General features: G+C 42.1%; 34 protein-coding genes, 1 pseudogene and 1 riboswitch. Of the genes and pseudogenes, 17 read left to right on the top strand and 18 right to left on the bottom strand.

What is annotated here, in order from left to right; genetic code table 11:
* The 3 genes from tilS to mscL form a co-directional block, all read left to right on the top strand.
* Positions 1-1,413 (top strand): tRNA lysidine(34) synthetase TilS (tilS, locus tag Q4A14_RS04310; protein WP_303170185.1); only part of this gene is annotated, 1,413 nt, incomplete at its 5' end.
* Between the two features lie 113 nt (positions 1,414-1,526).
* Entirely contained in the window at positions 1,527-2,765 is a 1,239-nt protein-coding gene (locus tag Q4A14_RS04305) for a Cof-type HAD-IIB family hydrolase (protein ID WP_303170184.1), read from the top strand.
* Positions 2,766-2,885: 120 nt separating this feature from the next.
* Complete coding sequence (gene mscL / locus Q4A14_RS04300) at positions 2,886-3,308, top strand: large-conductance mechanosensitive channel protein MscL (protein WP_303170189.1); 423 nt, start codon at positions 2,886-2,888, stop codon at positions 3,306-3,308.
* Between the two features lie 62 nt (positions 3,309-3,370).
* Here the strand turns inward: mscL and Q4A14_RS04295 are convergent, their stop codons facing one another.
* Both Q4A14_RS04295 and Q4A14_RS04290 read right to left on the bottom strand, forming a co-directional pair.
* The gene (locus tag Q4A14_RS04295; protein WP_303170182.1) at positions 3,371-3,673 is read right to left on the bottom strand and encodes a hypothetical protein; all 303 of its coding nucleotides are present in this window, start codon (positions 3,671-3,673) and stop codon (positions 3,371-3,373) included.
* A complete protein-coding gene (locus Q4A14_RS04290; protein WP_303170181.1) occupies positions 3,670-4,791 on the bottom strand; it encodes a DNA replication/repair protein RecF in 1,122 nt (373 codons plus the stop codon). Before Q4A14_RS04290 ends, Q4A14_RS04295 begins: the two co-directional genes overlap by 4 nt.
* 363 nt (positions 4,792-5,154) lie before the next feature.
* Positions 5,155-5,272, top strand: a riboswitch (TPP riboswitch).
* Positions 5,273-5,379: 107 nt separating this feature from the next.
* On the opposite strand from Q4A14_RS04290, the gene thiS reads away from it, so the two are divergent.
* From thiS to Q4A14_RS04260, 6 genes are all read left to right on the top strand, one after another.
* Entirely contained in the window at positions 5,380-5,580 is a 201-nt protein-coding gene (thiS, locus tag Q4A14_RS04285; protein WP_303170180.1) for a sulfur carrier protein ThiS, read from the top strand.
* Between the two features lie 57 nt (positions 5,581-5,637).
* The gene (gene thiC, locus Q4A14_RS04280; protein ID WP_303170179.1) at positions 5,638-7,416 is read left to right on the top strand and encodes a phosphomethylpyrimidine synthase ThiC; all 1,779 of its coding nucleotides are present in this window, start codon (positions 5,638-5,640) and stop codon (positions 7,414-7,416) included.
* Positions 7,417-7,418: 2 nt separating this feature from the next.
* A complete protein-coding gene (gene thiE, locus Q4A14_RS04275) occupies positions 7,419-9,389 on the top strand; it encodes a thiamine phosphate synthase (RefSeq protein WP_303170178.1) in 1,971 nt (656 codons plus the stop codon).
* A gap of 66 nt (positions 9,390-9,455) precedes the next feature.
* Positions 9,456-10,226 carry a thiazole synthase gene (locus Q4A14_RS04270; RefSeq protein ID WP_303170177.1) on the top strand — a complete coding sequence of 257 codons (771 nt, stop codon included), beginning with the start codon at positions 9,456-9,458 and terminating at the stop codon, positions 10,224-10,226.
* Positions 10,227-10,249: 23 nt separating this feature from the next.
* Positions 10,250-11,356, top strand: coding sequence for a 2-iminoacetate synthase ThiH (gene thiH / locus Q4A14_RS04265; protein ID WP_303170176.1), 1,107 nt, complete (start codon positions 10,250-10,252; stop codon positions 11,354-11,356).
* Positions 11,347-12,036 carry a HesA/MoeB/ThiF family protein gene (locus Q4A14_RS04260; protein WP_303170175.1) on the top strand — a complete coding sequence of 230 codons (690 nt, stop codon included), beginning with the start codon at positions 11,347-11,349 and terminating at the stop codon, positions 12,034-12,036. The genes thiH and Q4A14_RS04260 overlap by 10 nt, the downstream gene beginning before the upstream one ends.
* Positions 12,037-12,111: 75 nt before the next feature.
* Here Q4A14_RS04260 and asnS read toward each other — a convergent pair whose 3' ends face one another.
* A complete protein-coding gene (gene asnS / locus Q4A14_RS04255) occupies positions 12,112-13,521 on the bottom strand; it encodes an asparagine--tRNA ligase (RefSeq protein WP_303170188.1) in 1,410 nt (469 codons plus the stop codon).
* A 39-nt stretch (positions 13,522-13,560) separates the two neighbouring features.
* On the bottom strand, positions 13,561-14,823 hold the full coding sequence (locus Q4A14_RS04250) for a pseudouridine synthase (RefSeq protein WP_303170186.1): 1,263 nt from the start codon (positions 14,821-14,823) through the stop codon (positions 13,561-13,563).
* Between the two features lie 1,034 nt (positions 14,824-15,857).
* On the opposite strand from Q4A14_RS04250, the gene htpG reads away from it, so the two are divergent.
* The 3 genes from htpG to Q4A14_RS04235 all read left to right on the top strand — a co-directional run bounded on the left by htpG (position 15,858) and on the right by Q4A14_RS04235 (position 19,626).
* Entirely contained in the window at positions 15,858-17,936 is a 2,079-nt protein-coding gene (htpG, locus tag Q4A14_RS04245) for a molecular chaperone HtpG (RefSeq protein ID WP_303170174.1), read from the top strand.
* A 136-nt stretch (positions 17,937-18,072) separates the two neighbouring features.
* Complete coding sequence (gene cmk, locus Q4A14_RS04240) at positions 18,073-18,759, top strand: (d)CMP kinase (RefSeq protein ID WP_303170173.1); 687 nt, start codon at positions 18,073-18,075, stop codon at positions 18,757-18,759.
* On the top strand, positions 18,760-19,626 hold the full coding sequence (locus Q4A14_RS04235; protein ID WP_303170172.1) for a 4-hydroxy-3-methylbut-2-enyl diphosphate reductase: 867 nt from the start codon (positions 18,760-18,762) through the stop codon (positions 19,624-19,626).
* A gap of 39 nt (positions 19,627-19,665) precedes the next feature.
* Here the strand turns inward: Q4A14_RS04235 and rodA are convergent, their stop codons facing one another.
* The 8 genes from rodA to Q4A14_RS04195 form a co-directional block, all read right to left on the bottom strand.
* Positions 19,666-21,117, bottom strand: coding sequence for a rod shape-determining protein RodA (gene rodA, locus Q4A14_RS04230; protein ID WP_303170171.1), 1,452 nt, complete (start codon positions 21,115-21,117; stop codon positions 19,666-19,668).
* 9 nt (positions 21,118-21,126) lie between these two features.
* The gene (locus Q4A14_RS04225) at positions 21,127-22,965 is read right to left on the bottom strand and encodes a penicillin-binding protein 2 (protein WP_303170169.1); all 1,839 of its coding nucleotides are present in this window, start codon (positions 22,963-22,965) and stop codon (positions 21,127-21,129) included.
* A gap of 5 nt (positions 22,966-22,970) precedes the next feature.
* The gene (locus Q4A14_RS04220) at positions 22,971-23,489 is read right to left on the bottom strand and encodes a rod shape-determining protein MreD (protein WP_303170168.1); all 519 of its coding nucleotides are present in this window, start codon (positions 23,487-23,489) and stop codon (positions 22,971-22,973) included.
* Between the two features lie 5 nt (positions 23,490-23,494).
* Positions 23,495-24,355: a rod shape-determining protein MreC gene (gene mreC, locus Q4A14_RS04215; RefSeq protein ID WP_303170167.1), complete on the bottom strand. Its 861-nt coding sequence runs from the start codon at positions 24,353-24,355 to the stop codon at positions 23,495-23,497.
* Between the two features lie 131 nt (positions 24,356-24,486).
* Positions 24,487-25,506 (bottom strand): rod shape-determining protein, encoded by a 1,020-nt coding sequence (locus tag Q4A14_RS04210; RefSeq protein ID WP_303170166.1) that lies wholly within the window; start codon positions 25,504-25,506, stop codon positions 24,487-24,489.
* Between the two features lie 62 nt (positions 25,507-25,568).
* A complete protein-coding gene (purH, locus tag Q4A14_RS04205) occupies positions 25,569-27,104 on the bottom strand; it encodes a bifunctional phosphoribosylaminoimidazolecarboxamide formyltransferase/IMP cyclohydrolase (RefSeq protein ID WP_303170165.1) in 1,536 nt (511 codons plus the stop codon).
* Between the two features lie 432 nt (positions 27,105-27,536).
* Entirely contained in the window at positions 27,537-28,166 is a 630-nt protein-coding gene (locus Q4A14_RS04200) for a hypothetical protein (protein ID WP_303170164.1), read from the bottom strand.
* 6 nt (positions 28,167-28,172) lie between these two features.
* Positions 28,173-29,159, bottom strand: coding sequence for an aminodeoxychorismate synthase component I (locus Q4A14_RS04195; protein ID WP_303170162.1), 987 nt, complete (start codon positions 29,157-29,159; stop codon positions 28,173-28,175).
* 152 nt (positions 29,160-29,311) lie between these two features.
* Here Q4A14_RS04195 and Q4A14_RS04190 point away from each other — a divergent pair, with 152 nt between their 5' ends.
* Complete coding sequence (locus Q4A14_RS04190; RefSeq protein ID WP_303170161.1) at positions 29,312-29,890, top strand: aminodeoxychorismate/anthranilate synthase component II; 579 nt, start codon at positions 29,312-29,314, stop codon at positions 29,888-29,890.
* Positions 29,891-29,949: 59 nt separating this feature from the next.
* Here the strand turns inward: Q4A14_RS04190 and Q4A14_RS04185 are convergent, their stop codons facing one another.
* From Q4A14_RS04185 to Q4A14_RS04170, 4 genes are all read right to left on the bottom strand, one after another.
* Positions 29,950-30,897 (bottom strand): nitronate monooxygenase family protein, encoded by a 948-nt coding sequence (locus Q4A14_RS04185; protein WP_303170160.1) that lies wholly within the window; start codon positions 30,895-30,897, stop codon positions 29,950-29,952.
* Positions 30,898-31,370: 473 nt separating this feature from the next.
* Positions 31,371-33,218 (bottom strand): U32 family peptidase, encoded by a 1,848-nt coding sequence (locus Q4A14_RS04180; RefSeq protein ID WP_303170159.1) that lies wholly within the window; start codon positions 33,216-33,218, stop codon positions 31,371-31,373.
* A 13-nt stretch (positions 33,219-33,231) separates the two neighbouring features.
* On the bottom strand, positions 33,232-33,885 hold the full coding sequence (gene upp / locus Q4A14_RS04175) for a uracil phosphoribosyltransferase (protein ID WP_303170157.1): 654 nt from the start codon (positions 33,883-33,885) through the stop codon (positions 33,232-33,234).
* Positions 33,886-33,915: 30 nt separating this feature from the next.
* Positions 33,916-35,301, bottom strand: a complete 1,386-nt coding sequence (locus tag Q4A14_RS04170) for a transglycosylase SLT domain-containing protein (RefSeq protein WP_303170156.1) — start codon at positions 35,299-35,301, stop codon at positions 33,916-33,918.
* Positions 35,302-35,908: 607 nt separating this feature from the next.
* Here Q4A14_RS04170 and Q4A14_RS04165 point away from each other — a divergent pair.
* The 3 genes from Q4A14_RS04165 (at position 35,909) to mnmE (ending at position 38,895) form a co-directional block, all read left to right on the top strand.
* Positions 35,909-36,364: a helix-turn-helix domain-containing protein gene (locus tag Q4A14_RS04165; protein ID WP_303170155.1), complete on the top strand. Its 456-nt coding sequence runs from the start codon at positions 35,909-35,911 to the stop codon at positions 36,362-36,364.
* 721 nt (positions 36,365-37,085) lie between these two features.
* Positions 37,086-37,340 (top strand): type B 50S ribosomal protein L31, encoded by a 255-nt coding sequence (locus Q4A14_RS04160; RefSeq protein ID WP_303170154.1) that lies wholly within the window; start codon positions 37,086-37,088, stop codon positions 37,338-37,340.
* A gap of 148 nt (positions 37,341-37,488) precedes the next feature.
* The gene (gene mnmE / locus Q4A14_RS04155; protein WP_303170153.1) at positions 37,489-38,895 is read left to right on the top strand and encodes a tRNA uridine-5-carboxymethylaminomethyl(34) synthesis GTPase MnmE; all 1,407 of its coding nucleotides are present in this window, start codon (positions 37,489-37,491) and stop codon (positions 38,893-38,895) included.
* Positions 38,896-39,532: 637 nt separating this feature from the next.
* Here the strand turns inward: mnmE and Q4A14_RS04150 are convergent.
* Positions 39,533-40,951 (bottom strand): hypothetical protein, encoded by a 1,419-nt coding sequence (locus tag Q4A14_RS04150; protein ID WP_303170152.1) that lies wholly within the window; start codon positions 40,949-40,951, stop codon positions 39,533-39,535.
* On the bottom strand, positions 40,899-41,969 hold the full coding sequence (locus Q4A14_RS04145; RefSeq protein WP_303170150.1) for a hypothetical protein: 1,071 nt from the start codon (positions 41,967-41,969) through the stop codon (positions 40,899-40,901). Before Q4A14_RS04145 ends, Q4A14_RS04150 begins: the two co-directional genes overlap by 53 nt.
* 178 nt (positions 41,970-42,147) lie before the next feature.
* On the opposite strand from Q4A14_RS04145, the pseudogene Q4A14_RS04140 reads away from it, so the two are divergent.
* Positions 42,148-42,496, top strand: a pseudogene (locus tag Q4A14_RS04140) (hypothetical protein); the annotation flags it as partial.

Raw genomic sequence — 42,496 nt, 5'->3', positions numbered from 1 at the left:
CCCCAGGGGAAAAAGGGAGAACTAACCTTACACACTTTTTCGGACACTACCTCAATATATAATATTATGTTTGAAGCTATTATACGCAATATAAAAGAAGTTCTATCTGAAAGTCATACAGTTATTGTAGGATTGAGTGGGGGGGCAGATTCTGTTGCTATGATGGAGTTGCTTTCTAGAGTCGGTCAGTTGAGGATAATAGCAGCGCATTGTAACTTTCATCTAAGAGGTGAGGAGTCTGATAGAGACCAGATTTTTGTTGAGACAATGATGGATACAAGGTGGAATACACATAGGCTTGAAGTAAAACACTTTGATACTTTGTCATATTCAAAAGAGCACAAAATTTCAATTGAAATGGCTGCAAGGGAGCTCAGATACTCCTGGTTTGAGGAATTGCGTCAAGGTTACAATGCCTCTCATATCATTGTGGGACATCATCTTAATGATCAAGTCGAGACTGTGTTGCTTAACCTAATAAGAGGTACAGGAGGAGTAGGGTTACTTGGCATGCAAAAGATAAATGGGTATATATATCGTCCATTATTGGAGACTAGTAAGGATGAGATTCTTCTTTTTTTGAGAGAAAGAAGACTTAGTTACATATCAGACTCAAGTAACGAGGATGATATGTTCCGACGAAATTATTTAAGAATCAATGTGCTGCCGATGCTTTGTAAGCTCAATCCGAATTTTTATGAGAATATGAAGCAATCTCTTTCTCATTTTAGTGAGGAACAGGCACTCATAGATGATCAGCTTAAGAGCTTTACGCAAACTTTTTTTTCTCCTCAGGAGCAGTCTTTTGATCTTGAAGGGGCAAGAAAAATCCCTCATTATCGATTATTGATGTTCAGGGCACTTCAAAAAATAGGATTTAGCCCCCAAATCATTGGCGATATCTTGTCAGACAAAGAGCGTGCAAGGGCGGTCTTTTATTCAAGGAACAAAGAGATTGTAGCAGAGTTATTTAGAGGACGATTATATTTTGCTTATCAAAACGATGGGATTTCCGATTTGCTACCCCAAACAATAACCTTAGATGTCCCTTGTGCCACATCGATAGGTACATTTTTATGGACATCAGAATCTCGTAAAGACCTCCATTCTTTGGCATTTTCACTTGCTCATCATGAAGACAGTCTCATCCTTAGGTATGCATCTGCAGAAGACTATTTTCGTCCGTTTGGCATGCAGTCAGGCAAGAAGAAGGTTTTTACATACTTAAGAGAAAAAGGTGTTCCACAGATACATAGGTCAAGAGTCCCGATACTTCTTAGCGGCGAAGAGGTAGTCGCGGTTGTTCCTTTCCAGATTGATGACAGATTTGCCATTCGAGAGGATGATACGAAGTCCTATACTTTGGTTTTCACTCCAAATCCTCCATCCATTTTTGATATTGAAAGCTGCTAAATCAATAATATTCTATAAGGGTGTTTTTAAGGGAGGCATGTAAGGAAGTTGTAAGTAGTCTTTATGTGCCTCTTTTTTTGTACCTTTCCACCAAATATATAGACTGAAACACTATGAATAACAAATACAAAATTATAGCACTTGATCTGGACGGAACTCTTCTCGGAGAGGATAAAAAGATCTCCCCTATAACTCTCAATGCTCTACTGAATATTCAACAAGCCGGGGTAAAGGTTGTGCTCGCATCAGGGCGTCCGACGTATGGTCTGGAAACTTATGCCAAGGAGTTGCAGATGGCAAATTATGATGGTTATCTTGTCTCATATAACGGAGGCAAGATCACTTCGTGCCTTGATGGGACCATCCTCGTACGTAATACAATAAAGCTTGATTTGATACCTCGTATCTATGATATAGTCAAATCTTTCGGATTACCACTGCTATCATATAAGCGAAACTCGATCATAACTGAAGACGATACTGATGAGACGGTACTCCAAGAAAGTATATTCAACAATGGTATGAAAATAGAGGCGGTACGAGATTTTGTTGCGGCAGTGGATCGCCCTCCTTTCAAGTGTGTTGTCATGGGGGATCCTATAGAGATTGCCAAGGTCAGGCACGCATTAGAATGTGAGTTCCCGGGTCAATTAAGTTTTCATCATCCTGTGCCATTTATATTGGACATTGTTCCTTTTAATGTGGACAAGGCTAATGCTTTGGATTTCCTCCTCAAAGATTTAGGTATGGATCGCTCAGAGCTCATAGCTGTTGGCGATAGCTATAATGATGTCGGGATGATACAGATGGCCGGCCTGGGTGTCGCTATGGCAAATGCTACCGAAGCAGTCAAACAATGTGCCGCTTATGTGACCAAATCGAATAGTGAAGATGGAATAGTCCACCTCATAAATAAGCACATACTCGAGGCGGAAGTGGCTCCTCATTTTACTGCAGAGGCACTGAATGCCCTAAGCCACAATACGCTCATGCACTCCCTCGGTATTAGTTGCACCCTATTGGAGAGAGGGCATGTTGAAGCTACAATGCCTGTAGATATACGTACTCGTCAACCTATGGGGATATTGCATGGCGGAGCATCTTTGGCTCTTGCAGAAACCGTTGCCGGCATAGGATCGATACTTCTTTTGGATGAAAATGAGATACAAGTAGGTATGCAGGTAAGCGGTAACCATATATCTTCGGCTCATGAAGGGGAGGTTGTGAAAGCTGTAGCTACAATCGTTCATCAGGGAAGGAGTTCGCATGTGTGGAACGTAGATGTTGTCACCCAAAGCAATAAGATTATTTCAACAGTTAGAGTTGTTAACAGCATCTTGCGCAAACGTTGAAGAAACCTATTAAATAGTATAAAAAAGTTATTGGAGGGTTCTCTTTTATAAGAAAAGTGCTATCTTTACCGAAAACATACTGATTTTATAGTATAATTCGCAAACTTACAACTCAAGATTATTATGGGATTATTGAAAGAATTCAAAGAATTTGCTGTTAAGGGCAATGTTGTCGATATGGCAGTTGGTATCATCATAGGTGGAGCCTTTGGTAAGATCGTTTCATCGTTGGTTAATGATGTGATCATGCCTCCTATAGGAAAGCTTATCGGTGGGGTCAACTTTACAGACTTGAAGGTTGTCCTATCCAACGCTGTTGTTGCTGATGGAGGAGAGGTCGTAAAGCCAGAAGTTGCTATACTTTATGGTAGCTTCATTCAGACTGTTATTGACTTTTTGATCATTGCATTTGTTATCTTCATGGCAATCAAGGCTATCAACAAGATGAAGCGTGAAAAACCGGCTGAGCCAGAAAAGCCGGCTGCTCCTCCTGCAGATGTGCAGCTCTTGACAGAGATTCGTGACCTCCTAAAGAAACAGTAATTTTAGAGGACATAAAAAGAGAAAGGGCGACTATATGTATAGTCGCCCTTTCTCTTTTTGTTTCATGCCAGTATTATGTGAATGTGCGAGATTTCCCATTCCTCCATAAAATTTGCCAGGCGTTCTTCTATGAGAGGTCTTTGGCGTTTGACATAGTCGAGAGAGACCGTTGATGGACATAATAATCTCAAAACACCTTCACTGTCTATAGACGCCTTGATGTCGAGTCTTTTTAGGGTAGTATCTGAAATTTTTTTCCACTCCTCTTCGAGTTTTTTTTGTCTCTTTATAGCCTTAAGGACCGGAAGCTCCTCGTCCATCTTATTCAGCAGAGAATCTACTTTTTCAGAGGTATATCGTTTCATGACTTCAACTCATTGAATATCCCATTTTGGGCTGTAAATATCGAATAGGTGTTCTCCGGCAAACGAGATAAGATCTGATCAAGATACTTACGGTTGGTGTCAGACATAAAAATCTGTCCGAACTCCTCTCCGGATACAAGTTTCACTATGCGATCTACACGGTGAGCATCAAGTTTGTCAAAGACGTCATCAAGCAATAAGAGAGGCATATTATTGGGTCGCAGTATACGCAGAAGCCTGAATTGTGCAAATTTCAGAGCTACCATAAACGTCTTGTTTTGCCCCTGGGATCCGATTTTACGTATCAATATACCATTAAGTAGCATATCCAAATCATCTCGGTGAGGTCCGATTGATGTGTGCCCGAGGATCAAATCTTTATCTCTTGATGCTTTCCATGTTTCTATGAAATTGCTTGATGTCGGACAAACATTCCCCTCCAAGGATGAATGATAAACCAGACTGACATCATCACTATTATCGGATATATAACCATAATACTCCAAAAATATAGGGCGGATGCGCTCCAACCATTGGTTCCTGTATGACATTATGGTTTCGGAATGAGAGGCCATTTGCTCCTCTATAATATCCATCAGCTCTGCTGTAAAAACTCTTTTCTTCAGCATACTGTTGCGTTGTTCCAAGAGCTTTCTATATGATATCAGTGCAAGGAGGTAGGTAGATGACTCTTGGGATATGATCATATCCATAAATTTTCGCCGCTCTTCACTTCCACCTCTGATGAGATCAAAATCAGCCGGAGAAATCATAACAAGAGGAAATGCTCCGATATGATCAGAGATTTTGGTGTATTCTTTTTTATTTCGTCTGAAAACCTTTGCCTTTCCTATCCTTATCCCACAATATAGGTGTTCATCCTTATCTCCGACTTTGTATTTCCCATCAAGTATCGCCATGTCAGAGCCATTGCGGATGACCATATGATCAGGCAGATATACACATGTCCGGGCAAAAGACAGGTAGTATATACTGTCAAGGAGATTTGTTTTGCCCATACCATTAGAGCCGATGATACAGTTAAGTTTGTCGGAAAAGCTAAGGGCTGTAGCCTCTATATTTTTATAGTTGGTCAGGGATAGCTGTTTGAGTATCATATCTTTTGTGAGGCAAATGTATAAAACACCACCGTATCCGCAAAGTTACGGATTTCTAAGCGAATGCTGATGTATCCTCAAAGGTATAGAACCTTCAAAATCGATGTGTCTAACTTGATAAATTAATCAGTCTAACTTGATGCTTCAAGTTAGACAACGTTTTCACCCATATCAAGGCCGGGGTGTTAGATGGCCTAATGATAGAGGTGTTCCGTGAGGTAAAAGGGCTTGAGTTGCATGTTTAGGAAATATGAATATGTCCTGACAAGACAGAGAGAGAAATGGCCGACTGAAGGCGTATGAAAATTACAATAAATTAGCGTATCTATTTGGATATTTCAAAAGAGATGCGTTTCTTTGTGTTCGGAATCTTAGGGGTGCTGCATGCGTCTGTAGTGATTTACACGAGCAATGTGGCTGAGATTAGACCCTTTAACCTGATCCGGGTAATACCGGCGGAGGTAAAGACCAATTGTCTATATGCTATTTTGTGTACTATGCCACTGTCTTGTGCGCATTTCTCAGTACTGACCGTCACCCTTTTAGATTTCATAGGTAAATAAACGTGATGGATAATAGTAATCAACAATGCTAATTTTATTGAACAAACAATCTGTGGAGATTCCCCCCGGGACGTCTTTGCAGTCTCTTGCCGTCTCTCAAGGTATAGAGTCGCAACGTGTGGCTATTGCCGTGAATATGCAAGTCATACGACGAGACTTTTGGGCAGAGACAATCCTTAGTGAAGGTGACAGTGTGACAATTATAGGTATTTCCAAAGGAGGATGATATCCCTTTGAATTAATTGCTTTTATCCTGATAAAGACTATAAAATTTAATATTCCGATGAAACAAAAAGATCAAACAAAAGACCTTGTGATTACTTCCGGACCTCTTCCCGGCTCTGTCAAGATTTATGTAGAAGGGAGTAGGACAGATATTAAAGTCCCTATGAGACGTATTGATCTCTCTCCAACGATTGACGAAGATGGAAATGCTATTCAGAACGAATCTGTTGTTGTCTATGATACATCAGGCCCATACACTGATCCGGACTATGTTGTAGATGTACAGAAAGGGTTGCCTCGATTTAGAGAAAGATGGATCACTGAGCGTGAGGATGTGGTGCGTCTGGAGGAGCAAAGTTCCGAGTATGGACGGATGAGACGCAACGACAAATCATTGGATCATCTCCGTTTTGCTCACCTGAACGAGCAACCATTGGTGGCCAAAGAGGGGCATCGAGTCACACAGTTGCATTATGCTCGTAAGGGTATCATCACTCCGGAAATGGAATATGTGGCAATCCGTGAAAATCAGCTTTGTGATCAGATAAAAGAAAAATATAAGAGAGAAAAAGGCGAATCTTTCGGAGCTAATTTGCCGGAATACATCACTCCTGAGTTTGTCAGACAAGAGATTGCTGCAGGACGTGCGATCATCCCTGCAAATATCAACCACCCGGAGAGCGAACCGATGATTATCGGGCGTAACTTCCTCGTAAAAGTAAATGCCAATATAGGGAACTCTGCTATCACGTCATCAATCCAAGAGGAAGTCGAAAAGGCTGTATGGGCTATGCGTTGGGGTGCAGATACCATAATGGACTTGTCTACCGGTCGAAATATACACGAAACTCGTGAGTGGATCATCCGTAACTCTTCTGTCCCCATAGGTACTGTGCCGCTCTACCAAGCACTCGAAAAGGTAAAAGGTAAAGTGGCTGATCTTACATGGGAAATATATAGGGATACTCTTATCGAACAAGCAGAGCAGGGTGTCGACTACTTTACTATCCACGCGGGGCTTCGTTGGCACTTTATTCCCTTGACCAAGGATCGTGTTACAGGCATCGTCTCTCGTGGTGGCGCTATCATGGCAAGCTGGTGTACGACTCATAAGCGTGAGAGCTTCTTGTATGAGCATTTTGAAGAGATCTGTCAGATATTGGCTAAATATGATGTGGCTATCTCTATCGGGGACGGTTTACGTCCCGGTTGTATCGCGGACTCAAACGACGAAGCTCAGTTTGCAGAGCTCAGAACTCTCGGAGAGTTGGCTAAAATTGCGGATAAATATGATGTCCAAGTTATCATCGAAGGCCCCGGCCATATCCCAATGCAAAAGATCAAAGAAAATATGGAGCTTGAACTTGAGTACTGTAATGAGGCTCCATTTTACACTCTTGGACCTTTGGTAACGGATATAGCTCCGGGGTATGACCACATAACATCTGCTATCGGAGCAACCATGATAGGGTGGTATGGCACATCAATGCTATGTTATGTAACTCGAAAAGAGCACCTCGGTCTACCAAACAGGGACGATGTCAAGGAAGGTGTTGTGACATACAAGCTTGCGGCTCATGCAGCCGATCTCGCGAAGGGGCATCCTGCTGCCTATTTCCGTGATTACGCGATGAGTAAGGCTCGATATGAGTTCAGATGGAAGGATCAATTCCACTTGGCTTTAGATAGCGAAACGGCTCTGAAATTTCATGATGAAACCTTGCCCTCTGAGGGGCACAAGACTGCTCACTTCTGTTCTATGTGTGGAGAGCACTTCTGCTCTATGCGTGCAAGCAGACGTCTACGGAAACAGATTGATAACGAAGGAGGAAACTAACAATGTTGGTCGTCATAACACCCCCTAAGGCCTCGATATACGAAGCTAAAGTAGCCAATGCCCTATTTGACTACGGACTACAGAGACTACACTTGCGTTTGCCTGATGGTAAGAGAGAAGAGTACATTCGGTTTTTGGAGTCAGTACACCCACCGTATCACCATAGGATTGTTATTTGCGACCATTATGATCTCCTTGATCAGTTCAATCTGGCAGGTATCTACATACCGGCATCTAAGAAAACATACAGGATACCTGAAGGCCTATTGTCTCCTCTGCATATTGTTTCAACAGGGATTCATTCTTTGGAGGACTTGAAAACTTTATCTTTCACTCCGGACTATGTCCTGTTGAGCCCTGTGTTTGACAGTATTTCAAAGGCTGGATATCAAAGCAACCCAAAGTTATCAGAGTTGCGTGAAGAGATAAAAAGGGTGCCTTTTCCTATCCTGGCTCTTGGAGGGATAAGCTCTGAGAATGCTTTCGAATGCTATAGACGAGGCTTTGATGGAGTAGCAATATTGGGAAACATATGGGATAAAAGAGGTCTCGAACTTCAAAAGTTTAGACTTTTTTCTGATCCCATTATGTTTTCCGTAGCCGGACATGATCCGAGCGGAGGTGCCGGAATTGTTGCTGATACAAGAGTCGCGGAAGCCTGTGGAGTCAGGTGTGTGAGCATACCTTCCACTCTTACAGTGCAAAATGTCTCTGAGTTTCACAGCTACGAAGAGGTCCAATTGGAACTTATTTTAGAAAACATGAGACTCAGTGCTAAGGGTAATAATATCAGGGCTGCAAAGATAGGCATGATGTCATCCCTTGGTCTCGTAAAGACTGTGATAGATGAGATGCTCCGTCTGGGTATCAAACAGATAGTTTGGGATCCGATTAAATCAACAACAGCCGGAGATTGTGTAGTGCTTCAGACCGACGATAAATCACGGATATTGGATGTGATGAGGTCTTTATCTTTGATTACTCCAAATATTCCTGAGTGCGAAGCTTGGTTTGGCTCTTGTGATGAAGAAACCCTTCAGGCTATAGCTGATAAGACAGATTGTAGTATTTTGCTAAAGGGGGGACACTCTCAAGAAAGAGATATCTCCAAAGATATGCTTTTTCGCCCTCGTCTGCGTTTGCAGACATTTTCCGTTTCCAGATATGGTACAGCAAAGCATGGGACGGGCTGCATTTTCTCTTCAGCTGTTACTGCTTATTTAGCTCTTGGAGACAGTCTTCCTATTGCTTGTTGTAAGGCGCAGCGCATGGTGTCTAAGATGATGTGTTCGAAAACCGGACTACTGCCATCGTTGGATGCTTTTGAGGATAAGAAGTCCAAGAAACTACAACATTATAGATTTCAATACATCACCAATACCAGTGATCCTGAAGAACTTTACCACAGGTGTAAGGAGGCTTTGGTGGGAGGTTGCCGGTGGGTACAGTTGCGCTTAAAAGAATCTACTACAGACGAGCGGACAATCATAGGTAAAATGCTTCGTAAACTCTGTGATGAGTACACAGCAGTACTCATTATTGATGATGATGTGGAAGCAGCTCTTAGATGTGCCGCTGATGGAGTACATCTTGGACGTGACGATATGTCTCCGGTAAAGGCACGTCGTATCCTTGGTAGAGGTAGTATCATTGGCTCTACTTGCAACACTTCTGTCGACATACTAAAGGCTTATCATACCGGTAGTGACTATATCGGGGTTGGTCCTTATAGGACTACGAATACAAAAAAGAAGCTGTCGCCTGTACTTGGTGCCGAAGGGCTGTCGGACTTGGTGGCTTACAACCATACGCTCCCTCATCCGATGCTGATGGTAGCTATTGGAGGTCTAAGACTGAGTGATGTGCATGATTTGAAAGATATAGGCTTTTTGGGGATGGCAGTTTCCGGAGAAATAGACAGATCTCCGTCTATTCGTGATTTATGTCAGCAGTTTGTAGATGCCTTGGAGTGAGACTAAGGAGAATTTCCATGACTTGTGTAATTGTAATAATGATATTCAGTCTAATATAACGATACAATGAAAACGAAACTTATAATAGCGGATCAAGAGTTTGAATCTCGACTCTTCTTGGGAACCGGAAAGTTTGCCTCCAATAATGTTATGCATAGAGCAATAGTGGAGTCAGGAAGCGAACTTGTCACAGTGGCACTGAAGAGGGTTGATGCTCAAAATAGTGGGGAGGATGATTTGTTAACTTCCATTTCAGCTCCTGGCGTCAATTTACTTCCAAATACCTCAGGAGTTCATACAGCAGAAGAGGCTGTATTCGCTGCGAGATTGGCGAGAGAGGCTCTCGGTACAAATTGGTTGAAGTTGGAAATTCATCCGGACCCCAGATATTTGATGCCTGATCCTTTTGAAACCCTGAAGGCAACAGAAATCCTTGCAAAAGAGGGATTCATTGTAATGCCTTATATACAAGCGGATCCTATATTGTGTAAGAAACTTGAGGACGCAGGTGCTGCCGTAGTAATGCCTTTGGGAGCCCCCATCGGAACTAATAAAGGACTCGTAACAAGAGAACTGCTAAAGATCATCATAGAGCAAAGTAACGTGCCTGTTGTTGTAGATGCGGGGATAGGTGCTCCCTCTCATGCTGCAGAAGCGATGGAGTTAGGGGCAGATGCTGTACTAGTCAATACAGCCATTGCATCTGCCAGCGATCCGGTAACTATGGCAAAAGCATTCAGACTTGCTGTAGAGTCCGGCAGGTTAGGATATGAAGCCGGGCTTGGATCTATTTCGGATTATGCGTCAGCTACTTCACCCCTTCAGGGATTTTTCTAAACCATAGTGAGAAGATTAGCTTTATGACTTTTTATGATGTTTTGAAAGAGTATAATTGGGACTCTGAAAAAGCCTCAATATTCACAAAATCGGAGTTTGATGTACGGAGAGCGTTAGTCTCTTCTTCTCTCAATATAGAAGATTTTAAGGCTCTTATATCTCCCGCCGCTGAACCATTTCTGGATGAAATGGCGATAAAAGCAGAGGCTCTTACCAAAAAGCGGTTTGGAAAGACCATCCAGCTCTATGTCCCTCTGTATCTGTCAAATTACTGCACTAACAGCTGTGTCTACTGCGGATTCAATCATGCTAATAAGATAGTCCGTAAAAAGTTGTCTTTGGAGGAGGTAAAGCTTGAAGCTGAAGCTATTTTAAAACTCGGGTTTAAGCATATCCTACTTGTTGCAGGTGAAGCACCCCAAGTGGCCGGTATAGAGTATTATTTAGAGGTTGTAAAGCTATTAAGACCTCTGTTTGCTCAGATCTCTATCGAGGTACAGCCTCTCAAAACAGAAGAATATCAACGGTTGGTGGAGGCCGGGGTCAGCTATGTTTGTGTTTATCAAGAGACCTATAATGAGGTCGCTTATCCGATCTATCATCCGAGGGGCGTGAAGTCAAACTTTCGGTTTCGTCTTGAAACACCCGATCGTGCAGCTCAAGGAGGCATCCGGAAGATTGGTATAGGAGCTCTGCTTGGATTAGAAGATTGGCGTACAGATGCTTTGTGCACAGCAATGCATCTGCGCTACTTGGAGAAGACTTACTGGCGTACAAAGTATTCTATTTCGTTGCCTCGTCTTAGACCTCATGTGGGTAGTTTTGCACCCAATGATCCGATTTCTGACAAGCAATTGGTTCAGCTGATATGTGCATATCGCCTCTTTGATCATCAGGTTGATATATCGCTATCTACGCGTGAATCGGCAAAGTTCAGGGATATGGCAATGCATATCGGAGCAACAACTATGAGTGCAGGAAGTAGTACTCAACCGGGAGGTTATGTTGATCATAATAAGGAGCTTGAACAGTTTTCTATCAATGACGATAGATCTCCGTCAGAAATGCAGGCAGCCGTCAGGGCGCAGGGTTATGAACCTGTATGGAAAGATTGGGACGAATGGATGTAAAATATACACGTCAGATTGCCCTGCCTGAAATAGGGGAGGCAGGACAGGAAAAACTTGCAAATGCTTCTGTTTTAGTCGTGGGAGCCGGAGGACTGGGTTCTCCGACACTTCTCTACCTAACAGCTATGGGTATTGGTCATATAGGTTTTATTGACAATGATAGAGTAGGGCTATCTAATCTTCAACGACAGATAATGTACTCTGCAGAAGATGTGGGAGAATTAAAAGTAGAAAAGACTTATACACGGTTGCGTGCACTTAATCCGGATGTCAAACTGGAGTCGATATCTGACAGGCTCACATCTGCTAATGGCGAAGAAATCATAAAAAAGTATGATGTGGTCGTGGATGCTTGCGACAATTTTGTGACCCGTTTTTTGGTTGATGAGATCTCATCGAAGTATGGTATTCCCTATGTCTATGCGAGTGTAGGTGACTTTTCAGGACAGGTTTCAGTCTTCAATCATAGTGGTTGTGGCTCTTATCGGGATTTTGTAGGGAATTTTGATCGTTCAGAAGATGAGCTTCAGGTCAATGTTCTCGGAGCTTTGCCTGGTATTATAGGTTCTATACAAGCTATGGAAGTGATTAAGATTATAGTCGGATGTGGGGAAACTCTTTCGGGAAAGCTCCTTACGATAGATACTCTTGCCAATGAGTATAATGTTTACTCCTTATGATAATAGCCAAAGTAAATACAAAAAGCCTCGCTTACGTTAATTAAGCGAGGCTTTTTCGTATCTATAAGAAATGAATTAGAAGTCTGCGTTGTTTGGAGTACGAGGGAATGGGATCACGTCTCTGATGTTACTCATCCCTGTTACGAAAAGGAGTAAGCGCTCAAATCCTAACCCGAATCCTGAGTGTGGTGCTGTACCATATCTACGAGTATCCATATACCACCAGATATCATCCATAGGCACTCCCATTTCATTGGCTCGATTGAGGAGTTTGTCATAGTCTTCCTCACGTTGAGAGCCTCCAATGATCTCTCCAATCTTTGGGAAAAGCACGTCCATCGCTCTTACAGTCTTTCCATCTTCATTCTGTTTCATGTAGAATGATTTGATTTCCTTAGGATAGTCGGTAAGGATGACAGGTCTCTTGAAATGTTGCTCTACCAAATAGCGTTCATGCTCTGCAGCAAGATCTGCGCCCCAATAGATAGGAAACTCAAACTTTTGACCTGCTGCAACAGCGTCTTCCAGTATTTTGATGCCTTCGGTATAACCTAGACGAACAAAGTCATGTTCAAGGACAAACTCAAGTCGGCTTCTGAGCTCTTTATCTATCATGTTGTTTAGGAACTCTATATCATCTGCACAGTGCTCCAGAGCCCATTTGACCAAGTACTTTATGAACTCTTCTGCCAAGTCCATATTGTCTTCGATTTCATAGAATGCCATTTCGGGCTCTATCATCCAAAACTCTGCGAGATGCCTTGGAGTATTCGAGTTCTCTGCGCGAAAAGTAGGTCCGAAGGTATAGATTGATCCAAGTGCCATAGCAGCAAGTTCGCCCTCAAGCTGACCTGAGACTGTGAGATTGGCATGACGACCAAAGAAGTCTTCCTTGAAGTCAACTTTTCCTTCTTCATTCTTTGGAGGGTTTTCCAAGTCCAAGGTTGTCACCTTGAACATCTGTCCGGCTCCTTCACAGTCCGAAGCTGTGATAATAGGAGTGTGGAAGTAATAAAACCCTTTTTCATGGAAGAATGAATGGATAGCTATTGCCATATTGTGGCGGATTCTGAAGACAGCACCAAAAGTATTGGTACGAGGTCTCAGATGAGCTATCTCACGAAGGAATTCCATCGTGTGCCCTTTCTTTTGTAGAGGGTAGGTGAGAGGATCCGCAGTACCATAAAGTTCAATACTGTCAGCCACCATTTCCACCGCTTGTCCCTTACCTTGAGATTCTACAAGCCTACCTACGACATTTATTGCAGCCCCTGTAGTAATCTTCTTGAGCAACTCCTCGTCAAACTTTTCTGTTTCGACAACTATCTGAAGGTTGTGTATACATGAGCCATCATTAAGTGCAATGAATGCTACATGTTTGCTACCACGTTTAGTGCGCACCCAGCCTTTGACATTGACGATGCTACCTATCTTTTCGGCATCTTTGACGATGTCTACTATCCTTAATCGTTTCATTGCTTGTATGTTTGTTATACGTATTAAACTCTATATATGGTTACCTTATTATTCAAAAGCTCCCATTCTGAGTATATTGACTTCCTCTTGAGATAAGTATCTCCACTTTCCACGAGGCAGATTCTTTTTGGTAAGTCCGGCAAAGTACACACGGTCCAATTTGTACACATGGTATCCGAGATGTTCAAAGATACGACGGACAATACGGTTGCGCCCGGAGTGGATTTCGATACCGACCTGAGTATGATCATCTTCTGAAGCATAGCTGATGGCATCTGCGTGCATTTCTCCATCTTCGAGCTCAATCCCATCTGCGATCTTTTGCATGTCCTCCACTGTAACTTCTTTATCAAGCCATACGTGGTAGATCTTCTTCTTCTTGAACGAAGGATGTACAAGTTTGGATGCCATATCCCCATCATTTGTGAGGAGCAATACCCCTGTCGTATTACGGTCGAGTCGGCCGACAGGATAGATGCGTTCCTTGCAAGCATTCTTCACAAGATGAAGAACAGTGAGTCGTTCTTGAGGATCGTCAGAAGTAGTCACACAGTTCCTTGGTTTATTTAAGAGAATATAGACTTTGTTTTCAGGTTTTACCTCTTTGCCATTTACAACAACAGAGTCCTTGATAGTTATTTTTGTTCCGAGTTCTGTAACTGACTCTCCATTGACAAAGACTGCTCCTGTCTGGATAAGTTCATCAGCCTCTCTACGAGAGCATACGCCGGAGTTGGCCAAATACTTATTCAAACGGATTTGTTCATTCTCATCATAGAAGTCGTTTTCGTACACCACAGGTACGGGACGTGGAGTAAACTTCTGTCCCGGCTTACTTCTTTTTTGTTGCCTTTGAGGATACTTACCATTGTTATTATTGTATCCGCCTTTGCGCATATCGTTGCCATAACCCTCTTGACCATAGCCTCTACGAGGTTGAGGTCTCCTGTTATTGTTGCGATTTTGTTGATATCTGTCATCGTTGCCGTAGACAGGTCTATCATTGAATTGCTGACGGTTATTTTCTCTCGCCTGATTGTATCTTTCCTTGTAGTATTCTCTCTGCGAGTTGTCGTGCCCCGACTGGTAGTTCCCATATCCGCCACCTCTGCGGTCATAGTTATCCATGCGTGGGGATGAGTAACGGTCATTGTAACCACCGCCATAATCATTACGATAACGATCTTGGCGGGGATATCTATCATTGAAGCCTCCACCCTGTCTGTTATCATAGGGCCTGTTGTATCTGTTGTCGTATCGTTGTTGATTATTGGGATGTTGGTTGAAGTGTTCCTCCTGATTGCCCCCCATAGCCTTTACCTCAGATATACGCATGCGACGACGACGTTGTGGTTGTTCTTCACCGATGTCGCTCATCCGGGTATCCTCTCCCTTTTGAGTGGAGAGGTATCTTTCTCTGTAGCTGAAGTTTTCGTCGGAGTATCTATCAAAATTTCGGCGACCATAATTCCTGTGATCTGAGAAGCCTCCCTGACCTTGATCTTGAGAGTAATACCCTCCATGATTGTCATGTCTTCTATTCAAGCCACCTCTGTCTTGCCTATTGTTCTCGTACCGATTGTTGTTTCTATATCCTCTTTGTCTGTAGTTTGAGTCAGACCCGGAGTCATCAAATCCATCTCCATAGTACCCACCTTTATTGAGGTTGGGGCGCTCAAAACTGTCATTTTTTGGGTGTGTGGAATTTTGTTCTGTTGAATCAGCGTGTTTTTGTTTCTGATCTTCAAAAATTTCTTCGTTCATTTCATTGATAAATTAAATAGAGACTTACAGCCTCGCGGTTGCATTCTGAGTTAGTTGTTACTTACTGCTTTTGTTCTAATTGAATGTAATTGATTTTATTCACGCACAAAGATAGCGAATTTTGTGATTAAGAGAGTAATCATACATTCAATAGATACGCGTGTAAAGTAAAAGAATTTACGGGTTGTCCTACAAAGTTGTATTGTCTTATGTTAATGATGCTGAAATTATTGTATAAATGCACCTTCATGCTTGAATAATAGTATTAATCTTTTCCCCCTCCATGAAGGTGCTGAAAAAGGTTGTCTAACTTGATGCGTCAAGTTAGACAACCTTTTTCATCAAGTTAGACACATCGATTTTGAGGGATGTATACCTTTGTTCTATCCTCTTTATCTGAGGAAGATACTGTACCAAGTATTGCGGCATTACCGGGTAGATAAATAGCAGGCATTTTGTCAGTCCTTCTGACAGAACTTCAGGCCTGTCTACTGACAATCCTCTTTGGCATTGAACTTGTATAGTCAAAGTTGTATCGATAAATACAGAGATAAATCATAAACCATACATATTTAATTTCTATGAGTAATCAGAATAAAAAAGGTTCGATAGGGGTACATAGTGAAAATATATTCCCCATCATCAAGAAGTTTCTATACAGTGATCATGACATATTTTTGAGAGAATTGGTGTCCAATGCGGTGGATGCTACTCAAAAGCTTAAAACCCTTGTGTCCAAGGGTGAAAGTAATGCTGATACAGATAATCTCTCAATAAATGTAAGGATAGATGGAGACAAATTGATCATTTCAGACAATGGAATAGGGATGTCTGCCGAAGAGATTGAAAAATACATCAATCAGATCGCAATCTCCGGAGCAGAAGAGTTTCTTGACAAGTACAAAGATGATGCCGCATCCATCATCGGACACTTCGGACTTGGTTTTTATTCCGCCTTCATGGTTGCTAAGCGTGTGGAGATATACACTCAGAGCTATAAAAATGAAGAGCCTTCTATACGTTGGAGCTGTGATGGTAGCCCTGAATACAGTATGGAAGAGGCGGAGAAGCGCGAAAGGGGCACAGATATTATTCTGCATATCGACGAAGACAATAAGGAGTTCTTAGAGCCGACCAAGATTCAGTCTCTACTCCGGAAATACTGTCACTTCTTGCCCGTGCCTATCATCTTTGGCAAAAAACAAGAATGGAAGGATGGAAAGATGGTAGACACAGATGAAGACCTCATCATCAATAATATTGCTCCGGCATGGACCAAAAAGCCCAATGATCTGAAAGATGAGGATTATTTGGCATTTTATCGAGAGCTTTATCCGATGAGTGAGGAGCCTCTCTTTTGGATACACCTGAATATCGACTATCCATTCAACTTGACAGGGATACTTTATTTCCCACGTATAAAAAATAATATGGACATTTCCCGTCACAAAGTCCAGTTGTACTGCAATCAAGTCTTTGTGACAGACTCTGTCGAAGGCATATTACCGGACTTCCTATCTATCCTACATGGAGTCCTTGACTCTCCGGATATTCCTCTCAATGTGTCTCGCTCATACCTCCAAAGTGATGCAAATGTGAAGAAAATATCTTCGTATATCACCCGAAAGGTTGCAGATAAACTCAACGACCTCTTTAAGGATGATCGTACAGTCTATGAGGAGAAATGGAGTGCCCTTGAGCTATTTGTCAAGTATGGAATGCTCACTGATGAGAAATTCTATGAAAAGGCTGAGAAATTTGCTCTTCTGAAAAATACAGAGGATAAGCTCTACACCCTTGAAGAGTACCGAAATCTTGTGTCTGCAACGCAAACAGACAAGGAGGGAAAAGTAGTCTGTCTCTATGCCGTGGACAAGGAGACGCAATATAGTTACATCAAGGGAGCTACCGATAAGGGATATGATGTCCTTTTGACGAACGGACAACTCGATATGCCATTTATCAGCACGTTGGAACAAAAGCAACAGGACACCCGATATGTCAGAGTGGATAGCGACACTCTCGAAAATCTCATCCCAAAGAAGGATGAAAATAGGGAAAAGGCTAATGTCTCTGAAGAGGAAAGAGACATCATATGTGCCCTGTTTGAACAACAGTTGCCTGCTCTATCAAAGGCAAACTTACATGTTTCGGCTTCTCATCAGGGTCTTGACCAAAAACCTGTCGTCATTGTCCAGAATGAGTTCATGCGTCGTATGAAAGACATGGCCGGATTTCAGCAAGGAATGGGACTCTATGGCGAACTCCCAGATTCTTATGAACTAAACCTTAACTTGGACAACTCACTCATTCGAGGCATAATAGAAGTATTTACAAATACTGACAATCAAGACTACAAATTGCTCATCGCTGATAAAAAGGGATATGATGCTCGCCTCGATGTACTATACAGTCAGTCTAATAACTCAGATCTCGACGATGCTGCAAAAGAAACAAACAAAAAGGATATAGAAGAGACTTCCAATCAAATATCCGAAATCAGAAACAAGCTCAATAAAGTTTATAAAGACTTTGGGGATAACAACAAGGTGATATCTCAACTCATTGACTTGGCTCTCCTCTCCAAAGGAATGCTAAGTGGAGCTTCTCTCGATGACTTCATCGGTCGTTCTTTAGAGATTATCTCAGAAAGAAAGTGATTCCCTAATATATAGCAGCGTCTCTGATCATATAACGTCCTGCACTATCATGTGCAGGACGTTTTTTATCTCTGTAGCGGGTCTTGTCATATTTTCTAATTATCTTTGATACTGCAACTCAACACATGATAAGTAAATGAAAAAAATAAATATAGCACTGGATGGACATTCGTCCTGTGGTAAGAGTACCATGGCCAAAGTATTGGCTAAGAGGATAGGGTATACGTACATTGATACAGGTGCCATGTATCGTGGCGTGACTTTGTACACGATCAAAGAGGGGTTATGGGATGCAGATACCCCCTTGGTCGAAACTATCATCTCTCGATTAGGTGATATTACTCTTAGATTTAAGACGGAAGGTGGCATAAATCACTTACTCCTCAATGGTGTGGACGTAGAGGACCAAATAAGGGGAATGGAGGTCTCCAATAAAGTGAGTCCCATAAGTACTATTCCCGAAGTAAGGGCATTTTTGGTAAAACAACAACAAGAAATGGCTGCTGAAAAGGGAGTTGTCATGGATGGTCGTGATATTGGTACAGTCGTACTCCCTGATGCAGAGTTGAAAGTCTTTGTGACTGCAAGCCCCGAAGTGAGAGCCCAACGCAGATATGATGAGCTCATAGGACAGGGAAAAGCTGTCACATATGACGAGGTGTTTCAGAATGTCGTGACAAGGGATCATATCGATAGCACTCGTGAAGCAAGTCCCTTGAGACAGGCAGAAGATGCTGTGTCGTTGGATAACTCCAACCTTACAAGAGAGGAACAGAATGAGATCTTATACAGAATGTACACTGAAAAAATGGCGACCTCTTAAATGATAGATATAGAAATCAATAAGTCTTCGGGATTTTGCTTTGGGGTCATCAATGCCATAAAGCATGCTGAAGAGGAATTGCATCAGAATGATCGCCTTAATTGCCTTGGTGAGATAGTCCACAACAGCCAAGAGGTCGAGCGATTGAGTAATAAGGGGCTCAAAACTATCAGTTATGATGATCTCAAAAATCTAAAGGATACCAAGGTCCTCTTTCGAGCTCATGGTGAACCCCCTGAGATTTATGCTTTCGCTCGTGCCAACAATATTCAGATTGTTGATGCTACGTGCCCTGTGGTACTCCGACTACAAAAACGCATCCGAAGTAGATATGAAGATACTCGTAAAGACAATGCTCAGATTATCATATATGGTAAAATCGGACATGCTGAAGTCAATGGACTTGTAGGACAAACGGGGGGTGAAGCCATAGTAGTTCAAAAGATGGATGAAATTTCCAAGATCGATTACTCCCGACCGGTTATTCTATTTTCTCAAACAACAATGTCTAAAGAAGGTTTCTCTGAACTCATCGAGAGTATTCAGACAAACTTACAGAGTGGAGTTTACTTTGAGCATTATGACACTATTTGTACACAAGTGTCAAACCGTATCCCGGATCTATCTGTATTTGCCAAGCAAAAAGATTGGATCTATTTTATAGCCGGGAAAAATAGTTCGAATGGTAAAGTCTTATATCAGATCTGTAAAGATGCCAACCCAAATACTGTATTTATTTCAACACCGGAAGAGATAACAGAACAGTTGCCCGAATGGGTCCGGAAGGTCGGTATATGTGGTGCCACATCTACTCCTAAATGGCTTATGGAGGAGGTGGCTGAAAAACTAAGAGCAATAAACCTATAATGGGTTTATTGCTCTTAATTTTTATGAGACTTTCACCGACTACTTTTCTTTGCGACATGTATCCAGGCGCAAGAAGATAAACAGCAAAATGCTAAAACTTAGTAGGGAGGAGCCTCCATAACTGAAGTAGGGTAATGGAATCCCGATAACAGGTACAAGCCCTATGACCATTCCTATATTGATTACCAAATGGAAGAATAGGATGCATGCGACCGAATAACCATAAATGCGAGCGAAAGGATCGCTTTGGCGTTCGGCGAGGTAGACAAGTCTAAGTAACAAGATCAGATAAAGCCCAAGTACAAAAGTACTACCTATAAATCCACTCTCTTCTCCTACAGTACAGAATATAAAGTCAGTATCTTGCTCCGGAACGTATTTCAATTTAGTTTGTGTGCCATTTAAAAATCCTTTGCCGGTAATACCACCGGAACCTATGGCAATCATACTTTGATTGACATTGTATCCGGCTCCGGAAGGATCATCTTTGATCCCAAGGGATACAAGGATACGATTCTGTTGATGATCCTGGAGGACATTGCTGAAAAAATATTCTATCCCTGTAAAAACAGCTACAGAGCTTACTGCAAACGCGACAATTATACCCAGCCTCTTTCCTCGATTAAGAAACAGGCATAGCAACATATAGGATGTATATATGCATAGGGATATGATAGCAGCATAGCCGTAGTTTATGGGAGTAAAAAATGATAAGATAAAGCTCGTAGAGAATACAGTCAGTGGAATGCCTATAGAAATCGGACGGAGTAATGGAAGTCGGCCATACATCTCAACAGCTAAGTAGGAGGCTGTATAAATCAAGGAAATGACGACCAAAGTATCAGCTGCAGTATCTTGCCACATTACTCCGGCAAACTTCAATGAGAGGATAAAAAGTAATGCTATGAACACACCATAGGCAATGACGCTCCCCGTGAGTCCTTCTCTATACATCACGATAAAGAATGTTGCAAATACCACTGCTGATCCCGTCTCATTTTGCAGAATGATTATCAACATCGGTAACAAAAAGATCAGTAGAGATATCAACAGATCTTGTCTATTAGCAATGCTGAATTCATACCTGGAGCACCATTGGGCCAACATTAGAGCGGTCGAAACTTTAGCAAACTCAGCAGGTTGTAGTCTCATAGTATCCGTAATGACGAGCCAGGAGTGGGATCCTTTGATATCCGGGGCAATAAAGATCGTCACAATCAGAAGCAGCAGCATCCCTACATATACCCAAGGAGTAATAGCCTTGATGAAGATGCTTTCAGACACAAGTATCAAGACAATGAATACAAAGGATACACCTAACCACATGAGTTGAGACCCTGTACGTCCGTGTAAATCAAAGACCCCGGTATTTTGTATATCATAGCCGGCAGCATAGATGGTAATCCACCCAAGAAGAACAATCAATAGGTACAAACCGACAGTGATATAGTCTATGTTTCTAAAGAATGATGTTGACTCTACCTTGTTCATCGTCTTAAATTATAGCACTTGGGCGTTAATCATTCTTCTTTCTACTTCTAAACTCCCCTCAGATAAACTCCCCTTAAGATAATATTCCATCATCAACCTTGCGATAGGCACAGCAAAGGTTGCTCCAAAACCTGCATTTTCGACATAGACACAGATGGCAATCCGAGGATTTTCGCGAGGGGCATAACCGACAAATGCGGAGTGGTCTTTACCATGAGCATTTTCTATTGTTCCGGTCTTACCACAGACTGCTATATTGGGAATTGCTGCCCCACGACAAGTTCCCCCAAAAACAGCTGCAGCCATACCATCCTCAATAACTTCAAAGACTTCCGGAGGGATATGAGTGTCCATTCTTTTAATCTTCAGCGAGTCCTTTGGATAAGCCGTTATTTCTTTGACCATGTGAGGGGTATAATAATATCCCTTATTGGCAATAATAGCACCTAAATTTGCTATTTGTAGAGGCGTCGTTAGTATCTCCCCCTGTCCAATGGCTATTGAGATAATGCTGCTGGAGTTCCATTTCCCTGCATGAACTTTATCATACACTTTAGCATTAGGTATGTAACCGCGACGTTCCCCCGGTAAGTCTACATTTAACTTGTAGCCAAAGCCAAGGTTCACCATGTTGTTTTTCCAATTCTCAAAAGCATCTTGTATGGTGTGAAATCTCTTGTTGTCCTCCAAAAGTGCCCTGAGCCCCCAGCAAAAATAAGCATTACAAGATGTTGCAATGGCCGGTACAAGACTGAGAGGTGCCCCATGTGGGTGACATGCGGGACGATTACCCAATAGCGGATAGCCATGATGACAAGAGTATAATGTCTGAGGAGTAATTACCTTTTCTTTCAGAAAAATTGCACCTTGAGCAAGTTTAAACGTCGATCCGGGAGGATAAGTCCCCATTATGGCACGATTATACAGGGGTTTTTGTGGGTCTTGTTCAAGTAGCTTATGATTTGCTCCTCTCTCTCTACCTATCAGTAGTGTAGGCGAAAAACTTGGAGCCGAAACCATGCAACGAATCTCGCCCGTTTGGGGTTCGATCATCACTATTGCTCCGCGTTTCCCCTGCATGAGCTTTTCTCCGTAAGTTTGCAGCTCGATATCTAAGCCCAATTTCAAGTCATGACCGGAGACTACCTCCTTATCATATTTCCCATCTTCATAACTCCCTTGTATGCGACCGTGTGCATCACGAAGAAGGACTGACACACCTTTCTCCCCCCTCAAGATTTTTTCATAACTACGCTCTATACCTGTACGACCGGAATAATCCCCTGGAGTATAGTATTGATCATCTTCTATATCTTTTTGGTTTACTTCGCCTGTTGTACCCAAGACAAGAGCGGCCGACGGATAGTTATAGTCCCTTGTCGTACGATGCTCTATATAAAACCCTGGAAACTTATAGAGTTTTTCCTGCAGTAGACCGGCTTCTTCAGAGGTTATCTGAGACATAAACAATTGAGGCAGATAGGGAGAGTAACCTTTATTTGTTCTCTTGTCCTTGATGCTCTTCATTTTCTCAATGATATACTCCCTATCTATCTTCAGGATACTACAGAGATCAAGTGTATCGAAGTCCTTTATCTCCCTCGTAATGACCATAACATTGGCTGTGGATTTATTATAGACCAACAGTTTATCATTATTGTCATAAATCATTCCTCTTGAGGGGTATATAGCTTTTCGCAAAAATGCGATGCTATTAGCTTGCATCTTGAAGTCTGGGTTCAATACTTGTAGATAAAAAAGTCTGAGAACATAGATCAAGACAACCAAGACAAACACAGAAGAAATAAAATACTTCCGAATGGCGTATTTTGAATTTTTCCGTTGCATAGCGCCTATTGCTTTTTTATCTCACTTAGAGCATCTAACACCATCATTACAGGCACTGAAATAACTGTAGAACACAGAATATAGGGAATGGTACGTGCATACAATGACAATGAAAAGGCTTCTGTCAGTAACAAAACGGAGATGTGCAATATCGTCAAAATAGAAATATAAAGAAGATATTTATATCCCTTCACAGAATGAAATGAAGGAGAAAAATTCTCATCTTCTTTTTCCATTTCATCATCAAATATAAGCTTTAAAAGAGGTGTCCTCACAAAGGCTACTAGGGTGGAGACTGACATATTTAGTCCCGGTGTGTTCATAAATGCATCCAATACAATTCCTGTAAAGGCACCCATCAAAATTGTAATCCATGATGGTGTTCGGACAGGAAGTTTAAATATAGGATACAGATAGATGAGCGGGATGAAGTAGCTGAATACCCTGATATTGTTCAAAAAGACAACTTGAACAAATATTAGGATTGCCAACTGTACCAATGTTGATATATACTTTTTATTCATTATTGCTACTTCTTGTTGATTCCCAATGATGTCTCAAGATCATCACGCTCCTTTCTGTGATAGTTGGTGAGGACATAGACATACTTGATGTTTTCAAGCCCCATATTCAGTCTGATTTTCAAAGCACAGAAGTTGTCATCTATTGAGCTCCCCTCACCGACAATAGTTCCTACAAATATACCTTCGGGAAATATTGCAGAATAACTACTTGTGTAGACAGAGTCTCCAACTTCATACGAAATATGCTTAGGTAGGTTGGTTAACAAGGTCTCTTGCGCATTCTCTCCATCCCATTTAAGTATACCTATATACTCACCATCCTTTACTTTGCAACTCATCGCAAAGTCCTTGTTTGTAACAGGTAAAACCTGGGCATATCTTCCTCCTACGGTTTTAACGACCCCTACCAGGCCTGATATGCCAAGGACTCCCATATCCGGATATATGCCCTCATTACTTCCCATATCAATAGTCAGATAGCTACTGTTCCCATATAAAACATTTCCAACAACTTTTGCAATTTTATACTCATAGGGAAATGGATAATTGATACTATCCTGCATTATTTGCTGATAGGATAGGGAGTCTACTGTGATGCGCTCTATCTTATTTCTCAACATTCGTACCTCTCGTTCGAGTTGAGCATTACGGTTCATGAGCTCAATATTGGCATCCTTGAGACCTATATAAGAGTTGGCTATGGTTGCAGTTTCTGTGAGTTTACCGGTGATGATATTTGTCGAACTGAGTATGACGCTACTGTGGTAATTGCTATTCCTATACAATAGTATGATAGCAATGACCTCAAGCAAGATAAATAGAACCAGATGACCTCTGGATTTAAGTAACTCAAAGAGTCTAAACATCCGACAATAACAGATATACTTTACAAATAGAATGCGCTCTTTCGATTTTATGCACCAATACCAAGAAGGCTAATATTTTATCCCTCCTTGGTATTGATACAACACGGCTTTAGATGGACCCTATTGTTTTATTATTTGAAGAGTAAGGTATACTTACTTGTGTTTTGGAGTGCGATGTGGGTTCCTTTAGCAACCACGTGTAGTGGGTCTTCTGCTACGATAAAGTCAATCTTAAATTTATCGCTCAAACGTTTTGCCAAGCCTTTGAGTTGAGCACCACCTCCGGCAAGGTAAATCCCATTCTTTACAATATCCGCATACAATTCTGGGATTGTATTATCAAGGGCATTCCCTACGGCAGTTTCAATTTTTGTGATGGACTTATCGAGGCACTCTGCAATCTCCTTATAGTTTACAGACACAGCCTTAGGTAAGATACTTACCAAGTCTTGACCAATCACTTCATAATCTTGAGGCTCTTCATCGAGTTGAGCCAAGGCAGATCCCACATTCTTTTTGATTTCTTCGGCTGTACGTTCACCTATACGAACGCTGTGCTTGGTCTTCATGTGATCGACAATATCGGCAGTGAACTCATCACCCGCAACTTTGATGGACTTGTTGGATACTATGCCACCCAAGCTGATCACCGCGATCTCTGTAGTCCCTCCACCTATATCTACGATCATGTTTCCTGTAGGCTCCATGACATCAAGTCCAATCCCCAATGCTGCAGCCATAGGCTCATGTATTAAGAATACTTCATTGGCTCCGGCTTTCTCTGCTGAGTCTCGTACTGCGCGTATTTCAACATCAGTACTTCCAGAAGGGACGCATACGACAACTTTCAAAGAGACAGGTAATATCCTCTTCTTTGGATTTGCCATTTTTATAAGTCCACGTATCATGTGTTCCGAAGCTACAAGATCCGCAACGACCCCATCTCTCAGTGGTCTGATCGTCTGGAGGTCATTGTTTTCCTTTTCAAATCTCCTGTATGCTTCATAACCCACCCATTCAACCTTTTCGGTCTTGCGGTTCATTGTTACATATGAGGGCTGATCTATTATGATCTTGCCATCTTGTATGATGACCGTATTCGCGGTACCTAAGTCGATTGCTAATTTCTGTGTAAGTGAAAAGAATCCCATCTTAGCTTATTATATATCGTTCTTATATTCTTGTATGTTATTGATCTTCTTTAGTTGAGCCTTTAGTGTCTGAAATGTCTTATGCCCGTAAAACACATTGCCAAGTCATGTTCATTACAATAGTCAATTGAGAGTTGATCCTTGATTGAACCTCCGGGTTGTATAAAGGCTTTTATACCGGCTTTATCTGCAATTTCCACACAATCAGCAAAAGGGAAAAAAGCATCTGATGCCAAAACAGCTCCTTGCAGATCAAAACCCATTACTTTGGCTTTCTCAATGGCCTGTCGCAGGGCATCTACTCTCGATGTCTGACCGTATCCGGCACCAAGCATCCTGCCATCCTTGGCAATTACTATAGCATTGGATTTGCAATACTTTACGACCTTCATAGCAAAAAGCATATCCTCTATTTCGGTAGTAGTGGGAGCATTGTTTGTCACAACTTTGAGATCTGCTTTTGTCTCGATGCGAGTGTCTCTCTCCTGAGCTAAAAGGCCTCCTAATATTGTCCTATATGTGTGAGTAGAGTGATCTGAACCCAATTTATCCAGAAGGATGATGCGTTTCTCTTTTTTACCAAATATATCAAGAGCGTCTTGCGTGTAGCCGGGTGCTATGAGTACCTCAAAAAAGAGTTTGTCTATCTCTTCAGCGACAGCACCATCAACTTCTCTATTGATGACAATAATGCCTCCAAATGCTGAAATGGGATCACATGCCAATGCCGTTTTGTAGGCTTCAAGTGCTGAATCCTTGCTCGCAAGACCACAAGGTGTGTTATGTTTCAAAATGGCACAAGTTGGACTCTCAAATTCTTCTACGAGATGAACTGCCGTATCGACATCAAGAAGATTATTGTAAGACAGCTGCTTACCCTGAATAAAGTCAAAGCGTGCTCGAATATCTCCAAAGAATTCTCCCTTCTGATGAGGATTCTCCCCATATCTGAGACTTTCAGACTTTTCAAAAGAGAGGATCAAGCCAGAAGCTCTCCCTTCGAGCGATTTTCCGGAAAAGTAATTGAATATGGCTGTGTCGTATTGTGAAGTAACAGCAAAAGCTGTTTGAGCAAATGACAAACGCTGTGCCAATGTCGTTTCCCCATTCTGAGCATCAAGAAGCTTCACTAATTCAGGATACCCATCTTTTGAAGAAATAATGACTACATCTTTATGATTTTTTGCCGCGGCTCTGATAAGGGACACTCCACCTATATCTATCTTTTCGATAATTTCCTCTTGAGTTCCTCCGCCTTTAACAGTATTCACAAAAGGATACAAGTCTACAATGACCAAATCAATCGGAAGAATATCGTACATCTCACACTGATTCTTGTCATCCGGGTTGTCTCGTCGTGTGAGAATCCCTCCAAAAATAGAAGGATGAAGTGTCTTGACTCGACCTCCCAAAATGGATGGATAGCTCGTCAAGTCTTCCACAGCAGTACAATCTATTCCCATTTTGTTGATAAAGGCTTGGGTACCTCCGGTCGAAACAAGCTCTACGTCATGCCTGTGCAAACATTTGATGACTTCATCTAAGCCGTCTTTTTCAAAGACAGAAACCAAAGCTCGTTTTATCTTGATGTTACTCATTTATCACTTTATTTTAAGGACTCAGGTGGGGCACTATCGTTCTCTACAGTTACAGACGAAATCCCCCTACATCGGACTCTAATATTTTAATGATTTGACTAATGTACAAAAGTAGTGATAATCTGTGGATATGGGGGTAAATACATGAACTTTTCTTGATCTTTGAAAGCCCATATGACTTAGAAGTTTATAAAAGTACTTAACAGATACAAATCAGATTTATTGACGTCACTTTACAAGGCTGTTTGTTGTGAATCTCCGAGCAAATATACATTTCTCAAAATCGATATGGCTACCTTGACGAATCAATCAGTCTAACTTAATGAGTCAAGTTAGACAACTTTTTTGAAGCCTACTGAAAGTACAGTCACGGTAAAGGCAAGACCCGATATAATCGAATATTATCTTGACTCTTGTGAGAATATACCTGACTTATGATATAGAAAGGGGGGACAAGACTACTGTACCGAGAGGTAGCATAGAATTGATTAAGTGTATATTTTCCGCTGATAAACAATCATCTATGGATAGGTCAGCAGGCTTTATAATTCCCTGATTTATGTACAGTTGTCTTCGGGTACCTTGAAGGAGGGGAGCTGCAGGGGTCAATAAGCCTCTCCCCTTGATTTCAACCACAATATTTGTATATGTCGTATCTGTAAGAAGCCCATTTTTGAAAAACAATGGTTCTTGATCATTATGACAAAGCGTGGAGTAGGGGAGAAAACAATTGCGATCAGCCCATTTGTATCGATAGTCGAGGTTGTCTGTACAGTCAAATATCTTCAAAGACTTTATTGTTCTGGCGGTGTAAGGTGTCAGTTTTACATTCTCTACCGTTGTATGATAAGTGATGGTACACTTCACCGAAGGATGCTCTTTCAGATTATAATCGGAGAGGGAGAGTTTTATTTGCCTTACTACTTCATCCATATTCGGAGAGCGAAATCCCAAAGATTCTCCACTTCTCTGCATACGACTGATATGTAGATCTATTCGTTGAGTTTCACCAAAAGTGATCTCCAGAGTCTCAATAAGGGATGAATGGGAGATATGTTGCATGACGTGTCAGAGTAGGGGGATATAAACCTTTTGGATAACCTCATTATATTCCTCCTTAGGGTCACTATTGATCGTAATTCCTCCTCCGCTTCGAAAATACATTTGCTTACCTCTCTTTTCTATAAAACGGATAAGTACTCCGGTATCCAATGTCTTCCCATCATAATAGCCGACTATCCCTGTATAATATCCACGAGGTTCGTCCTCTGCACTTTTAATAATGCGGATTGTAGCATCTTTAGGAGCTCCGGATATAGAACCTGCAGGAAGTAGTTGATCTATTACAGTTCCAAGACTGGAATGATAATCTTTAGGCATCATCCCTATCACTTTTGAACTGACTTGAAGCAGTCCTCTACCATTAGGTAGTTGGATTTTGTCTATATATCTGAATCTTTCGACATCGACAAATTCAGAGACTATATTGAGATCGTTGCGAATCAAATCAACTATAGTATTGTGTTCTGCAGTTTCTTTGTAATCATTTAGTATTATTTCCTCCGCATTCGGAATAGATGCATCTATGGTACCCTTCATGGGATGTGATGCTACTTGTCCTTGTGCATCTATCGTGATGAATATCTCTGGAGAAAAACAAACGAAACGATCCGGAATACAGACTTTATAACGGGCCTCTGTAGCATGGTAGATTTCCTCCAGAGACGCCTCTGTTTCTACAGGTGTCGATACAGTAAGATTACATAAGAAAGTGTCGCCTCGTTTGAGTCCATCGCAGACTATGTCAAACTTGTGTCTGTATGTCTTGTAAGGGATAGGATAAGACTTGAGAGACAAGTCTAATTTTTGAGGTTGATGGGAGTTTGTTATTTTATTGATAGAGAATAGTATATCTTTTTGTTTCAGTGGCTCTTCGACTATATATCCCTTGTTTTGTTCAAAGTCAATGATGAAAAGACAAGTTTTTTTCTTTTCCCCGTACTCATTTAGTTGCGTTATCACCTCTTGATAACTTTTTTCACGAACTCTGCACATGCTTATTTATAGTTGAATATTTTGTGTCAAAGGTAGTTATTTGAAGCGATAGATATCTTAAAAACACATCCGTCTGATACAATATAACGTGATGATTGCAAAATAAGCCGTACATTTGGATGCAATCAACAGTATCTGTCCCCCAAATAGCAATGAAACGAATACTTATAATCAATCATCACGACTCATTTGTCCACAACCTTGTGCAGATAATTCGGGAAACTCCCGACTGCACTTACACATTCGTAGATACAGAAGCACTCGCAGATCGCTTTGCGGAATTAATATCAACACATGAGTACATCTTACTGTCTCCCGGGCCGGGACATCCGGAAGAATTTACACAATTGATCCCAACAATACAGAAATGCTTTACGACACACTCAATAATGGGGGTATGTCTGGGTATGCAGGCGATTGCATTGGCCTTTGGTGGACAATTGCTATGCTTACCTTCTCCAAAGCATGGACATAAGAGTACTCTACAAGACGTCAATACAAACGCAAAATTATTTAAGGGGCTTATTCAACCAATAGAAGTTGCAAGGTATCACTCTTGGGTTGTTTCGGAGGAGTCATTACCCAAAGGACTTACTGTAGATGCTTATGATGAAGATGGCAATATCGCAGCACTATCGCACTCTGAGTACAATATAAGAGGGGTGCAATTTCATCCCGAATCGATTATAACAAAACAGGGTAGACAGATGATAACCAATTGGTTAAAGTAGATGGTAATATATCACAATAAATATATTACTATCTACTTTTTCCAACTATGACAATTATGTCACTTCTTGTAAACTTGGAGTCTGTTTTGGACTTCGTAAAATTCACTAACCATATTCTCGAGAACCTTGGCAGCGGGTAATATCTCATTGATAGCGGCACTGATCTGTCCTATTTCGAGTTCGCCATTGACTAAATCGCCCTCGAATATCCCTTTTTTGCTACGGCCACGTCCGAGTAATTCTTTCAGCTCTTCAGCCGAAGCCCCTCTGCTTTCAGCCTCTTCGACAGCAGTAAGAAAATCACTTTTGAGTAATCGAGTAGGGGAGACTTTCTTCAATACTAACTTAGTATCTCCTTCTGTAAGAGAGAGACATGCTGCTTTAAAGTTTGGATGAGCAGAGCTTTCCTCACTGAGAGCGAAAGCAGTACCAACCTGTACACCCTCTGCGCCAAGGCTGAACGCCGCCATCATCGAACGTCCGGAAGATATCCCCCCTGCAGCAATAACCGGAATCTCCACAGCATCTACAACAGAAGGGATAAGGCACATTGTAGTTGTTTCTTCACGTCCATTATGTCCTCCGGCCTCAAAGCCTTCAGCAACAACCGCATCTACTCCTGCATCTTGACTTTTAAGCGCAAACTTACTGCTGCTGACAACATGAGCCACCGTAATACCCTCAGATTGAAGTATTTTAGTCCAAGTTTTAGGATTGCCCGCAGAGGTAAAAACAATAGGGACATGTTCTTCAATTATGATCTTCATTATCTCATCAACATTGGGATACATGAGGGGGATATTTACGCCAAAAGGTTTAGATATCGCAGCTTTCGTTTTTCGAATATGTCCTCTAAGTATGGCCGGATACATAGATCCGGCACCAATAAGGCCAAGACCTCCGGCCTCTGATACCGCAGATGCCAATTCATGTCCGCTACACCAAACCATCCCGCCTGAAATAATGGGATATTCTATTTTGAAAAGTTCTGTAACTCTATTCTTCATTCTTTTACAACGTTTTGTATTGATAAACTTTTTGAGCAAGTGAGTAATACTCTTGCACAAAGGTATAGTGTTTTTCTATAATCTGGAAAGAGTTTGCATTAACAATTCGATTTTATTAAAGACCACAGCATAGAAGGCGACAGTTTTTTTATCGTTCTCCTTTTTCTTATTTTATCAACTTAACATAACGACTATTATGGTCACATGAAGAGAAAAGCTCTGATAAATCAGTTGGGACTGATATTATTAGCGCTGCCGATCAACAATGGTAAGAAGAAGCAAAAAAGTCGTCTAACTTAATGGATCAAGGTAGACACGTTGAATGTTCAAGTTAGCCACATCATTTTCAAGGGTTGTACATCTTTTGATAGAAAGCTCATTAAACATTCAATATCCCGGCAGAAAATTAAGGAGAGATCAATAAAAATATCAAACTCTCCTTCCATTATTCTCTCTTGGCCTTATTTGATTAATCAATATTTATACAAAACCATTTCACAACGCTTACAGTCAAATACGATCTTTAAAGAAACCCTATTCTGTAAGGAATGCAATCCCCATGGTTCGTTTAACTTACCGCTAAAGCCCTGTAAGTGAGGACACATGCCAAGGCTATAACGAATGCAATGTTTTGTATACATCAAAGGCTTATTAGCCTGTCGTTTGGACTCATATGCAAGTTCATCAACACGGCTACCGTGCTTAGCATAAAAAGAAAGAGCAGAATTGTTAAAAATATTTGCTGTATATCCTATATTAGCTTCTGGATAGACACTGTTTTTCAATGGATTAGGACGGTTTGGACGGCTTTGAAGAGCCTTTACTAGTAGGGCCTCTGTCAGTCTCTCAAGGACTCTTTGTCTCATTTTTGTAAGGAGGCTTTTAGGGATAAATTTGTGATGAAGTATGTTCTCTATATCAATGACACTTACTTTATACTCTGTATTACCACATTTGCTTAAAACACTTACTATAGAGGCTTTTGTATCACTATTCTGGGCGTCTTCCAACTGAATAAATTCAGATACGGATGCTTGTATATTATTTTGTGAGAGAGCAGTCAGACATAACTCATCGCCTGCAGTATTTAACTCAAAACTTATAGGTAGCTTCCTGATGGCTGTATTTTTCTCCATTTCTCGATCAAAAACAATATCCAGATTGCGATGCAAAGGCATCCCAACTCGAAGTCGATCAGGAGTTTTATTGACAGTCAGAGTATCACCATTGGCAACGTTGACCTTTAATCCGGATGTTCCGCCCTCCGGTAAATAAAAAGCTAGTCCGTCACCGTTTGCAATTGCCTTCCCTTCATCTACTTGAAGAGTTACCATGTTACCCCGAATACCTACTATCTTCCCTACTCTTTCTCCCATTGACTTTGGAGAATCAAAGGCAGCCAACTGATCTTCTCGACGTCCGTTGTGCGCAAACATCGTATATCCTCTATTGAACACCCTGTCGACATTCGGTGCGAAACTAAAAGCGACATCTCCGTATGAGCTCCTGGAATACTCCGGATGTTCCAAAATATAGTCGTTCAATAATTGGTGATAATGAGCAACGACAGTTTTAACATAGGATAAGTCTTTGAGACGCCCCTCGATCTTGAAAGAACTAACCCCTGAGGTTATGAGCTCAGAGAGGATCTCGGACCTATTGAGATCTTTGACAGACAAGAGGTGCTTATTCTTCACAATAGTATTTCCTTTTGCATCAATCAAATCAAAAGGCAGGCGACATATTTGGGAGCAGGACCCGCGATTAGCACTACGCCCATGAAATTCTGCTGCAGCGTAACATCGTCCGCTATAAGATACGCACAGTGCACCATGAATAAAGCACTCCAACTTTACGTTTGGGACTTGTTTATGGATTTTTCGTATCTGATTAGGGCTTAATTCTCGAGGCACAACAACTTGCTCAAACCCCTGCTCTAAAAGGAATTGGATGCGCTCAACGGTGATATTGTCCATTTGGGTACTCGCATGGAGAGGAATGGGAGGTAAATCACCTTCAAGTAATCCAAAGTCTTGGATTATTATCGCATCTGCACCAATCTCATATAGCTGTGTTATTAAGGATCGAGCCTCTTGCAGCTCATCATCCCTCAGTATAGTATTAAGAGCGATATAAACTTTTGCACCGAAGAGATGAGCAAAAGTGACTAATCTTTGAATATCCTCAATAGAGTTTCCAGCACTTACGCGAGCGCCAAAAGCAGGTGCACCAATGTATACAGCATCTGCACCGTGTTTGATTGCCTCAATGCCATAATCTGCATTTTTAGCGGGAGCGAGGAGTTCTAAGGGGAAACTCATATACTCAAAAATATCAATCTAATTTTTCACCAAAAGCAAGATCACCAGCATCTCCAAGACCGGGGATGATATACGAGTGATCATCTATCTCCGGATCTATTGCAGCGACCCAAAGAGTACTATCCTCAGGGAGTCTCTCCTTCAGATAATCTATAGCTGGCTGACTAGCTATAATAGACGAAAAGTGAAGTATTTTGGGTTGGCCTTTGGTGAGCAATGCTCTATAAGCTAGCTCCATTGATCCTCCTGTGGCAAGCATTGGGTCTGATAGAATCAGAGTTGTCTCTGCTAGAGAGGGAGATGCTATATACTCGATATGAATGTCAAAATTAAGCCTGTCTTTATACTTACGATAAGCCGAAACGAAAGCATTGCCTGCTCGATCAAAATAGTTCCCAAAACCATGATGAAAAGGTAAACCTGCCCTTAGTATCGTTGCAATGACCACATCATCCTCATCCAAAGACTCATTAGCCACTCCAAGGGGTGTTTGAATTTTATGCTCCTTGTAATTCAGTGTTTTGCTTATCTCGTAAGCCATAACTTCCCCAATACGTTCAACATTGCGTCTGAATCGGAGTCTGTCATTTTGGATTTCTACATTTCTTAGTTCTGATACAAATCTGTTGAGCAACGAATTTTGTTCTGATAAGTTAATGACCTTCATGTTCTCTTACTGTTCTATGTTTTAGTTCGTTTATTTCGTGGTTATTGCTTTGTAGACATCTTTACGAGCCATTATATTACTTACATAAGCTACGGTCTCTTTTCCTCTCAAAAAGCCATACTTACATACCGGATCATTGTAATATTTTGGGTTACTTTTCAAGAGCACATACTCTCTGACATTATCATCCCAGATATCCGGGGATGCCCCATACTTCTTTGCTAGACGGCGAGCATCTTGAATGTGAGCAGGGCCGGCATTATAAGACGCAAGCGTAAACTTCATACGCTCATTTTCATCCTCTATGTCTTGATAGCTTTTGCCTATTGCCAACAAGCAATCTACAGCTACGCGCACAGAAACGGCGGGATCTTTCAATTCTTCCACTGTCGCTCCAAAGGCCCTGCCGGTGGCAGGCATAATCCCCATGAGCCCGGTAGCACTACTCCAACCAACGATATTACTTTGAAAGTTCGACTCCTGAAAAGCTATAGCTGCAAGAACCGTCCAGTGCCAACCAAGACGGTGACTCTCATTAATAAAAAGCTCATCATACGGAGAGATATTTCCCTCGGGTATTTCGATCTTAATAGGATTACGGAATGCTCCTCCAAAATAAAACAGGTAGTTCATTGATTGTTCTAGATTCCTATCCTTCTTATCCGAAAAGTATAACTCTAAAGTATCCGCAAGAGATGTATTATGTTTATGTGCTATCCAACCGTATCGTATGGGAGTACTCAGTTTTGTCTTGATATCAATACCTTTGTAATGCTGAGCATACATTCTGGCCAAATCTTCGTCTGCGACCGTATAGTTTATACCATCCTGACATACGAGAGTGAGTAGATCCGGGACAGAAAGAGTGTCTACATAGTTTATTGCAAAGTCTTGCTTAGGACCGATTTCGTCATCCAACTGTTTGATTCTGAAATCTTCTACACTATTCCTCACGACATGAATCTGCTTGTCGGCAAGATCGAGTACGGACTGCACTTTCTCTGCACTCCTACTCTGAAGTAAAACTAATGAGCTTGTACGTATTGGGCCACAAAAGGCAAATTCTTCCATATGCTCCTTTGTCATGGCAAGAGGCGCAATACACAGATCTATGGAGTCTTGCTGTATCCATTTTTTCAGAGTATCCAAAGAGTGAGAAAGCTTTATCTCCAACTGAAGACCCTTATCAGCAACAAAGTCTCGGATTTTAAAGAACTCTGCACCCATTTCCTTGCCGCGATAGATAAAAAAAGCGGAAGGGGACGTTGTGGTCCCGATCCGCAAAGTATCAATCTGTTTTATAGTTTCCCACGATCTAAAATGACTAACCGCCTCATCCGTGTTAGAATATACACATGAGGTTAAGATCAAAACTGATGTGAGCAAAATACCCCCAAATTTTCTCGATGTCTTCATATCATCAAGTTACTTAGTTTCGTTGCAAAGTTACATCTATTCTCTCTACTCGACAAGTTCGATAGTTTTCTCTCTTAGATCTCTTTTATTTGTTAATAATATATATAGGGAGACACCCCCCCTGTATCCAAACATATATCTCTGTAAAAAGATTATCAATGTATCTACAAGGTATATCCACATATATCTACAATAGAGATATACTCCACCCCGATGAAAATTCGTGCATTTCAACACATCAATAAATGTTATTCGCCATTAAATAGAATGCATTAAGATGAGACTAATCAACTAATTATCATATTAATATAAGTCGTTTCCTATATAATGTGTCGAACGGTGAATAGGTCGGTAATATATCAATTCATGTTATCCCTAAAGCAAAGTCTCGAAAAAATAATAAATATCTGATTACCAGTTGAATTGATTCAATTATATAAACTCTATATAGGAACTGATGTACTTAAGTCTGTTGCAGAGAGATATTTTTATGTGGCAATCATTGTCATCTACATATATAATTGCTAAGTTTGTGTGTATACTTACATAAGTATATATTTATAACCTGTATACAAAGATAGAATTCAACTATTTCACTCAAAAAATAATGGATCCAATAGCAGCACGAATAAAAGAAATCATCGAGCAAGAGGGCATTAGCCAAATTCTTTTTGCAGAAAAGACAAGGATAAATAAGTCTACATTGAATCATGTACTGACAGGAAGGAATCAACCAAGTTCTAAGGTTATTCAGAAAATATTATCAGCCTTTCCACATTATCGACATGAATGGCTCTTAAGCGGAGATTACCCAAGAGTCAAAGAAGGATACAGAGAAGAACAAGCAAAACTCACCAACATCCCTCTATTCATGGATCTGAAGGAAGCAGAACTAATACAAACCGAGAACACGCCCCCTACTCGACACACAGCTCTGGTAAACTCAACACCTTGCCCTCATCAGGTAACACCCTCTCCCTCAAATAATACCAGAAAGGTGGAAAAAATTATCATTTACTATGATGACAACACTTATCAAACTTTTTTGCCTCAAGAAGACTGACGATACAAAACGTAAAAATACATTGCTACGAAACAAAACTTTATATTACACATTAAATTAGGTTGTATGAGAAGAGAATTAATGTGTGAGAATTTTGACAGCTTCAGAAATATGTATTGACGATGTGACACTTAATTGGATCGTCTCTCCTGACGTAAGAGCAAGGGGGAGAAAATAAGGCATGCCTTCCAAAATTGAGACGCCTCCTTAAAGTGTCATGTTACACTGATTTTCCACCCAAGGAGAGTTCAGAATATCCCAGTGTATGTCACCTATAAAAAAACTAAACAAAGACACTACGACTGAAATCAAAATCAAATCAGTCATATGAACTTCATATTATCTAATAAAAGAACGCTTGAAATCCTAACCATCACCAAATAAATATGACCATAAGAAACATTGACAAGCCTAATGAGACACAATTTTGATACACTTTGTTCTACATCAAATGCCTAACTCTTCATTATGGATCGGTATATGTTTAACTATCAACATAATAAAGAATAAACTTCAATATCAGATAAGACTCAAATATCTCCAGGCGCTTAATGATGCAGTGGGTATCATTACCCTAGGCTCGTTTTACTAAACCAAAATCATATAAAATGAAGTAGGTAGATATGCTGATAATTAAGAAAATATCCCTATCTTTGCACAGAATTTATCCGGTTACCGCAACGAAATTATAGAAATATAAACAACAAAATAATATACAGCAATGAAAAAGGACATCCATCCTGAAAACTATCGCAAGGTTGTCTTCAAAGACATGTCTAACGAAGAGATCTTCATCACACGTTCGACTGCAAACACTAAGGAAACAATCGAAATTGATGGTGAGACTTATCCACTCATCAAGGTTGAAATCTCTAGCTCTTCACACCCTTTCTACACAGGTAAGGCTAAACTTGTCGACACTGCAGGACGTGTGGATAAGTTCATGAACCGTTACGGTAACAGAGCAAAGAAGTAATAAGAGTTTGGCTTCACACCACGTGAAGTTAATACTTAAGTTATTGTTATCGGTGTCTTAGACCCGATACATAGAGCGAGGGTTGCATAAGTCTGGAGACAATGCACCCTCGCTTTGTTTTTTCTTTCACTCATAATATTTACGGCGTATGTCACTCTATTCTATCAATGAAACAATTTGTGCACTCGGGACTCCCATGGGGAGGGCTGCCATTGGTGTGATAAAGATGTCAGGAGCCCATGCTTTTGAAATTCTCAAGAAAGTATTCAGGCCATTGGTCAAAAAGGAGTATGATCCCCTATCCCAACATGTAACTTATGGTTGGATCATAGACCCCACAAATGAAGAACATATTGATGACGTAGTCGTAGTGACATATGTCAATCCTAAGTCATACACGGGAGAAGACATGGTCGAGATCTCCTGTCATGGCTCTCCTTATATCCTGAGTGAGGTTATGAAGCTATTGGTTTCCTCAGGAGCAAGACCCGCAGAAGGAGGCGAATTTACCAAACGGGCTTTTGCCAATGGAAAAATGGACCTCAGTCAGGCTGAAGCCGTGGCTGATGTCATCGCAAGTACGAATAAGGCTGCTCTTAGGATGTCGATGAATCAGATGCGTGGGCACTTTAGTCGTAAGATAGAGGCTCTTAGAGAGACCCTTATCCGATTTTGTTCTCTTCTCGAACTCGAATTGGATTTCAGTGAAGAGGATGTCGAGTTTGCTGATAGAAAAGCGTTGACAGATTCTTGTACATCTATTTTGGAAGAGTTAAAAGAGCTCAGCGGCAGCTTCGAAAAAGGTAGAGTAATCAAAAACGGCATACCCATAGCTATCGCAGGAGCTACAAATGCAGGAAAATCAACCCTATTGAACGCACTTTTGGAAGAGGATAGAGCTATCGTCTCAGATATACACGGCACGACTCGGGACGCCATCGAAGATACTGTCATCCTCGGAGGGAGAGAGTTCAGATTTATCGATACTGCCGGTATCAGACATACAGATGACCCCATAGAGAGCATTGGGATAAATAAATCCTTTGAGAAGATCAATCAAGCATCCCTAACCCTTTGGATGATAGATGCTTCGGACAATGGACTTGACCTAAATAGTCTCCTTGACGATATCATCAAACATGCGACAAAAGATAACATCTGTGCACTGATCAACAAAAAGGATATAGTAGATCCCCTACGCATAGAAGAAATGACGCAAGCACTCAAACAATTAGGAATATCCAATGTCATTCCTATGAGTGCTAAAGATCAGCAAGACATCGCAAAAGTCAAACAGCAGATACTTCAGCATTTTGAGGACCTCAATGTCGGAGAAAACGATATCATTGTCTCAAATCTCCGACACGTAACAGTGATACAGGAAGCCTCCGGACACCTTCAAACGGTTCTCAACGGACTATCCCTAAACATCCCGGGAGACCTCTTGTCTCAAGACCTCAGAGCTGCCATAAACCTACTTGGAGAAGTAGTCGGGAACGTCTCATCAGATGACATCCTCCACTCCATCTTCAAAAACTTCTGCATCGGCAAGTAATTTCTGATTACAACCGATAATCATATATCACCAAATATCAAAAAGGCGTTCATTATGAGCGCCTTTCTTTTTGCCCTTTCTGTTCGTTAGGGATCATTCGGAGCCATTCTTTCGCTCATTCTTGTACCTTATTTGTACCGCATCTTGCGACTGTCAGTTTAGAGCCTCACGTATATCGAGAGAAACTTTAAAATCTGGACATGATGAGACACCAATTGACAGGAACTAACAAATGAATGGCGAAATGATGGCAAGTAAAATTCCAATAAAAAAGTTTGTGAGCATTGCCAAAAGGAGTTTGTCGCTTTGAAGACAACCACCAGATATTGCTCACATCGATGCAATAGCAGAGCATACAAGACTCAAAAACGAGAGGAGCGAGTACGCAGGACAGAGCTTTCTGAGCAAGAGAAAAAGGTTAAAGATCTTGTGGATAAACCTTATCTCACTGTTTCGGAAGTCAGCAAACTATTAGGGGTATCTCGTCAAACAATCAGTATATCTACTCTGGGCGATTGAAAGCGTTTAGTATGAGTAATCAAAGATCTATTGTTCGTAGAGCTGATATTGAAACGATGCTTGAAGCGAGACCTTATGAAAAACGTCAACCACGAGACGCTGTAACTATTTCAGAACTTTATACTACCGAAGAGGTCTGTAAAACTTGTATACCGCTCTTACCGTCCTTGCCGTCCTTGATGTTGGGTAATGTCGAGGTAGCGATAGAGGTGTATCCGTCCAACATGATCTTGACCTCGATGTCGAGGTACTCCCTGGCATCACTTCGGTCGGACAAGGAAAATGTATATCCGGGCTCCCAAGAGCTGAACTCAGATATCTCGGAGCCTGATCGGAAACGATACCTCCACAACTTGTCCGCCCCATACCGGGCATACCCGGTCTTGTCTATAAGCTCCGCACGGATCGAAAGTCCTCGGAGCTTATTATTACGATAAGATCCAGTCATATACATGACGGCGGTATAAGGGTTGCCGTCCTTGGGTTTGATGGAGTCGATATAGTCCTCGAGGGTTGTATCCTTGTCCCCAACGGTGATGAGTGCGCCCTTGAGGCGAGTCTTACCGTCCCCCATGCTGTTGATGTCGAGGTATCCACCGTCCCAGCCAAAGTGGTAACGCTTACCTTCAAAGTCGACATAATCCCTTCCGTCGGGACTGACGAGTCGGGGCGTGGTGATGCGCCCCGGAAGTATCTCGGTGAAGCCATGGAGGCGCGCAAAACTGCGCCCCTCAAGCCCATCTACCGACAGTCCGACAAGGAGGTTGTAATACCCGGCATCGGCATCCATGGCGACGGGAGCAGTCTCCAGGCGATAGGTCGCCGATGTCCCCGATATCGGAGCCTTGATGTAGAGGTAGTAGGTCTTCTTTGGCTTGAGAGCGGGACTCTCGTACCTTGGTACATCCCATACCTTGTACCCGGTATGGGAAGAAGAGATCGTATCGATGCCGATGGTCATGTGCTGTATCGTCCCTTCGGGGGCGATGAGCTGCGCCCCCTCGACCTTGTGAGTGATCTCGTGGACGACAGGCGTGAGATCGTTGCGACTCCGGACGAAGCGAAACTGCAGACGCTCATCCCCAACGATGAGTTGCATCATCTGCGCAAGGATGGGCGTTATCGGCTTGTCGTAGCCGAGTTGATCTGCCATCCCCTTAAGGGCATCCTGAGCCTCCTTGACGTGCTGCCACTGTCTCTCGGAGTACTTGTACATATCCTTGATGCCCTTATCGATAAGCACCTCTTGTGCCTCGAGTTTGGAGAGGGTCGATCCGAACGATCCCGAGACCGTCGTATGGCTGAGGGTCATTTCGGGTGCTTTTGGGTTGTTGAGGTGCTGTGTCACGCTGACGATACGGATGACCGTACCAGCAGTGTGAAACTCTGTATCCGAGAAGAGTACATGACCACCAGGCTTGATCTTGCCGCCGATCTCCGGCCACCTGCGGGTCGACCATACGGCATCGAGCCTGCCCCCGAACTCATACATCGGCTCGGTCGGCAAGCTGCTTGACTGCCTCCCGAAACAGTTCATCGGCTGCTGCCCGAGTGTAGGCCTCGGGCAGGTCGATATTGAAGATGGCGTACTTGTCCCCGACCTTGGGGACGAAGACTCCACCGGGCATGATCATATCGTCTATCTCTTGAGGGACGACCTCAAATCGACGATCATCGTGGTGGTAGCCCGTAAGAGCCTTGTCGGTCTGCTTGATCTCGAACTCTCGCCCAGCAAGCATCCCCGACTCAAACTTGATGACGGCCTTCTGCCCGGGGATGCGATACTGACTATAATTAAGGTCGGCAGGGATGGCCGTGTCGATCACATCGTAGAAGTGTTTTGCCTCGTCAACGATGGTGATGCTGGTGAGTGTGCCGACTCTCTTGGGGTAGATCTGCGTGAGGGCTACGGCAGCTTGAGTGATGACATTGCTCCCCCAGCGATAGACATACGTACCGTCGGCATCGGTACGGTAGGTATGCCCTTGATACTCCAGGCGTGCGGCCTTGGGAAGCATGAGGGCACGCGCCTTGTACTTGGCAGGATCGATGTTGCGCTCGCCACCCTCGACACAGAGACGGCCGCCCTGCTTGTCGTTCGATCCGATCCGGGAGACCCCCGAGACGAAACCGTTCCCCTTGCCGTAAGACAGAGGCAGGGGGTCAGTCTTGTCATGCTCCACCTTACGCAGATGGATCCGACGCCCCTCGACCTCCCACTCGGTCTCGAAGGTCTGTGCGATCACTCCGAGGGCATTGAGACACGACTGCCCCGAGAACGCTATCGTCTGATCCTCCTTGTCGATGGTCTCGCCCACCGACCAGGCGTCGCCCATGTTGCGGACGATCAGGCGGATGAAGTCGGCAGGCTTGCCGGTGAAGACGAACTTAGTCCTTGCCGGCTTGGACTCATCCTTGATGAGGATATCATCCAAGCTCATTGCGATCTCGTGGAAGGTCGCCGTGTACTCGATCCAGGATGTGGCCACCTTACGTACTTCGGGGGATCGGTACAGGTAGTACCTCCGCCCCTCGTAGACCAAAATGCAAAGCAAGCTCTTTCTCTGCCAGCCCTACCTAAAGAGGAAGATTTATCGAAGAATTGGGCGAAGCTATAGAAGACCTTGGAGAGGACCTATTCGACAGCAAAGCACCTACCGTAGATGTTGCCGAACTCGTATTCCAACGTAAACTCAGAAATCAAGCAAATAAGAAACTAAAACGCAGAAGATTATGAACGACCAAATCAATGTCCTCCTCGAAGTACTCGAGGAAATCAAGCAACAAAACAGAGAACTCAAAGCGAGCATCTCCAATTTACCACAACCAACAGAGTCGCAAGGCGAAGTCGAGAACAGAAAGAATCTCGCAGGAATCGCCAAGATTTTAGAGGAGCAACTGGAGTTTCATCGTCGATTCAGAGAGGAACTTTGTCAAGTAATTGCTAAACTTGGAGAGCGCATCCACGAAATGAAGTCAGGCATTGCCGAGGTACGAATAAGTCAAGACGAAACAACCGACAAACTCCTGACAGAACTCCAAGCCAAACAAACCACACCCGAGATAAAGCTCTCCAAATACT

Origin of the sequence: Porphyromonas sp., from assembly GCF_030529325.1 — a bacterium.
In the GTDB taxonomy this organism is placed as follows: Bacteria; Bacteroidota; Bacteroidia; order Bacteroidales; family Porphyromonadaceae; genus Porphyromonas_A.
This window is presented reverse-complemented; position numbering and strand designations above follow the sequence as displayed.

What these genes read in the sequence shown, in the direction of transcription:
- htpG (WP_303170174.1), top strand. Translation starts at nt 15,858, where the DNA reads ATGAGTAATCAGAATAAAAAAGGTTCGATAGGGGTACATAGTGAAAAT.
- Q4A14_RS04170 (WP_303170156.1), bottom strand. Translation starts at nt 35,301, where the DNA reads ATGAAGACATCGAGAAAATTTGGGGGTATTTTGCTCACATCAGTTTTG.
- Q4A14_RS04210 (WP_303170166.1), bottom strand. Translation starts at nt 25,506, where the DNA reads ATGGGATTCTTTTCACTTACACAGAAATTAGCAATCGACTTAGGTACC.
- upp (WP_303170157.1), bottom strand. Translation starts at nt 33,885, where the DNA reads ATGAAGGTCATTAACTTATCAGAACAAAATTCGTTGCTCAACAGATTT.
- Q4A14_RS04190 (WP_303170161.1), top strand. Translation starts at nt 29,312, where the DNA reads ATGAAACGAATACTTATAATCAATCATCACGACTCATTTGTCCACAAC.
- Q4A14_RS04165 (WP_303170155.1), top strand. Translation starts at nt 35,909, where the DNA reads ATGGATCCAATAGCAGCACGAATAAAAGAAATCATCGAGCAAGAGGGC.
- Q4A14_RS04250 (WP_303170186.1), bottom strand. Translation starts at nt 14,823, where the DNA reads ATGGGGGGCAATCAGGAGGAACACTTCAACCAACATCCCAATAATCAA.
- Q4A14_RS04225 (WP_303170169.1), bottom strand. Translation starts at nt 22,965, where the DNA reads ATGCAACGGAAAAATTCAAAATACGCCATTCGGAAGTATTTTATTTCT.
- cmk (WP_303170173.1), top strand. Translation starts at nt 18,073, where the DNA reads ATGAAAAAAATAAATATAGCACTGGATGGACATTCGTCCTGTGGTAAG.
- thiS (WP_303170180.1), top strand. Translation starts at nt 5,380, where the DNA reads ATGCTAATTTTATTGAACAAACAATCTGTGGAGATTCCCCCCGGGACG.
- Q4A14_RS04160 (WP_303170154.1), top strand. Translation starts at nt 37,086, where the DNA reads ATGAAAAAGGACATCCATCCTGAAAACTATCGCAAGGTTGTCTTCAAA.
- Q4A14_RS04235 (WP_303170172.1), top strand. Translation starts at nt 18,760, where the DNA reads ATGATAGATATAGAAATCAATAAGTCTTCGGGATTTTGCTTTGGGGTC.
- mnmE (WP_303170153.1), top strand. Translation starts at nt 37,489, where the DNA reads ATGTCACTCTATTCTATCAATGAAACAATTTGTGCACTCGGGACTCCC.
- purH (WP_303170165.1), bottom strand. Translation starts at nt 27,104, where the DNA reads ATGAGTAACATCAAGATAAAACGAGCTTTGGTTTCTGTCTTTGAAAAA.
- Q4A14_RS04295 (WP_303170182.1), bottom strand. Translation starts at nt 3,673, where the DNA reads ATGAAACGATATACCTCTGAAAAAGTAGATTCTCTGCTGAATAAGATG.
- Q4A14_RS04290 (WP_303170181.1), bottom strand. Translation starts at nt 4,791, where the DNA reads ATGATACTCAAACAGCTATCCCTGACCAACTATAAAAATATAGAGGCT.
- Q4A14_RS04180 (WP_303170159.1), bottom strand. Translation starts at nt 33,218, where the DNA reads ATGAGTTTCCCCTTAGAACTCCTCGCTCCCGCTAAAAATGCAGATTAT.
- rodA (WP_303170171.1), bottom strand. Translation starts at nt 21,117, where the DNA reads ATGAACAAGGTAGAGTCAACATCATTCTTTAGAAACATAGACTATATC.
- Q4A14_RS04220 (WP_303170168.1), bottom strand. Translation starts at nt 23,489, where the DNA reads ATGAATAAAAAGTATATATCAACATTGGTACAGTTGGCAATCCTAATA.
- Q4A14_RS04270 (WP_303170177.1), top strand. Translation starts at nt 9,456, where the DNA reads ATGAAAACGAAACTTATAATAGCGGATCAAGAGTTTGAATCTCGACTC.
- mreC (WP_303170167.1), bottom strand. Translation starts at nt 24,355, where the DNA reads ATGTTTAGACTCTTTGAGTTACTTAAATCCAGAGGTCATCTGGTTCTA.
- Q4A14_RS04260 (WP_303170175.1), top strand. Translation starts at nt 11,347, where the DNA reads ATGGATGTAAAATATACACGTCAGATTGCCCTGCCTGAAATAGGGGAG.
- Q4A14_RS04185 (WP_303170160.1), bottom strand. Translation starts at nt 30,897, where the DNA reads ATGAAGAATAGAGTTACAGAACTTTTCAAAATAGAATATCCCATTATT.
- Q4A14_RS04150 (WP_303170152.1), bottom strand. Translation starts at nt 40,951, where the DNA reads ATGAACTGTTTCGGGAGGCAGTCAAGCAGCTTGCCGACCGAGCCGATG.
- Q4A14_RS04195 (WP_303170162.1), bottom strand. Translation starts at nt 29,159, where the DNA reads ATGTGCAGAGTTCGTGAAAAAAGTTATCAAGAGGTGATAACGCAACTA.
- Q4A14_RS04305 (WP_303170184.1), top strand. Translation starts at nt 1,527, where the DNA reads ATGAATAACAAATACAAAATTATAGCACTTGATCTGGACGGAACTCTT.
- thiC (WP_303170179.1), top strand. Translation starts at nt 5,638, where the DNA reads ATGAAACAAAAAGATCAAACAAAAGACCTTGTGATTACTTCCGGACCT.
- Q4A14_RS04200 (WP_303170164.1), bottom strand. Translation starts at nt 28,166, where the DNA reads ATGCAACATATCTCCCATTCATCCCTTATTGAGACTCTGGAGATCACT.
- thiH (WP_303170176.1), top strand. Translation starts at nt 10,250, where the DNA reads ATGACTTTTTATGATGTTTTGAAAGAGTATAATTGGGACTCTGAAAAA.
- thiE (WP_303170178.1), top strand. Translation starts at nt 7,419, where the DNA reads ATGTTGGTCGTCATAACACCCCCTAAGGCCTCGATATACGAAGCTAAA.